Raw genomic sequence first — 57671 nt, 5'->3', positions numbered from 1 at the left:
TCTGAGCGGGAAGATATTGAAGATAAAGGGCTTGCTGTCTTTATGCAAGATGTAGCGCTGCTAACTAATGATGACAACGAGAAAGATAAAAATAAAGACACCATTTCGTTAATGACCATCCACTCTGCCAAAGGTTTGGAGTTTAAAAATGTATTTGTGGTAGGTCTGGAAGAAAATCTGTTTCCCTCGCAACTGTCGCTGAACAATCGCACCGATTTGGAAGAGGAACGTAGGCTGTTTTATGTTGCGATTACGCGTGCAGAAAAAAAACTGACCATTACCTACTCTACTTCCCGCTACCGTTGGGGAACCTTAACCACTTGCGAGCCGAGCAGATTTATAAATGAAATTGATGCGAAGTATCTAGAACTTGATGTTAAACCTGCAAAAAGCAATGCACTGGAAGGTGGTTTTGATGACGAGCGCAAAAGTTGGACTTCGCAACCTAGAGATTTCTTTAGCAAACCAAAACCAACAAGTGGTCCCGCTGCAACTGCCCCCCGGCCGAAAACAACTTCTTTGTTGGCAAAAGCGCATGTGCCGTCGCCAGGTTTTGCGCCCTCTGCCCCTATCGAATTTCAAGGTGGCATGGAAGTAGAACACGAGAAGTTTGGGTTCGGTAAAATAATTAGCTTAGAAGGCAATTTGCCCGACGTTAAGGCAACCGTATTTTTTCAAGGATTGGGCAACAAACAGTTGTTGTTAAAGTATGCAAAGTTGATGATAGTTAAATAGAGTTTTAGGTTGTAGGTGTTACGTTTTAAGTAAAAACTAGCAAATCGAAATGCAATAGCGAATTAACTCTCAATTCATTAGGTGGGTTGCGGGTTGAAGGTCGGGATGCAAACAATACGCCAACCAAGAGTTAACATAGACAGATGCGCAGCTTCGGCCGAAATAATAGCGGTGGATTTCAATCCACCCCATTAAAATATTTTACAATCAAGATAACCACCGATGCCGAGAATAGAAATAAAAACAGAAATCAATGCAGATATTGCAATAGTTTTTGACCTCTCTCGCAGTATCGACCTGCATAAATTGTCTACAGAACATACAAATGAAACAGCAATCGGAGGAAAAACGAGTGGGTTAATTGGATTGAATGAAACCGTGACTTGGCGGGCAAAACATTTTGGCATCTACCAACAACTGACTTCAAAAGTAACCGACTATGAGCGACCGAATTATTTTACCGATGAAATGGTAAAGGGTACTTTTAAAAAATTTAAGCACGAACACCACTTTAAAAGCATCGATGGAAGGACATTGATGATAGACTATTTCGATTATCAATCACCATTCGGAATTCTTGGAAAACTAGCCGACACATTATTTCTAGAAAGATATTTGACTGAACTGCTCAATAAAAGAAACAGCGTGATAAAGGAATTTGCAGAAAACAGAAAAGTGGAAAGAAGTTTTGGTATCTTGAAAACGTTTTCACACAACAATTTAAAGTAATAACATTAGATCGAATCTATAATAAACAGTAAAAACAATCAGCATTTTTTGAACGCCCTGACACGAAACTTTTAACCCATAAATCGTAACCAAACTTCCGACTAACCATATAACCTCCTAACCATCTAACCACTAACCACTAACCACCTAACCTTCTCATGCAGCTTACCAAACTAGAAATAAAAGGTTTTAAAAGCTTTGGCGATAAAGTTATCATCAACTTTAACGTGGGCATTACGGCTATTGTCGGGCCAAATGGTTGTGGAAAATCTAATGTTATCGATGCCATGCGTTGGGTGTTGGGCGAGCAAAGTACCAAAGCGCTCCGCTCTGAAAAGATGGAAAACATCATCTTTAACGGCACAAAAACCAGAAAAGCAGCCCAATTGGCAGAAGTCTCACTAAGCTTCGACAACACTAAAAACATACTACCGACCGAATACTCACAAGTAACGGTAACTAGGAAATTGTATAGAACTGGCGAAAGCGAATACCGATTAAACGACGTGCAATGCAGGTTGAAAGACATTACAGATTTGTTTTTAGATACAGGTATAGGCTCCGACAGTTATTCTATCATCGAATTAAAAATGGTAGATGAGATTATCAACAACAAAGAACACAGCAGGAGATCATTGTTCGAAGAAGCGTCTGGCATTTCTAAATATAAGCTCAGAAAAAAACAGACTTTTGGCAAGCTAAAAGATACCGAGGCAGATTTGGAACGGGTAGATGACCTGCTGTTCGAAATTGAAAAAAATCTAAAAACATTAGAAAATCAGGCCAAAAAAACTGAACGCTATTTCAAACTGAAGGAACAATATAAAGCCCACAGCATTAAATTGGCTACCCATAGAATCTCCTTTTTTAGAAATGATTTGCAGCAATTAGAAAGTCAAGAAGCTAAACAATTAGCCGCTCGCACTGCACTAAGCACCAGTATCGACACCAACGAAGCCGCTTTGCAAGCGTTGAAACTAGAAAGCATCAACCAAGAAAAAAATCTTTCTGTCCAGCAAAAAGCAACCAATGAATTTGTAGCTAAAATTAGAACTTACGAGAGTGAAAAGAAAGTAAAAAACGAGCAAATGCGTTTTCTACAGGAAAAAGAGCAACGGTTAAGCACAGAGGTTGAGACGGACAAGAATCAGCTTAACCACGTAAAATACAATGTTAAAAGGCTGAACGAAGAGTTGCTTGTAGAACACGAAAAACTAACAAAACATGATACTGATTTAGCCGACCTTAAACAACAGTTGGACAAATTAAGAGCACAACAACAAATTGAAAAAAACCAAATAGACGAATTTTTAAGGACAACGGCTTCATTAGAAAAGCAGGTTTACGAAGCGCAAAAAGAAATAGACATTCTTAATATCCAAAAAGATGCTTTAAAACAAGAAAGCAGCAGAACAACGGTAGATACCGAGGGCAAAACGAAAGAAATCGCGGCTTTTGCCGACGCTTTAAAAAATATCGATGCTCAAATCTTAACAAAAACAGAAAATGTTAATGCTTTAATTGAACGGGAAGAAATCCTTAAAAGAAATCGCGATGAAGCAGAAACTACACTAGAAATTATTAGGGATAAACTTCAAAAAGAAAACCGAAATAAAGATGCCAAACAGAACGAATACAACCTGACTAAGAGCTTGGTTGATAGTTTGGAAGGTTTTCCAGAATCTATTAAGTATTTAAAAAAGCATGCTATATTGGCAAAAAAGGCTTTTTTATTGTCGGATGTATTGTTTTGCAAAGAAGATTACCGCGTTGCGCTAGAAAATTATTTAGAGCCTGTAATGAACCATTACGTGGTGGATGAATATAATGATGCAGTATTGGCCATAAACGCCCTTAACGACGCAAGCAAGGGGCGAGCAAATTTCTTCGTGCTAGAAAAACTGACGGAATCGAAAACCAATTATCCTGCAAAAGATGGGCTGGTCGCCGCCCTTTCTGTGGTTGAGGTAGATGAAAAATACCGGCCACTTGCAGAGTTGCTGCTCCAAAACGTTTTTGTTGTTGATGGATCACAGGAAGACCTGTTTAAAAACCCTGAAAACGAAGGAGTAACAATCCTTTCCAAAAATGGAAAATACAGCAAGACCAAGTTTACCCTTTCTGGCGGATCTGTTGGGTTGTTTGAAGGCAAACGGATTGGTCGCGCAAAGAATCTAGAAAATTTAAACAAAGAAATAAAGGCGCAAGAAAAAACAGTTGATGCTCATGACCAAGAAATTACCCTTTTACAAACCCGCATCAATCAGGTTAAAAACGACACCAAAGAACGGGAAATTATTGGCTTAAAAGAAACTTTAAACAAGCTTAATTCAGAGCAAATTTCTTTAAAAACCAGAAGTGACCAATATCAAGAGTTTATCCTCACTACCCAAAACCGAGAGAAAGACATTGTAAACCGGATTACACTTATAGAAAAAACGCTGACAGCTAAATTGCCGGCTCTAATTGTAGTCCAGCAGAAGCAGCAAGAAACGCATGGATTATTGCAACATAAACAGTTGGCTTACCAAGAAATTGCCGAACAGGTTATAACACTTGCGAGCAAATTTAATGAGGACAATTTAAAATTCCATCAGCAAAAAAATAAACATGCAGGTGTACAAAAAGACCTCGAATATCGCTTTGCGCAAGAAGAAAATTTAAACAAACGTTTAACCCAAAATCAAACAGCTTTAAACGAAGCTAAATTGTCGATCAAAAATACCGTTCAACATACCGATTTGGGCGATGAAGAGTTAGCAGCCATGTATCAACAGCGCGAAGAAACGGAAGCAGGGTTGGCCGAAGCCGAGAAAACTTATTTTAATAGCAAAGGGAATATTAACGAAGCTGAAACCGACATTACGGCGTTAAGAAAAAACAGAGAACAGAACGAGTTCTTACTAACAGAAATTAAAGACAAGAAAAACACCCTGAAACTGGAGTTAAATTCGCTTAAAGAGCGCCTTTCGGTAGAATTTAATTTAGATATTAAAGATTTGCTTGAGGGTGGGAATGAGACCAAAGACCAAAGAGCAAAGACTAAAGACCAAAGCAAAAAAGAGGTTGAGACTGAGGTTGAGAGCGAGTTTGAACTTAGACAAAAAGTAGAAAAATTAAAGCGCCAACTAGACGATTTCGGCGCAATTAACCCAATGGCTTTAGAAGGCTATAAAGAAATGGACGAGCGGTATACGTTTATCAAGTCGCAAAAAACGGATTTAATTGCTGCCAAAACAAACCTTTTGCAAACCATACAAGAGATAGACAATACCGCAAAAGAGAAATTTATGGAGGCTTTTTTACGTGCAAGAGAACATTTCATTACAGTATTTAGGTCGCTATTTAACGAAGAAGACAGTTGCGATCTGATTTTATCAGACGTTGATAGACCGCTAGAGGCCGACATAGAAATCATCGCCAAACCAAAGGGCAAGCGACCACTATCCATCAATCAGCTTTCTGGTGGCGAGAAAACACTTACGGCAACGGCACTTTTATTTTCGCTTTACCTCTTAAAACCTGCACCTTTTTGTATTTTCGACGAGGTAGATGCGCCTTTAGACGATACGAATATTGATAAATTCAACAACATCATCCGCAAATTCTCCAATCAGAGTCAATTTATTGTGGTATCTCATAACAAAAAAACCATTGCCAGCACCGATATTATTTATGGCGTAACCATGGTAGAACAAGGCGTTTCTAGAGTGGTGGCGGTAGATATGCGGGAAGTGGCTTGAGGGGATAGGCGGTTAGTTGGTTAGTTGGTTAGTTGGTTAGTTGGTTAGGGGTTAGTTGGTTAGGGGTTAGTAGGTTATTCAGACCTTAATTCGGTTATCTTGCTACTAACTACTTGATACTATGGAGGCCTAGGGTTGTTTAGTCGTGAGGTCGGTTATTTTGCTACTTGATACTAACTACTTGATACTATAAAGGCGTTGAGTCGTTTTTCGTTAAATCATTCTATCTTGATACTAACTACTTGATACTATTCTATCCAATAAGCTGCACTTCACGATAAAATAAAATTACCCGAAAAATCCAAATTCTCGCCTTCTCAAAATAAAAAACCCAAATCCTCCTGCTCCAATAAGCAAAAGCGGAACGTAATCGTCTATTGGACATTGTTGATAATAGGTTCCTTTTGTGCCACCTCTTGCATGACCGACACATCCAATAAAAGGTAAAGAGGTGTCCAAGACCCACTGGCAACCAGGATTTGGCGGACTGTTTGGCGTGTTCGAAAAAGTACCGCCCGGTGGATTAGTCTGATAGGTTAAGAGTTCGGGATAGCCTGGAATAAGACATCCAGAGTCTGCAAAAAGAAGATTTGAGATTAAAAGAAACGGGATGATTACACATAAGTTTTTCATAGAAGAGCATCAAAAACGTAAATTAAATTTGGATAAAACCCTAATATACAAATACTTTATTTAATTCAAACAACTATATTACATAAAATTACCCTTACCCTGAGCGAGCTAACCTTATCGCGAGTGAGGTGTATCCTGCCGCCGACAGAATGGAAAGCGCGGTTGTGGCGACATACAATATGTGGAATTGTCACATCGAGGTCTGATATATCTCGAAGAACTGACGTTTTGCTTTAAAATGGCTATAGCCAACCCGGGGGAATGTCCTCGCAGCTGGTTAGAGAGAAAAATACCTTAACTTAGAAACGGCATCTGCATTTTGGTTTTTTAACCAGAGAGATACAATCCTTGAGCTTCTTGATTAAAACGCCCAGTTTCGGATGAATGAAGTTTCAACTCCTAAAACAAACTCTTGCCTTTTTTACCCGAAAGTTTTTTTTATGTTTGTAACCTTACCATTACACAGAAATCGTATATGTCCCAAAAATATTCGTCTGCGCTACTCGCCCTTTTATTGTTTGCCATTTTATTAAGCAGCAGCTGCGCCGTGCGAAGCAAACAAAGCCTTTTTAACGCGCCCAGTGACATCGTTACCGATACTATTAGCCAAGTGTACGTTGTTAATGATCAGGGCTTAGGAGATTTATACTACAGAATTAAACCAAATGACTTGTTAGCAGTTCGAAACGTTCAAAATCCGGAATTTGGAGCTGTTGGTGGCACGTCAACATCTGGCGCTAACACTGGTGGATCTGGCACCACAAGTTCTTCAGCCCAATCTTTTGTGGTAGATTTAGATGGAAAAGTTAATTTGCCAGCAATAGGAAAAGTTGACGTAATGGGCTTAACAAGAAGAGAAGCCGCCGCAAAATTACAAGAACTTTATAAAGAAAAACTGTTGAAAGATCCAATTATAGAGGTAAATGTGGTTAATTTAAAGGTTACACTGTTGGGCGAATTTGCTAAACAAGGAAACTTTTTATTAGAAAAAGACAATACCACTTTGATAGATATTTTGGGAGAAGCGGGTGGAATAAATAAAACAGCAGATCCAAAAAGCTTAAAAATTATACGTGGCAATAGGGCCAACCCAGAGATAATTTATGTAAATTTAAACAACATTAACAGCTTAGCTAGTAAAAAATTAATCCTCCAAAATAACGATATTATTTACCTGCAAACCAGAAAATCTGCGGCGTTTAATGAAAAAATGCAATCCATTGGCAATTTTGTACAGCCTATATTGGTTATTGTAAATGTCGCCTTACTTATATTTTCCATTACAAAATAGTTATGGATACTCCACCCATTAAAAGTATTCTCGTAAATCAGCAGTTAAACTATTGGAAGGTTTTAAGAATTTTTCTTAGTAGATGGTACTGGATTTTAGGTTGCGTAATTATTAGTTTAACTGCCGCATGGCTCTATATCCGCACCATACCTCCAATGTACACAACGGGCGCTTCATTAAAATTAGACGAGTCACAATCTGACGCTTCTACTGACCCTAGTATGCGCAGTTATAGCCGATTTTATCAAAGCAATATACAAACTGAGGCCACCGTAATGCGTTCTCAAAATGTAATTTATAAAGCTATTGAACATTTAAACTATAAAATATCGTATTTTCTTAAAGGAAGAGTGCTCACCTCAGAACTTTACCCATCTATCCCTTTCAAAATCGCAATCATTTCTCAAGATAGTCTTAATTTTAGCCGAGCAACTTACTCCGTAGAGCCAATTGATAACACTAGTTTTATGCTAATTTCTAGTGATCATCCAGAAACTAAACTAAAGTTTAAATATAATCAGAATATTGCATTGGGCAATATGATATTCAGCATTAAAAGCAATATTCCAGATAAGGGAAATTATAGCTTCAAATTTAATGCAAAGGAAGATTTTTATGGTCGTGCAGCCGGCGGACTAAATATTTCTGAAGCAGAAAAATATAGTAATATCATGAATGTTACCCACACTGATATTAATCCTGTCTTTTCTTCAGATATCCTAAATGCTATCATTCAAGAATATATTATTAATGATGCAGAGCAGAAGAAAAGATCTGCCAAGCAGACGATTGCATACTTAGATAGCCAAATAGATTTTTTAAACAAGCAGGTTGATCAATCAGGAAAAAAGCTTTCCAATTTCTCTTCCGAGAGCACCATTGGTGATCCAGTTACAGACAAGCAGTTTAATATTGGCAAACTTACGGCCTTACAAACGCAGCGCACAGAATTGGAGTTCCAAAAGTTTTCTATAGAACAGTTAGAAGAACAGGTTAAGAATAATAAGGAAAAAATAAGGCTAAATTTAAATATTGACGGCATTACAAGTTTAGGTTTACCCATATTAATTTCGCAGCTGAACGGAGTTATTGCCAATAGAGAAGTTAAATTAAGCCAATTTAATGCAGACGCTGCCCCAATTAAGCAGCTAGACAATCAAATAGCAAACATCAAACAGCTTATTAATGGCAATATCAGTGCGCTTAAGCAACGTAACAAAAAAACCATTAACCTAGTTAATGGCGAATTGAATAAAGTGAGTGGGTCTTTGAGCCAACTTCCGGCTAAAGAGAACGATTTTGCTAAACTGCAGAACAATTACAATATAAACCAAAAAATGTTTTCTTTGTTATTTGAGAAAAAACTAGCTGCCCAAATTACATCCGCAGCAGTTACTCCTGGTGCAAATGTGATCAATGACTCCCAACCTTCATTTAGCCCCATTTCTCCTGTAGCTGGTCAAATTTATTCTTCCTATTTTATTGGCGGCATTTTGGCAGGTTTAGGCCTTATTGTTTTAGTTAGATTGATGAACCCCTACATTTACGATGTGGAAACTGTAGAAGGGCTAACAAGCATCTCTATTCTCGGGGTAATTTTAAAGTACGATCGCAAAAAAAATGGTGAGCGTAAACAGATTTTAGCCCTCGACCAACCAAAATCTATTTTTGCAGAATCCGTTCGATCCGTTAGAACAAACTTGAGTTTTTTAGCCTCCGACAAGGAAAACAAAATAATTTGTGTTACTTCAGAAATTTCAGGCGAGGGGAAATCTTTTGTAAGTTTAAATTTAGCCGGAACCTTAAGTATAATAGATAAAAAAGTAATTCTGATTGCTGCTGATTTAAGGCGGTCAAAATTACATAAAGCTTTTGGTGCTGATAACATCAGAGGTCTAAGCACCTATTTATCTGCACAGTCTGATCTCGATGAAATAATTAATCGCGACAAGGACTACACTTTCGATTATATAACCTCTGGGCCTGTGCCTCCAAATCCATCAGAATTGCTACACAGCAATAAGATGAGGGTACTTATCGAAGAGTTAAGAAAACGCTATGAATATGTAATTTTAGATACTGCTCCAGTTGGTTTAGTCTCAGATTCCATTCCGATTATTAACCAAGCAGACATCAATCTCTTTATTATCCGGTCTGGCATTTCGAAATTCAGCGCCGCATCTGTACCCGAACGGTTATCTAAAGAATTTGCTTTAAATAATATCTCTATCATACTAAATTCTTTCACTAATGAGCTATTACACTCAAACATACATACCAGCAACTATACTCAGAGTGGATCTGGCACATACTATTACTCTAATTATAATGGGTATAACAATAGCGGGTATTACGAAAATGAAGACAGAAAATGGTGGAAATTTTGGAAGCGTCGAGTTTAACCTAGTTACTTTTAGAAAGGGATAAGCTTAAAACTCTAAAATTTTATTCGTAATGGTAGATGTAAATTACAAGTGGTATCCAGTTTATACGCGTTCTAGAGCGGAGAAAAAAGCGAACCAAGAGTTGCTAGACAAAGGCATTACAACCTATCTGCCTTTAAAAAAGACGATTAAGCAATGGAGTGATCGCAAGAAAATTGTTGAAGAACCTTTAATAAAATCTTATCTGTTTGTGTATATTTCGACAAAAGAGTTTGCCGAGGTTTTAATGATAAATGGCATTGTTAGATTTCTGTATTTTTCTGGCAAAGTTGCTTCAATGCCCGAAAGACAGATAGAGGATTTGAAATTATTATTGGCAACTGATTCTGAGTTGGAAGTATTGGAGTTTGACATACAGCCCGGGGAAAAAGTAATTGTTAAGGCTGGGCCGTTTAAGGGTATGATGGCAGAAACTGTTTCAATACGCAGTAAACAACGTTTAATTTTACGTTTAGAAAATATGGGTGTAGCGATTAACATTAATACTTCTACGGCATTTGTAGCGCGTTTTTAGGTATAGTTATATCGTTATTACTAACAAGGGAAATTTTATTATACTTAAATATTTTTTCCCTTATTGTTACTTTTATTAGATTCATTCTCTTTGATTTTAAAGAGCGTGAATTTGGTTCTTATCAAAAGAATTGATCGGTTATTTTTTTAATTAAAATGTGACTGAGTGGGCGAAGCTGCGGGAAGTTGAGGCTTAACTCGACCTCGACGAAAATGTATTACAATTTTACAGAAACGCCCGTTTTGAAGTTAGAAATGGATTATGCTGTTAAAATATTCTCCCTAACTTTAAACTTACCAAAACAGGAAGATTACGCGCTGACATCACAAATACGAAGACCTCCAGTTTCTGTGTCTGATAATCTTGCAGAAGGATTCGGACGAGAAACAAAAATGGATAAAAAACGATTTTATGTGATGGGTTAGAGGCTCGTTATTAGAGTCAAAGAACCAATTAATTTATGGTCAAAACGTAAAATACTTTTCTGAAGATGAAGTAGAGCAACTGATAATTATGAACGAGAAAATTCATTTTGAACTCAACAAATTAATAAAGAGTCTAACCTAGGCCTTCGCCTCGGGCTCGGTCTCAACCTCAATCTCAATCTCAACCTTAACCTTAACCTTAAACCCAACCTTCCTTTGTGCCGAATAGCAGGTGTACTAGATAAAACAAACAATCAAATTCAACTTGATGTAAAATCTATGTGCGATAGTATGGCGCATGGCGGTCCGGACGACGATGGTATTTATTATAATGAGCAAGAAAAATTTGCTTTCGGCAATAGGAGACTGGCAATCCTAGATTTATCAAAAAGTGGTCATCAACCCATGTTTTACAATAACAATGAGCTTGTAATTACCTTTAATGGCGAAATCTATAATTACCTAGAACTCAAAGATCAATTAAAGGAAGAAGGATTTTTATTTTCCACAAAAACCGATACAGAAGTTATTTTAGCAAGTTACAAAGCTTGGGGAATTGAATGCTTTAATAAATTTAACGGCATGTTTGCTTTTGCGCTTTACGATGGCATCAACAAAAAAACTTATTTGGTAAGAGATAAATCGGGCATAAAACCACTTTATTACTACAGTAAAAACAAAAAACTGCTATTTGCCTCAGAGGTTAAAGCCTTTAAAACGGCTAACTATCAGTTTAAAGAAAATCCTGATTGGCAAATCTACTTTTTGGCTTTTGGCCATATTCCAGAGCCATTTACCACCTTTGCTGATCTGCTTATGCTGCCCAAAGCGCACTATTTAGTTTGGGATCATAAAGAAAGTTTATTTGATATTAAAAACTACAACCTGCCTCCTACAAAAAAAATAGATGCGAACAGAAATCAAGCAATTGATGCGGTATTTGCTACTTTAAGACATTCTGTAGAAAAGCAACTAATCTCTGACGCGCCAATAGGTGTTTTTTTGAGTGGAGGTATAGATAGCAGTATCATCACTTTGTTGGCAAATGATATTAAATCTGCACAGGGTAAACAACAAGATCTAAATACGATCTCCATCAACTTTAAAGAAGCTCAGTTTTCTGAAAAAATATATCAAGACATTATTTTGGAGCGCATTGGTGGAAATCACTCACAATTTGAAATAACAGCTGATATTTTTAATTCTAATTTCGAACGGGCATTAAATGCAATGGACCAACCTAGTACAGATGGTATAAACTCTTGGTTTGTAAATTACTTTGCAAAAGAGAAAGGATTAAAGGCAGTATTATCTGGCATAGGTGCAGACGAGTTATTTGGTGGCTATCCATCATTTAAAAGAATGAAATTTGTTAATCTACTCTCCCAACTTCCAAGTTTTATTTTAAGACAAGGCAACAGGTTTAAAGGAGAAATTTTTAAAAGAGCTTATTATCTCAGCTATAAAAATACCATCGGGCAATACCTTTTTTTACGAGGCATATTTAGCCCTATAGAAATTGCCAGCTTGTTAGGCTGTTCTTTAACACATGTTGATAAAATTCTACAATCAATTGATGTACACGCACCCATCGATCTTAATCCTAAAGAGAAAGCAAGTTGGATGGAAATGAATTTATTTATGCAAAACCAGCTGCTAAAAGACACCGATGCAATGAGTATGCAGCATGGTATTGAAGTACGTGTTCCTTTTTTAGATCAAGACTTGATACAACTTTTGCAAACCTTTGCTAGTAATGTTAAATTTTACGGCTCGAGGCAGAAACCCCTACTCATAGATAGTTTTAAAAATTTATTACCCAAAGCCATTTGGAACAGACCGAAAATGGGCTTTAGTTTCCCATTTGAATTATGGCTAAAAAACAATAATTTCTTCGATAAAGTTGAAACAAGCAACCAAGCCGCAAACGTAGTTTTTGATAATTTTAAAATTGGGAAAGTACATTGGTCTAAAGCTTTAGCACTTTATTTAATAAATAAATAAAAATACGTGCAATTTATTTTCAATTAAAATGCTCTTATTAACCCTCAAAACATTTAGTCTAACTGGTGGCATCGAAAAAGTGAGCAAAATACTCACTAAAGTGCTAAATGATAATAACCTAGGCGACAAAGTAGAAAGTAATCGTTCTTTTAAAATGCTGTCGCTTTGCGATAAAACTAGCGACTTAGATTTGAGATATTGTGCTGCAGAAAATTTTTTAGGTTTCGAATCTAACAAATTACGCTTTACTATAATGGCATTTAGAGAAGCTTTAACTTGTGAAACCATTATACTAAGCCATATAAATTTGCTGATTATTGCCGTTTTAATCAAGCAATTTTCGCCGAAGAAAAGAATAATATTAATAGCACATGGCATAGAAGTATGGCGAGATCTTAGTAAATGGAAAACTAATTTTTTACGGAAGCAAGTAGAGATTTGGGCGGTTAGCAATTTTACAGCAAAGGCTTTAATAGAAAACCATCATATCGATAAGAAATCAATTGTGGTACTCAACAATTGTTTAGACCCCTTTTTCAAATTACCCACAACCTTTGAAAAACCAACTTATCTCTTAAAAAGACATCTCTTAGAAAAGCAACAACCAGTACTTTTAACGGTAAGCCGATTATCGTCTGATGAGTTGTATAAAGGCTACGATTTAATAATCGAATCGTTAAAAAATATCTTGCCAACTTTTCCAGATTTAAAATATGTATTGGCTGGCAAATGCGATGTAAAAGAAAAGAAACGAATTTTAACACTTATTAAAAAGAATGAGTTGCAAGAGCAGGTATTGTTGTTAGATTTTATTTCGGATGATGAACTTGCAGATTACTTTTTACTTGCCGACCTTTTTATTATGCCAAGTAAAAAAGAAGGTTTTGGAATTGTTTTTATCGAAGCCGCAGCCTGCGGCTGTACGGTTATGGCTGGCAATCAAGATGGTAGTACAGATGCTCTATTAAATGGAGATCTTGGTATCCTTATCAATCCAGCTGATTTAAGCGAAATGGAAGCTTCCATACTCAAATTCTTAAAAAACAAGAAGAAAGAAGCAAATGCTAAAATGATCCAAGATAAGTGTATCGACCATTTCAGTTATACGATCTATAAAAACAACGTGTTGGAATTACTATCCAAAAAACACGCTTCGCTTCATTTATGAAAAAACTACAAATTTTTAAATTTTGACAGAAGAGAACGAACACGATTGGACAATCGAATCCAAGTCCTCCTTATTCGACCTAAGACTAAACGAAATATGGGCTTATAGAGATCTTCTATTGTTGTTTGTGAGGAGAGATTTTGTATCTTTTTATAAACAGACGATATTGGGGCCGTTGTGGTTCTTCATTCAGCCGCTGTTTACCACAGCAATCTTTACCTTCGTATTCGGGAATTTAGCTGGTATTTCTACAGATGGTTTGCCCAAGCCATTGTTTTACATGGCGGGAATTACGGCTTGGAATTACTTTTCTGATTGCCTAACTAAAACTTCTACCGTTTTTAGGGATAATTCAGGAATATTTGGCAAAGTATATTTCCCTAGACTCATCGTTCCCTTAAGTATTGTGGCGAGTAATCTCATTCGATTTGGAGTTCAAATGGTGCTCTTCATCATACTTCTTTTGTATTATTATTTCTCGGGTGCAAATTTTCATCCATCTGTTGCTATATTTTTATTCCCGTTCATAGTTATTCTTATGGCACTATTAGGATTGGGCACGGGAATGATCATTTCCTCCATGACAACAAAATATAGAGATTTGGCTTTTTTAGTCGGTTTTGGAGTACAATTATTGATGTATGGAACAACCGTAATTTATCCTTTATCAACCGCCATAGAGAAATACCCTAAATACAGCTGGGTAGTGCAATACAATCCCATCACGCCAATATTAGAAACCTTTAGATATGGTTTTTTGGGCGAAGGTAGTTTCAGCTGGGTCAGTTTAGGTTACTCTACATTGGTAACGGCAGTTTTGTTATTATTGGGAATTGTGATCTTCAATAAAACGGAGAGAACTTTTGTGGATAACGTTTAGAGGGGGTAGAGGGTTAGAGTTTAGGGGGTTAGTTGGTTAGGGGTTAGACTTATATCAAATAATTATGCATGTATATTCTTTTGAAAAACTTGATGTTTGGAAATTGTCGATGACCTTTAGAAAAGACATCTATCTTCTAACTGCGAAGTTCCCGAAAGAAGAAATGTTTGGCTTGACCAGTCAAATCAAGAGGTCATCAAGCAGCATTGGTGCTTGCCTTGCTGAAGGTTCTGGAAAAATCACCCCAAAAGATAAAGCTCATTATACTAACATGGCTTATACAACAACCCTCGAAACATTAAGCCATTTAATCGCAGCACTCGACTTAAATTATATAACAGAGGAAGATTACATTTTGCAAAGAGAAAAGATTGAGATTATTACCGTTAAATTAAGCGGTTTGAGAAATTCACAGTTAAAAAGCGGATAGAGGTTAGGAGGTTAGAGGTTACCAGGTTAGAGGTTAGAGGTTAGCCGTTTAGAGTTTAGATGGTTAGAGATAAGAAAATAATAGTTATATCAAAGTATTTTAAAACCTAACCCCTTCCTAACCGCTAACCTCTAACCTGGTAACCCCTAACCGCAAACTAACCCCTTCCTAACCGCTAACCTCTAACCACTTCCTAACCCCTAACCGCAAACTAACCCCTTCCTAACCGCTAACCTACTTCTAACCCCTAAACTCCTTTCTAACCCCTAAACTCCTTTCTAACCCCTAAACTCCTTTCTAACCCCTAACCACTCCCTAACCCCTAACCCTCTTGAAAACAGCCATTAAAGTACAAAACCTTTCCAAAGCTTATCAACTCGGACAAATTGGTACCGGAACAATTAGCAATGATTTAGCAAGATGGTACGCAAGTGTACGGGGAAAGGAAGATCCTTTTTTAAAAATTGGCGAAACCAATGATCAAAATACTAAAAGTAAAACAGACATTGTTTGGAGTTTAAAAGACATTAATTTCGAAATTGAACAAGGCGATGCGGTAGGAATTATTGGGCGAAATGGTGCAGGAAAAAGTACCCTACTTAAAATTTTAAGCAAAATTACTGCCCCTACTACAGGGAAAATTTCTGGAAGAGGCAGGATTGCAAGTTTATTAGAAGTTGGTACAGGTTTCCACCCAGAACTTAGTGGTAGAGAAAATATTTTTTTGAATGGTGCAATCTTAGGTATGCGCAAAAAAGAAATTCAACGCAAACTAGACGAAATAGTAGATTTTGCAGGAATTGAACGGTATATCGATACGCCCGTAAAAAGATACTCTTCTGGCATGTATGTTAGGTTGGCTTTTGCGGTTGCTGCACATCTCGAATCAGAAATTTTAATTGTAGATGAAGTATTAGCTGTTGGTGATGCAGAATTTCAGAAGAAGTGTTTAGGGAAAATGAATGATGTGAGTAAAGGTGAAGGTAGAACGGTGTTATTTGTAAGCCACAATATGAATTCTATCCAAAAGCTGTGTACCTCAGCTATACTGTTAAATAGTGGAAAGATGACGTACAATGGCTCGGTTAATAAAGCTATTGACAACTACTTAGCAGTGAGCAAAGCTTCAGAATCTATTTACAACATACAATTGCCCAACAACGCCAGTGAGCTACAAGGTTATGCAACACAATTACGAATAGAGGATGTCAATGGAAATTTAGTAATGGAAATACCCGTTGGGATGCCTTGGCAAATTGCTGTAGAATTTACCATAACAAAACCCGTTAAACACTTTATTATAGCAATAGGAATAACCAATAGTAAAGAAGTTAACATATGCACTTCTTGGAGTAAAGAGCAAGATTTTGAAATTGGAAAATATACGGCCGTATTTAAAGAGACTACTTTAATCTTAGCAAGTGATACCTATTTGCTCACTGTTGGTTTATCATCCTATGAAAGAAGTATACATTATTTAGAGAATGTCGCTTCATTTACAGTTTCCGATACGCTATACCCACAGATTGATAAAAGTATAATAAGAACAACGGGAACGGGATTGCTTTTAAACCCAATGAATATTAATATTTTAAAAAGAGATTTTGATAACTAAAATAAAGAATCGTTTTCATCGACTGGTAATAAAAAATAAAAAAGATATCCCCGGGAAGCTTTCCTATTCTCAATGCGGTGAAGATGTAATAGTAGAATTTATTTTTAACCAGCTTGGAATCTTTAAACCGAGTTATTTGGATATTGGAGCACACGACCCATTCTATTTAAGCAATACTGCGCTGTTTTATCAAAAAGGGTGTAGAGGAATAAATATTGAACCTGACCCCTATTTGTTTCAACAATTTCCTTTACATAGAAAAGAGGATATTAACTTGAACATTGGGATTGGAGATACCTATGAAACTATAGATTTCTATATCATGAATGTTCCAACCTTAAACACCTTCTCTTTAGAGCAAGTAAATTCATATAAAAACGAGGGAGAGTATTTTGTTAGAGAGATAAAAAAAGTTAAGATTAGTACGATACAGAAAATAATTATTGACAATAATGGCCTATTCCCAGATTTTCTTTCATTAGATGCAGAGGGAATTGATGAATTGGTAATTAAGAGTATTGACTATTCAAATAAGCCAAAGGTCATTTGCGTAGAAACATTATCCTTTTCGAGCTCAGGAAAAGGAATTAAAAATGAAGAGCTCATTAAATTCGTCGAGGAGAACGATTACCTACTTTACGCTGATACCTATATAAACTCAATTTTTGTATCGAAAGACATTTGGGAGACACAGGGAATATAAATGTTAAAGAAAATATACAGAGTTTTAAGGACTACGATCAAAGGATTTACACAAAAAAATAACATTGATATAAGTTTCAAAACAGACTTTGATCATTTCAACTCAATTGACAATCAAAAAAAACTTTCTTGTAATTGGGAAGATATATACCCTTGCCTATCGGACAATACAAAAACTACAAACTTCGATGCGCATTACATTTATCATCCCGCTTGGGCGGCTAGGATTGTTAAACAAATAAACCCCGAAAAGCATATTGACATCTCGTCAACACTACACTTTTGCAGTATTTTATCTGCGTTTGTTCCTGTGGAATTTTATGACTTTAGACCAGCACATTTGAATCTCAGTGAATTGACGTCCGGACAAGCAGATTTAACTAAACTTCCTTTTGAAACAAACAGCATTGAAAGTATTTCTTGTATGCATACCGTAGAGCATATTGGATTGGGAAGATATGGCGACCCTATTGACCCTGATGGAGATGTTAAAGCAATTAACGAATTAAAAAGAGTTGTTAAACCTACAGGGAATTTATTATTTGTTGTTCCTGTTGGCCGACCGAGAATTGCTTTTAATGCCCATCGAATTTACGCCCCAAATATGATAATTGATCTATTTGAAGGTTTCAAACTTGAAAACTTTTCTTTAGTAACAGATTCAAACGATTTTATAGACAACGCAACTTTAGAAGAAGGGGAAAAACAAAATTACGGGTGCGGTTGCTTTTGGTTCATCAAAATTTAAATGATCATCGTTAAACTTCAAGGCGGATTAGGTAACCAAATGTTTCAATATGCAACGGCTAAAAGTGTTGCTTCGCACTCAAAAGTTTATCTCGACACTTCCTTTCTTGAACAAAAAACTCAATCAAATGAATCTTTTACAAATAGAAAATTAGCACTTTCGATTTTTGAAAATATAAACCTAAATAAAGCAAGTAAACTTTTAACTTGGTTATTAAAAAACAAGTATCCATTAAAAAATATAATTTCCCAAAGAATTGTTTCGGTCTATCAATCAGAATTAAATGAATGGATAGACTTTAAAAGTTTAAAATTCTCACATCTATATATGGATGGATATTTTCAAAACGAAAACTATTTTTCAGAAATAAGAGACCAACTTTTAACAGATTTTAGTTTTCAGCAAGTTTCAGAAGCAAATACAGCTGTCGAGAAAAAAATTAGTTCAGATACGAATGCGGTGAGTATCCATATTAGGCGAGGCGATTATTTGAAACCGGCTATAAATGCCTTTCATGGCTTACTACCCATCTCCTATTATCAGTCGGCAATAAAAATGATAGAGGAAACTAATAACAATGTACATTACTATATATTCTCAGACGAGCCCGATTGGTGCAGACAAAATTTTAAGTTCCTTAAAAACTTTACCATTGTATCTAATGAACATATTAAAGATTGGGAAGATATGTACTTAATGAGTATTTGCAAACACAACATCATCGCAAATAGCAGTTATAGTTGGTGGGCGGCTTGGCTAAATAATAACCCTGATAAAAAAATAATTGCCCCAAAAAACTGGTTTGCCAAAACGCCTATAGATATTGTGCCAAAAGAATGGACAAAGATTTAATATCTATCATTATGCCTGCGTATAATGCAGCGCAGTTCATCACTCAAAGTATTAAAAGCGTAATAAACCAAACTTACAAAAATTGGGAATTAATTATTGTTGATGATGGTTCGGCAGATAAGACAGCAGAAATCATTAAAGCATTCAGCAATTCTGATATTAGGATAAAATACTTTTATCAAAAAAACGGCAAGCAGGGCAAAGCGAGAAACTTAGGAATAAAAAATAGTATTGGCAATTATATTGCTTTTTTAGATGCTGATGATACTTGGACAAGCGATAAACTTGCCGTTCAGCATGAAATATTATCAAAAAATGAAAACATAGATTTAATATTTTCTCAAGGATATAATTTAAAAAACGATGAAATCTCGAATTTGAATGTAACTATTAAAGCTCTTTGGAACATTAATAACATAGACGAATTTATCAAGCACAATCAAATACCAATTCTTTCTGTTTTGGTAAAGAAAAAGGCAATCGAAAGTGTAAATTATTTTAATGAAACTAAGAATATTCAAAATGCCGAAGATTACCATCTTTGGTTAAAATTGATAATTGCAAATTACACCTTTAAATCTATTGAAGACAGACTATTTTATTATAGAATACATACCAATCAGTCAACGTTTGAAAGCAAAAATTTAGAAGAACCGATTTTTTACGTCTATAAAGATATTTTCGAGAGTTACAATACCCAGCAAGTGCGTCAACCATTATTTAACAAAATAAAATGGTTAATTTTTAATAATAAATTTCACTCTAGATGCTTAGAATTTTTCATCAAGTATTTTAAATCAAAAAATATATTAATTTCTTTGTTTATCAAAACAGCATTCGCAAAACCAACATCTTTTAATAAGAAGGCGATTTTTCAACTGGTATCACTTTTCGGATAATTTCTTTTTCCCACAATACCGAAAAAAACAAATATTGTTAACATGCTCAGATTTATAATTTATTAAAATGAATTTAATTTCCATAATTGTTCCTTGCTATAATCAGGCTATATTTTTAGAAGAGACGCTGAAAATGGTGTTATGCCAAAGCTATTCAAATTGGGAATGTATTATGGTAAATGACGGTTCAACAGATGACACAGAGCGCATTGCAAAGCAGTTCACCGAAAAAGACAATAGATTTATCTATTTGTTTCAATCGAACAAAGGCTTGTCAAATGCGAGAAATACCGGTATTTTAAATGCAAAAGGAGAATTCATACAGCTGTTAGATTCTGATGATTTATTGGAAAAAAATAAATTAGAAGCAACATTAAATCTCTATCATCAAAAGAAAGATCCAAATATCGTCTATTACTCAAGCATGAGGTACTTTGAAGATGGCTTTCCAAATGACCTCAAAATTCTCGGAAGAGATAATTTCATTGCACATGTCGAACTTAAGGAGGAAGATGGCTTGGTTAGTCAAAAAGAAGTTATAAGACTCAGAAACCCTTTTGTTATTTCAGCTCCACTATATCCTATAGCCCTATTTAAGGAAGTAGGCAATTTTGATGAATCTCTAACTGCCCTTGAAGATTGGGATTTTCATATTAGATGTTCACTTGCAGGTTTTACATTCCATCATTTTTACGAAAAAAAGGCGCTTACACTTATTCGGCTACATAATAGTAGTATGATGAGAAATCAAAAGCTTTTAGATGAAAGTTTTTTTCAATTGATAGCAAAACATAATCTTAGGAAAATAGAAATTCCGAATAAAAAAGAATTGAAAGATTACCTAAAGGATTTTATTCCACCAATATTTTTGAAACTAAAACAATATTTATTAAAAAATTAGCCCAAGAGTGTCTAAAGAAAATAATCTAAGAGCAATTGCATTCTATCTTCCTCAATATCATCCAATCCCTGAGAATGATAAATGGTGGGGAAAAGGTTTTACCGAATGGACTAATGTTGCAAAGGCAAAACCACTTTTTAAGGGACATGAACAGCCTCGACTGCCTGCCGACCTTGGTTTTTACGACTTGCGTGTACCTGAAGTTAGGCAAGCTCAAGCAGATTTAGCCAGAACAAGTGGAATTGAAGGGTTTTGCTATTGGCATTACTGGTTCGGCAATGGTAAAAAAATTTTAGAACGCCCATTTAATGAGGTACTTGAGTCTGGCGAACCTGATTTTCCATTCTGCTTAGGTTGGGCCAATGAAACATGGACAGGAATCTGGCATGGCAGTCCAAAAGAAATTTTAATAGAACAAAAATATCCTGGAATAGAAGATTACACCAATCATTTTTATTATTTACTTAAAGCATTTAAGGATCCAAGATATATTAGGATTGACGATAAACCATTATTTGTAATCAATGCGCCTGAACAAATTCCAGATATTATTGAATTTACAAATTTGTTTAGAAGGTTATCTTTAGAAAATGGGTTAAAAGGGATATATATTATAGCCAACGTTGGAACAGAAGATTGGAATCCAAGAGAACATGGTTGCGATGCTGTTAATTTAATACTACACGGGAATTTATATAGAGGTCTACACGAACATAAAAATATACTCTTTGCGAAATATAAAAATCAGGTTATCAAACGTGCTTGGTTATCAAAATTGCATAAACTAGTTACGAAAAAACCTATCCAAACATATAATTATGGCAATATCGTTAATTTGCTTATCCCAAAAAAAAAACAAAAATACGATTTTTACCCTTGCGTCATACCCAATTGGGATAATTCTCCCAGATCGGGAAGTAATGCAATGATTTTTACAAATTCTACGCCATCTGCTTTCGAGAAACACTTATTAAGTGCAATAGAGATAATTAAGGATAGACCAAAAGAAAAAAGAATAATCTTCATAAAATCATGGAACGAATGGGCGGAAGGCAATTATATTGAGCCAGATCAAAAATTTGGAGATGCCTATTTAGAAGTAATAAAAAAACATATAAGAAAGCATGAACATGTGTAGATTATTTAATTATTAGAAAAAATAGTCCATTAACTAAAAACTATGGCTGTAGTTAAAAATCAGTTTAAAAATTTATGAGTTTACTCAAATCAATAATTAAAAATCAGTTAAAAAAAATATATCGGCGACCGCTGATTGTAAAGGATATTTCTTACAAAGATCAAGACAAGTTAACGGCTTTAAAGCGATTTGAGGGAACCGAGATTACATTTATGGATATCAATTTAAATGTTGTTGACAATACCACTTTTATTGCATCCTATTTAGAGATATTTAGAGATGAAGTTTACAAATTCGAAACCAAAAATCCAAATCCTATAATGATAGATTGTGGGGCAAATATTGGTTTGGCAACCATCTATTTGAAAAAGAAATATCCAAATGCTACAGTAATTGCATTCGAACCGGATCCCAGAATTTTTAACGCCATGCAGAAAAACATTCAATCCTTCCAATTGGAAAATGTAACCTGCTTAAACAAAGCAGTATCAACCACTGATGGCTTTTTAAACTTTAATGTAGAAGGCGGACATTCTGGCAAATTAAGTAATGACGAAAGTAATCAACATATAAAAGTTGAAGCGATACGGTTAAAATCATTCTTACAAAAATACCAAGCTATAACTTTTTTAAAAATAGACATAGAAGGACATGAAAAAGAGCTTATTCCTGATATAGCTGAAGAGTTAAAAAAAGTAGAATTTCTATTTTTAGAATATCATTCATTTTTAAATGAATCGCAATGTTTAGATGAGATATTAATGCACATTAAAAATGCAGGATTTAGGTATTACATACAAGAATCTTGTCCCAAACCCAATCCGTTTTTTGGACAAGAAATGTTCTCAAACATGGATTGTTTAGTCAATATTTTCTGCTATAGAAATTAGAATTTCTAAGAAAAAAGTCAATCGTTAAAGTGTACGACACTCCCATCCTCTTCATAATATTTAATCGGCCAAATCAAACACAACAGGTTTTTGATGAGATTAAAAAACAAAAACCAAAACAGTTTTTTATCGCTGCCGATGGGCCAAGAAATAACCATGAGCAAGACATTAAGCTTTGCAAAGCAACAAGAGCAATTATTGATCAAATAGATTGGGAATGTGAAATTAAAACTTTATTTAGCGAAGTAAATCTAGGTTGTGGATTAGCACCCGCCACTGCAATCACTTGGTTTTTTGAGCATGTAGAAGAAGGAATAATTTTAGAAGACGATTGTGTTCCAAACATCAGTTTTTTTACCTTCTGTGCAGATTTACTTGCTAGGTATAAAAAAAACGAAAATATAAAAATGATTTCTGGAACAAGTTTTCAACCGACATCATTAGAAAAAGACACATACTACTTCTCAAAATATCCACATGTTTGGGGTTGGGCAACTTGGCGAAGAGCCTGGACGGAATATAATTTTGACCTCAAGCAAGAGTGCGAGCAAGAAAGAGAAACCGTCATCGGCAAAACATTTAAGAATAAGCGTGAGCAAAAAATGTGGCGCAACAATATGAACATGATTATAAGCGGCTTGGATGCTTGGGATTATCAATTTATGTACTGGATGTGGAAAAATGAGGGCATTTGTATCACACCTTGGAGAAATTTAATTTCTAATATTGGATTTGGCTCGCAGGCCACGCATACGCACAATACCAATTCGAGTCAATCTGCTATGGAACAATTCGAAATTGGAGAAATTAAACATCCTAAGGTTATTGGCATAAATAAAAAGGCAGACCAGTATGAGCGTTATACGATTTTGTTGGAACCTCAATACCAACACTTTTACAATAGAACGAAATCTATTTTTAAAAGGATAAAAGGAATTCTATTTCTAAAGAATGAGTAATATGGTTGTAGTTGTCATTCCCATATACAAAGTTACGCCAAGTGATATTGAAGTACTTTCGCTAAAACAATGTTTAACCGTTTTAGATAAGCATAAAATCATCTTTATTGGCCCTAAAGAATTGAACTTTAGCAAATACCAAGAAATTTGCGAACAACATCACATCGATTTTGACATAAAATTATTTGATGATATTTATTTCTCAGGGATAAGTGGTTACAATAGTTTGATGTTATCTACTGACTTTTATAAAGGCTTTTTGAGTTATAAATTCCTTTTAATTTATCAATTAGATGCTTACGTTTTTAAAGATGAGCTTTTATATTGGTGCAATCAGAATTTTGATTTCATCGGCGCACCACATCAACCACATAAAAACAATGCAGGCGAGATACAATTCTTAAAAAGTTATTCTTCACTAATTTGCTTAACAAATCGATTTCTTAAAACCCAAAGAAAAATTAGTAATGTAGGTAATGGTGGATTTTCTTTAAGAAAAACTAAAAGTTGTTATCGGTTACTTAAAACGTTAAAAAAATCTGTTGTTAAATGGGGTGCAAATAATGAAGATGGTTTTTTTAAATATTGGGGAAATCTACTACATCCACTTTTCAGGCTTCCTTCTGATCAAATTGCACTAAGATTCTCTATAGAAGAATCACCATCAGCTTTACTATTAGAAATGAAGGGAAAATTACCTTTTGGTTGCCATGCCTTTGAAAAGCACGAGCCAGAGACTTGGCAAAAACACATAAATTTTAAAATAAAAAATTGAACATTACCTTACCAGATTTAAAACATTATAAAGCATCGTTCCAAAAAAAAGGATTGTTATTGCCGTTACCAATTGTCGAATTTAAACAAGATGGACTGATAAAATATCTGCCTGAGGTTGATAAAAATGGTTGGCCTTGGAATGAAGAAACCAATCCTGCTATTTATAATGAGAAAATAAATTGGCCAAAAATAACCATCATAACACCATCCTACAATCAGAGTAATTTTATTGAACAAACCATAAGATCTGTTTTATTACAGAATTATCCAAATTTAGAATACATTATAATCGATGGCGGAAGTACGGATCATACTAAAGAAATTTTAGAGAGATACAGTCCGTGGATTAGTTATTGGCAAAGTGAAAAAGACGGCGGACAAGGAAATGCAATCAATCAGGGTTTTAGCATAGCTTCTGGAGATTATTATGCTTGGATTAATAGCGATGATTATTATTTACCAAAAACCTTAAAAAAAGTAGTAGAAAAGTTCGAGCATACCCAAGCTCGTTTTGTTTATGGCTACGCACGCGAATTTCTAGTTAAACAAAATTGTTTTAAAAAGCTGAACAAAACCATTCGTTTGTTGGATTACACGTTAAGATTGCCAACACTTCCCCAGCCATCATGCTTTTGGGCAAATGACATACATCAACCTATTTGGGAAGATTTAAGCTGTTCACTCGATTATGAACTATGGTTGCGGATTGTTAAAGGAAATAAAAAAACCCAGATAAAGGAAGTTCTTTCTGTTGCAAACATTCATGATGATGCGAAGACTTCCGATCCAAAAATGAAAGAAGCATGGCATAACGACCACTTGTTAATTTGTAACAAAAATGCGCATGGACCAGTTCACAATTGGAAAACGATAAATCTCGTACATCGCGTTCGCCTTAAAATAAATCAGCTCTTTGAAAAAAATCATTAGACATCTACTTTTTATATATAATAAAATCTACTTTAAAACGCAGTTGGTTTTATTTAATAAAATAATTAAAAGTAAAAATGCTTGGTTAATTTTTGATAAGAGTAATGTTTCAGGTTTTGGAACGAACTTATTAAGAACATATTTTCCAATCTATAATTCAAAAACCGGTATCAGTTCTTTTTCTACAGCGGTTACAAAAAAAATGGAAACATTTATCAAATGTAATGATGGCCATATTTTCGAAACTGACATCCTTAAAGAAATACCTCAATTATTAGATTTATCAAAAGACGAAACAAACGCAACCCTCCCCTATTTAGATAATTATTTTTTCGGAGTTTTTGATGCATCCATTTTAAGTGCAATGATGCAAAACTTTAAACCCAAGCAACTGATAGAAATAGGTTCGGGCATTTCAACAAGATATATTAACTTTTTTAAGCAAAAATATAATCTAAAAACCAATGTAATTTGTATTGATCCTTTTCCTCGGGTTGATATTAAAGAAGTAGCCAATTCGATTTTTAATATGCCATTAGAAGAAGCTTTAGAAGAAAACATGTTTCAATTAAGCAAAGGCGATTTTTTATTTATGGATGGATCTCACTATGTTTTTCAAGGTAATGACACAATGGCTTTTTTCTTTAAATTGCTGCCTTCCCTTCCATCTGGAGTCGTTATTCACATTCACGATATTTACTTGCCTTACGATTATGAGGAAAATGTATCACCTCAGCTTTGGACAGAACAGTATATACTTGCCGCAATGATTTTAAATGACTTAAAGGATTTTAAAATACTTTATCCCGCATATTATGAAGCTTGCAACAATCAAAAAATTAAGAATGAGTTAAAAAATGTTGATGAAATTTTAGGAAATAGAAATTTCCAGAAAAGAACATCACATGACAAAGGTTTTAGCTTTTGGATGAAGAAAAAGTAAATTCAGGTATTCGATATGCGCTCCTTGTTCCATGCTATAACGCAGAACAATATATAAATCAATTTATTGAAAACATTTCGGCTTTGGATAAACTTTTTGATGAAGTTATCTTTTATGATGATGCGAGTACCGATGATACTTTTGAAAAAATAAGGTTAAAAGGATTTAAAATCCTTAAAGGCAAGTTAAACAAAGGTCCAGGATATGCAAGAAATGCACTTGCAAATGAATCAACCTGCGAATGGTTTCATTTTCATGATGTAGATGATGGACTTGACCCATTTTATTTGAATAAAGTTGCCAACATTGTCGAAAGCAAAAGTAATCTTGACGTTGTGCTTTGCAACGTAAATTGGTATGAAGCAAAAACGAAATCCCTTTTATTTAGTTGGAAATATTCACACAATCTTATCAATAAAAATGCTATAGCATATACCATATCAAATCCTATCGGTGGCATTAATGGATTATATAGAAAGGCCAAATTTATTGAAACGAATGGTTTCAACACCAACATTAGAATTTGGGAAGATGCCGATTTTCACGTTAAATTAGCTTCAAAAAACGCCTCATTTTATGTGGTTGAAGAAGTGTTGTCTTATTCGTTAAGGTATCCAAATACAGCCAGTCAAAATCAAAATTTAGGTTGGATAACTAGGTTAAACCTGTTAGATGAGTATTATAATTTGTTCAGTACTGAACCAGAAAGGAAAGCAATTGGCATTCAAGCTCAAAAGGTAGCGAGCACTTTTGTAATTTCAAGCAATATACCAAAAGCTAAACAGGCATTAAAATTAAGTGAACTGTGTGGCGTAAAAGTGCCTTACAATAATTCTAAACTTTGGAAATTAGTCAAAATAATATTACCTGCATCCGGAAGAGTCCATATGCGGTTATTACAATTAAAATTTGCATTCAGAAAAAGTAGTTAAAATAAAAGTTTTCGATAACAAACTCGAAGGTCTAAGAGGATTATGTGCAATTGTTGTGGCCATTTTTCATGTTTTTAGTTTCAACTTTTTTGGCGCATCAAAAGCATCTTTTTTTTGGCCAGTTATGCACATTCAATTTGCGCATATTGCAGTACTTATCTTTTTCATTATTTCGGGTTATGTTATTGGGGCAAGTCATTTTAATGAATCTTTCAACTTAAACAACGTAAAAAATTATTTGAAGAAAAGATTTGTAAGGTTATATCCAATGTATTTAATTTCATTGGCCATTTCAATAATCTTTGGATATTCTTTATTCTCAACACCGCAAATATTAGGTCACTTTTTATTCTTACAAGAGTTTTTTGTAAAAACCATTTCTAGTAACCCTGTACTATGGTCTTTAAGTTACGAAGTTTTTTATTATTTAATATTTCTTTGTCTTTGGGCAATTCATAAAAAAACAAATAATTTTTATTTAAACGCTGCCTTTATCGGTGTAGTTTTATGCTTAATTTTTTATTCAAATACAGCAATTAATCCACTACTAATTGGATGGGGATTTTGGCTGGTAGGTTTATATATTTCTAGTCTAAAAGATATTTCTATTGATGAAAAATTTGATAAAAAAGCCATTTTAGGTTATTTCTTAGTGCTTTTAGCAACTTATCAGCTTCAATCTGGAGGCTTCTTTTTGAGATTAATTAAATTATCTTCTGATGAAGAAAGACAAATTAATTTACCTGATTTGATTTTTATTCCGATATGTGCATTAATTGTTATCGAAATAACCTGTAAAAAATTTAAGAATGTTAACTTACTTAAGTTAGTCGTTTTCGCTATCCCGGCAATTAATATTATTGCACTTTTATACTTCAAACACGATATTTTAGGGAATGAAAATTGGGTTTATGTTGTAGCATTTTTTTTATTGAGCATTTTAATGTTGTTCTTTAAATCAAGTCCGTACAGTTTCGAAAAAATAAGTTTTTCGGGCCGAATGTCGTATGCAATCTATATATACCATTTCCCGATAGGTTTTTTTCTTTCTATATATTTAAGTAATCACTTAACAGGAATTCCCTTGTTTGTTATAGGCTTATTTTGTTGGGTGATTTTAACCATCGGCTTATCATATTTTACAGAAATTAAATTTCAACCTTTTATAAAAAAATTATTGTTGAAAAGCCATTCATAATCGTGTTTTTAAAATACCTTAAAAAAATAACAATCATTTGTTTTACCAAAAACCCCTATAAAATTAAGCGTTTTAAGGATTTGTACACAACAAAAATTGGAGTTGAAATTGATTTACCAGAATCTAATTCGTTTCAATTAACAGTATCAAATGGATCAATCGTTCATTATCCTAAACCTTGTATAATAAATCCTCATAAAAAGATGGATCGGTACATAGATGAGCAATTAAGATTCAACTACAAAGGTATATTTACAACCTCTAAACAGTGCCTGTATAGTTTATCAAACGGTTGTATTATTGGGCAATTGGGTTTGGCTTATGATATTAAAAAAAGAAGTTTTATTGATGAATCATCAAAAGAATGGATTACAAACCTTAAAGATTCTCCTTATGTACGTGCATTTAATTTATCTCCAAAAACATTTTTAAAAGGCATTACATTTTCCTTTCTTTCTTTGGGGGCTGATGGAGGTTTTTACCATTTCCTTTTTGAATCCTTAACTAAGGTAGCTCTATTCAAACCGCTATTAAAAAGTGCAGACCATTATTTATTTAATGGCCCTGCTACCGATTGGAAACTTAAATGGATTAATAAAGCCAATATTGATGTCTCAAAAATTATTTGGGCTAATGACGATGGACATTATCAATGCGAACAATTACTATTTACAAATAAGCTTATTTATGATCAACAGTTGAATAATTGGTGTGTCGTAACCTTAAAAAACACCTTTAGTTTAAATGATAATGAAGAACCTTTAACTAGCTCTGAAAAAATTATTTGGATTACAAGAAGAGGTTCTGGCTCAAGAAATATAATTTGGGAAGAACACATATTTAAACAATTCAAAAATATTGAAAGTGTTGATTTAACAACACTCAATGCGGATGAAACGATAGCCAAACTAAAAAATGCCACACATATTATCGCGCCACATGGCGCAGGCCTAAGTAACATTTATTTAGCAAAACCCAGAACAAAAGTTTTAGAATTATTTGAAAAAGATACCTTCTTTCAGCCCTGCTATTACAGATTATCGCATATTTGTGGACTAGATCACAAAGTGTTATTTGTCAATTTTAAGGACAAGAATGATGTTGATTTTGGCATAAATTTTTTTGGCAAAATATTTAAAGCGTTTACATGTTAGAGGAAGAATATTAATCAATTATGAGTAATTCTAAATTTTCTTTTTAAAAATATGGTTGAAGATCCAATTATAATTTATCAAACATCTAATGGTACCACAGCTATTGACGTAAAACTCAAAAATGACACGGTGTGGCTTACACAAGCACAAATGGCAGTGCTGTTTGAAAGAGACCAGTCAGTAATTTCTAGACACATTAAAAATGTTTTCAAAGAGGGAGAATTAGATGAAAAAAGCAATATGCATATTTTGCATATTGCTAATTCAGATAAACCGGTTAATACGTTTAATCTTGAAGTCATTATCTCCGTAGGTTATCGGATAAAATCATTAAGAGGAACTCAGTTCAGAATTTGGGCTAATAATATTTTAAAACAATATCTAATAAAAGGATACGCTATAAATGAAAACCGGCTTAAGGAACAAGAAAAACAATTGAAGGAACTTAAAAGTACTGTAAACTTATTAAGTAATGTTTTAGAAAACAAAAAATTAAATTCTGACGAAGCCACTGGTCTGTTAAAAGTTATTACAGATTATGCTTATGCCTTGGATATTCTCGATAAATTTGATCATCAAGAATTAAAAATTGAAGGAACTACAACAAATGAGTTATTTATTATAGATTATGTAGAAGCAAAAAAAGCTATATATGATCTTAAGGATAAATTTGGTGGCAGTTCATTATTTGGAAATGAAAAAGATCAGTCTTTTAAAGGATCAATTGCAACGATATACCAAACCTTCGACAACATTGATTTATACCCTAGTGTTGAAGAGAAGGCAGCAAATCTACTATACTTTGTAGTTAAAAACCATTCTTTTTCCGACGGCAATAAACGAATTGGTGCTTATCTATTTGTTTGGTTTCTCGACAAGAATAGTATTCTCTATAAACCAGATGGATTGAAACGTATTGCAGGTAATGCTTTAGTGGCATTAACCCTAATGATAGCCGAAAGCAAATCTCATGAGAAAGAAATGATGATAAAGGTGATAGTTAATCTTATAAATATTAAGAATTAAAAAAGAATATTAAATTCTTAACATTTTACAATGCGAACAAAAATAAGATGTTATTTGTCAATTTTAAGGACAAGAATGATGCTGATTTTGGGATGACTTTCTTTAGCAAAATATTTAAAGAGTTTATATGTTAAAATTTATCAGTTTCTTTTACATTCAAATATTAAGGCTATGTGACATTTCAATTAAAGAAAATGTAAAAATAGGACCAATGGTATTTATTTCGAAAGGGTTTAACAATGGTAAAAAAGGAAGTATTTACATTGAAAAAAACTGCGAATTATTGCAAGGCGTGGTAATAAAAGGTTATGGTGGCGAGGTCAAGGTAAATGAAAATACTTTTTTGGGAGAATATGTAATTATTTACGGTCATGGTGGGGTGGAAATTGGTGCGAATACACTTATTGCCATGCACACCTGTATTGTAAGTTCAAACCACACCATACCAAATTCAAATACCTTGATCAGATCTCAAGGTGATTTACTGCTTCCGGTAAAGATTGGAAACGATGTTTGGATTGGTGCAGGCGCAAAAATTTTAGGTGGTGTTACCATCGGCGATGGCTGTGTAATTGGTGCTGGATCGGTTGTCTCTAAAAGCTTACCGCCCTATTCTATTGCTGTCGGTGTTCCGGCAAAAGTTACAGGTTATAGAGTTTCTTAATATGATTTCAGTCGTCATCTCAACCTTTAATCCAAAGATCAAAACTTTACAAAAAACGATCAGTGGATTAAAAAATCAGACTTTAAAACTCGAAAATTGGGAGCTTATTATCATCGATAATAATTCAACACATCCTGTTGAAGTGGATTTATCTTGGCATCCAAATAGTAAAATTGTAAAAGAACCTAAACCGGGATTAACCTACGGCAGACTAAAAGGTTTTTCTTTAGCAAAGGGAGAAATAATCGTGATGGTTGACGATGATAACATTCTTAATCAGGATTATTTAAATAATTGCTTAATCATTTTTAATAATAACCAAAAGCTTGGCGCTATTGGTGGCAAATCAATTCCGCTTTTTGAAAGTAAACCGCCACCTTGGTTAAAAGATTTTTATACGAATTTAGCCTTAAGAGATTTGGGCGAAAATGAAATCATAGAAACCTGGAAAATGGAATATCCTGAAATTTCACCTATTGGTGCAGGTATGGGCATAAGAAGAATAGCACTTGATAAATACCTACAAAAAATAGCTACCGAAGTTAATATTACTACCGACAGAATAGGAAGTTCCTTAACTTCTGGTGGCGATAATGATATAATTCTTGAAGTTTTAAAAGATGGATGGCAAGTTGGCTATTTTCCGCAATTGAGTCTAAAACACATCATACCACAACAACGTATGACAAGTAGCTATATATCCAAACTTGTAAATAACACAAATAAATCGTGGGTATTACTTTTAGAAAGCCATGGAATTAATCCGTGGAATAAGATTCCTAAATGGACGCTGTCTTTGCGAAAACTGAAATCTTTCGTGGCCTATCAAGCATGGAAAAACAAAACCAATTATATAAACTGGCAAGGCGCATGTGGCTTGTTTGGTGGATTGGCCTCAATTAAAAATGCAGAGAAAGCATAATTTTACGCTTGATATATTAAGGTTTTTTGCTGCGTTTATTGTGGTGCTCTTTCACTTAAATCAAGTTATACCACATGTTGACAATTGGTACCGCAACTCCATTAAATATGGATGGCTGGGTGTACCGATTTTCTTTGTAATTAGTGGTTACTTCATTATACAATCTGCCGATTACACAAGAAGTATTAAAGACTTTTTAACCCGAAGATTTTTCAGAATTTTCCCAGCTTATTGGTTTAGTTTGTTAATTGTGTTACTTGCAGCTGTATTCCAAAAAATCTACATTGGCAGTAATGCAGTTCATAACATACCAAAAGATGCTATAAGCATTTTAGCTACATTGACGTTAACCACTTCGCCTCTAACTAAAATTGTCGGCATGAATTGGGTGTATTGGACTTTAACTTTCGAATTGTTTTTTTATTTAGTCATTGCTCTATCCATAATCGTCAATAAAAAGTGGAGACTTGGGTTTTTAATACTCGTATCAATAATCGCTCTCGTTTTACCAACACAAAAAATCGGATTTCTTTTCTTTTTAGAACAATGGTCGGCGTTTGGAATGGGCGTATCTATTTACTATTATTTTAAAAGTTCTACTGTTCAGTCCGTTATTTTATTCTTAATTCTATTTGCTATTAATAGCATCAACTTGATTTTAAAATTCCATTTTAGCCCCTACACAATGGTTACTTTGGCGAGCGCCGCAATTGTATTTTTAAGTCACTTTATTTCTATTAGAAGTAATATTTTTAGCAACTTGGGCAAGTTTTCATATTCTACCTACCTTATTCACGTTCCCATCGGCGTTTTCATTATAGGCCTGTTTGAAAGCGCCGTTGTAAAAGGCAATCCATATCTAAATCTTATTTACGATTTATCGGTTTATTGTTTTATCTGTATAATTTCATGGCTAATGTTTAGGTACATAGAAAAACCATCCATGGCTTTAGGTAAAAGAATTTCAGTGAAGCATTTAAAAAAAATGGGACCTATTTCGATTAAACAAAATGATGAAACGCCTAATTAGTTTAAATAGTAAAAGTATAGATTTTCAAAAAATCTATAAATTATTTCTTATAGGGAATCACAAAAAGCAAAACAAATTATCGCTAGGCATTATGTCAGCAACATTAGGCATTTATTTTGGCGCGATGCCTTTTTTCATTTGTAAACTAAATAAATTAACTACTTGACAAAAAATTTATTACAAAAAATTATAGATATCATTTATAGATATCCCACTTCATATTTACGTAAGTTTAACAGATTTGGCGGTCTTTTAAATTATCAAAGAATTAAGTTTTCGGAGAAAGCTATGATTAAGGCGGCCAAAATACTCCCTCCTGTCAAGTCATTTCCAACTGGTTACCCAATACATTTTCTTACAGGAAAAAAATTCATACATCAAACACTATTTTGCATTCATTCCTTGGCGAAGCATAATACAAATGAATATAAATTTATCTTGGTGGATGATGGAACTTTTGATCGTAAATTATTGTGTAGAATTAAGCTTCAATTGCCAGGTGTAGAAATTATTGAGACTAAAACAATAGAAGCCAATTTAGCAAAAAAATTACCACAAGATAAATATCCAAATATTAACCTCAAGCGGCAAGTCTATCCACACTTAAAGAAATTAACAGACATCCATACTCTTAACAGTAATGAATATAAGCTGGTTTTAGATTCTGATATGCTCTTTTGGGATAAATCTCCTGAAATTGAAAATTGGCTTAGAAAACCTACTGATGCAATTTGTATACAAGATTGCCAACAGTCGTATGGTTATAGGGAAACTACTATGGAGAAACTTACAGGAGCAGATATTCCAGATATGATTAATGTAGGCCTTATCGGTTTAAAAAGTGATTCAATAAATTGGGATGACATAGAGCTTTGGATTGGTGAGTTGGAGAATAGTGAAGGGACATCTTACTTTTTGGAACAGGCATTAACAGCAATGATTCTCTCAAAAAAAAAAGTTATTATTTTAAACAAAACAGCCTACATTGTTAATCCAGACAATAAAGCTATCGCATGTAAACAGGGTATTCTCCATCATTACGTCGATTTATCGAAAGAATTCTATTTAAAAAAAGCATGGAGGATCGTTTAATAAAAACACCTGTTCAATCGCTATGGATTGGCGGTGAACTTTCTAATGTCGAAAAATTATGCATTCAATCATTTCTAGATTGTGGTCATGATTTCCATTTATACACCTATCAGCAGATAAATAATGTTCCTGAAGGAACAACTGTATTCGATGCGAGAATGATTCTTCCCGAGGAAAAAATATTCCGATATAAAATAGGCTGGGCTAAAGATTCTGTATCTGGCTTTGCAGATGTTTTTCGTTTAGTTATGATTAAAAAGAATGGCGGTTGGTGGGTTGACATGGATATTATTTGTTTAAAGAAATTAAGTTTTGAGGAAGATCATGTTTTTTGTTCTAGCTTCGAAACCGAATATGGATCGTTGGTGAATAATTGTATTTTTAAAGCACCAAAGGATAGTTTATTTCTTGACTATTGTCTTCAAGAGATTGATAAGTTAGACTTTGAAACGATGAGCTTTGGGCTAGCTGGTCCCTTTTTATTTCAAAAAGCAATAAAGGAACTTTCACTCGACAAACTGGTTAGACCGTATTATGAGTTTAATCCTATAAGTTGGCGGTTTATAGCCGATTTAGTTCTGGGGAAAATGGCCACAACTGCGAAGTTAAAAGAAATCATCAGACCACTAATAAAGCCAAAAACAATGCAAGGACGTACAATTAATCAAAAATCTTTCACTTTACATTTGTGGAATGAAATTTGGAAAGTCGGCAATTTTGATAAAAATGGAACTTATGATTATCGATCAAAATTTGAGCAATTAAAAAGACTTCATAACATTACTTAGCATGAATGAAAAACTGCCCTTAATTTCAGTGTGCATTCCTGCGTATAATTCAGCTCAATATATAGTGCAAACAATAACATGCATTTGCGTACAAAGTTATTCAAATATTGAAATCATTGTCGTAAATGATGGCTCACAAGACCAAACAGAAGAATTTTTAGAATCAATTAAAGATGAACGATTAAAAATTTTTAATATCCCAAACAGCGGTGCATGTAAAGCAAGAAATTTTGCTTATGAAAAAGCGAATGGCGATTTCATTGTATTTTTTGATGCAGACGATTATGTAATGCCTAATTTTATTGCAACACAGTATGATGCAATCAGGAAGGATTTAAATTCGGTAGTATTTTCTGGATGGGGGCGTTTCCATAACAATGATCTGACCACTTTGAAAATTGAAGAAACACCTCGTGAAACCTTCACGTTCCTTAAGTGGATAAATACTTATTGGTACAATACAAAATCAATGACTAATCCTGGTAGAGCCTTAATTCCGAGAAACTTACTTGAAATTGCAGGCTTATGGAATGAAGAACTGAGTTTAAACGATGATTTTGAGTTTTTTACAAGAATTTTTAAAACTTCTGAGAAAATTATATTCAATAATGAGAGCTATTTATTTTACAGATCAGGTTTGGATAGCTTATCGAATAAGAAAGATTTAATAGGCTATAAATCCTACTATTCATCCACGTTAAAGGGGATTGAGTATGCATTAGAAAGTTTTAAAGGAGACTCGGATGTTGAGAAATCCTGCGCAAATCTATTACAATTATTCGTTTATAGTTCCTATCCCACTTATCCAGAACTTGTAATGAAAAGTGAAAAGCTTATTCAACAATTGGGAGGTAGCGATTTACCTTTTCCTTCAGGTAAAATTACAAATTTAATTACAAAGATAATAGGATGGAAATATGCAAAGAGAATTAGATCAGCCATTTAAAAAACTCAAAATTGCAATTACTGCTGATCCGCAAATACCAGTTCCTCCAACATACTATGGTGGTATTGAGAGAATTATTGAAATGCTTGTTGAAGGACTAGTTAAACAAGGGCATCAAGTTTCTTTGTTTGCACATAAGGAATCTGTAACTAAAGCATTGTTTTACCCTTATCCTAGCAAAACAAATGATACAGTTGGTACATTGAAAAATATGATTTTTGTGAATAAAGTTTTACTCACAAATCAATTTGATATTATTCATAGTTTTAGCAGACTTGCCTATTTATTGCCAGCATTATTTTCTAAAACACCTAAAATAATGAGCTACCAAAGAGAGCCCACTATTGGTCAGATTAAAAAGGCACATAAACTCGCCCGAAAAAATACACTGTTTTTTACAGGTTGCAGTAAGTACATTAGTGATAAAATTTCACCATTTGCAAAAAGTTACACAGTTTATAACGGTACCGACCCAGCAAAATATAGCTTCACACAACAGTTTGATAATGCTAAGCCACTTATTTTTTTAGGCAGAATAGAACCAATTAAAGGGGTTCATCTTGCTATAGAGATAGCTAATCGAACTAATAAGGATTTAATCATTTGTGGTAATATTAGTCAAGAACATCAATCCTACTTTGACGAAAAAATCTACCCATATTTATCGGAAAAGATTAGATATGTTGGCCCAGTAGATGATGAACAGAAGAAGAGGTTATTATCTAATTCCTGTGCGCTATTAATGCCAATAATTTGGGATGAGCCTTTTGGTATTGTCATGGTTGAGGCAATGGCTTGTGGCACTCCTGTAATCGGATTTAAAAGAGGTGCTGTACCTGAGGTAGTTGTTCAGGGCGTAAATGGCTATTACGGCAATACTGTCAATGAGTTGGTTGAGTATGTAAATCAGATTAAAAACATTTCTCGTACCACGGTTTTTGAACATTACATGAAGAATTTTTCCTCATCGGTAATTGTTGATGATTATCTGAAACTATATTATAAACTAATATCAAAAAGAAATGAGCCTTAAACTTATAATAGGCAGATTAATAAATAATTTCATCATCAAATTATATGATTTTGATTATAGATTATTGAATTTTATCCCAAATGGCAGATATCTTAATCTGGATTTAAAACGAGCATCTATATCAATAGATAATATTTTTGATGTTGGTGCAAATACTGGGCAAACTTCGTTGGGGTTTGTAAATTCCTTTCCCAAATCAAGAATATTTACTTTTGAGCCAGTAGCATCAACATTCAGTATTTTAGCAAAAAATACGACCAAATTTCCTCAAATTAAAAATTTCAATATCGCATTAGGACACGTACAGGAAAGATTATCAATAATCAACCAAAATGATTCAGAAACAAATTCACTTAAAAGCTTAGTTTCTCCTGATGATGTTAGTGCTATAATGATAAATGTATCTACCGGTACTTTGTTTTGTGAAGAAAATAACATTACGACCATTGACATTTTAAAAATCGATACTGAAGGGTTTGAAATGAATGTTTTGATGGGTTTTGATAAATTATTTCTAGAAGGCAAGGTTAAGTGTATTTATGCGGAAGTTGGATTTGACCGAAACGACAATTTTAAAACAATGTTTACAGATATAGAAGCTTACCTTAATAAATTAGGTTTCTTAACCTCTGGATTTTATGAACCATATCGATGGGGAAACACTAAACTTAGACTTGGTTTTTGCAATGTGCTTTTCATTAATACAAATTTAATTCAAAATTAATGGAAGCTAAACTTAATGATAATATTACTTTACAAATAAATCTATCTCCTGGGGATGTGGATTATGCAGAAATGACTGTTCCAGCATTACTGATGAAACACGCAAACATTAAAAATATATTGATTATAGCAGACTGTTGTCGACCTCAAAAAACAAAGCTTCTTGATCCCGATGTTAAATTTCCAATGCTAGAGTTTAACTTGAAAATTGATCGCCTAATTGGAATATGTAATGAATTTCTGGCAAATGGATTAGTAACAAAAGTATATTTTTTGAAACCTAACGATAGCATTATACCTCTTCTATCAAAAAAATATCTAAATAATATTTATCAGTCAACACATTCATCAGGCGGTACGGCAAATATGAGTTATTGGGCTGGGATAGAATTACCCGAAACACAGTATGTTTTACACTATGATGGGGATATGCTTTTATATCAAAACCCAACTTACAGCTGGTATGATGACGCCATTAATCATTTAAAAAATAATAAAGACTGTCTTATCGCCGTACCAAGGCTTTGCCCTAGTCTTGAAAATAACCCTAATTACCCTCCTTCGAAACACGAAGGACGACCTTTCACTTCAGAAAATGATTTTTGGAAAAATGATTGGTTTTCAACTAGAGTGTTTCTAATTGACAAAGTAAGATTATCAAACTTTCTCCCATTAGTAAGGGGAAAACTTATGCTGGAACTTTTAGTTAGGAAATATTTTAACAGAGCTTTTCCATTAGATCCAGAAATAATCATGTTTAAGTCAATTGGGGGGAGAAATGGAAAACGATTAATTATGAAAAATTTAAATGCTTGGGTACTGCATCCCAATAGTAAAGACAAGAACTTTATTAAACATTTACCTAAAATTTTAGAACTTGTTAAAGTGGGTAAATTCCCACGGGAACAAGAAGGGTATGAAGACATAAAACTTGACGATTGGATTAAATACATAAAAGTTAATGGTTAAAATTTTACACCGAATACCTATCCTGAGAACTTTTGCAAAAGTTATTGCAAAAAATATCATTCTTTCTCAAAAGTTCTATTCAGGCCGTTTATTTTTTAATGCTGTTGATCATTCTTGGGCTTGGACAGGCAATTTGAGTTTTCAGAAATTTGACAGTTATTTACAGGAGAGTATTATTGGTATGTCTTATCAAAATGATCGATACATTGATGTAGGATGCAATGTTGGAGGCATAGGACTTGCTGTATTACTAAACAATAAAACAATTAATTCAGTATTTATCGACCCAAATAAAAATGCTAACGCATGTCTTATTAAATCCCTCAAATATAATAAGCTGGAAAATAGGTGCACTTTAATAAATGCGGTAGCGGCCTGCACCAATGACATCATGAATTTTAATTCTAAGGGTTCAGTGCTAGGGCATGTTAGCGATAATGGTAAGGAAAGAATTAAATCAGTTGATTTTTGGGCGTTATTAGCGGGATTTAACAAAAAGGAAAAAATTTTAGTGAAAATTGATATCGAGGGTTTCGAAAGCAAAATTTTTAAGAAAAATTTTGATGAGTGTTATCTAGATAATGTGACATTTATAATTGAGCTACATCCTCAAGACTTTAATGGTTTAGGAAATCCGTTATTGTGTTTTGATAGCTTAATTAACATTGGATTTGAAGCGTATGATTTGAATGAAAAGAAAATAGTTAGCATAGATCCTGAGATTATCAATCAGGTCGTATTCAGAAAAAGTCAACTTGGTTAATAAAATTACGTTAATTTCTTCAGGCCAACCTTCTCTAAATCCTAGATTGGTAAAAGAAGCAGATACACTGATTTTGAAAGGATATGAAGTGACGGTTATTTACCAGTACTGGAACGAATGGGCAACTGAATTAGACAAAAAACTATTAGCTGAAAAGAAGTGGAAAGCAATATGTGTTGGAGGTAGCCCTAAAAAAGAAAAGTTAAAATATTTCGTAAGTCGTGTTTTTCAAAAAGTAGCCATTTTTCTATCTCCATTGACATTTGGATATTTTTCTGATTTTGCAATCACAAGATCTTCCTATTTTTTGTTGCGAGAAGCAAAGAGAACGTATGCTGATTTATATATAGCCCATAATTTAGGCGCACTACCTGCCGCAGTTAAAGCAGCAAAGAAAAACAAAGCCAAATGCGGTTTTGATGCAGAAGATTTTCATAGATTAGAAACCGCTAACTATGAACGTGGTTACCGTTTAAAAAAAGTGATTGAAGATAAATACATTACCAAAACCGACTACTTAAGCACAAGTAGTCCTCAAATCTCTAAATTATATAAAGATATATATCCCTCCTTAGATCCAAAAACTATCCTCAATGTATTTAATAAGCAAGATATTAAAATAACAGAACGAACTTTTGCAGGCAAACCAGTCAAATTATTTTGGTTTTCGCAAACTATAGGAGAAAATAGAGGACTGAATATATTATTCGATGCCCTAGCTAAAATTAAATCATCAGACTATGAACTTCATCTATTGGGAGACCCTGCAACAAATTTTTTATCACAATTAAATAAAAAAGTAAAGCCGATCTTACATACTCCAATTGATTCAAATGCGATTTTAAAACTAGCAGGTCAAATGGATATTGGCATTGCAAGTGAGCCAAGCTTTTCAATAAATAATGACAATGCCTTGAGTAACAAAATCTTTAATTATATTCTAGCTGGTTTAGCTGTCGTTGCAAGTGACACTGCCGCACAATCTTCATTGCTTGTTGAATATCCGACAATCGGAAAAATTTATAGCAAAAATTCGTCAACAGCTCTATATGAAGTTCTAAATTTTTATATTAAAAATCCTGATTTATTAGCTAAGACTAAGGAAAACAGTTTTCAATTAGGTCAAACTGTTTTAAACTGGGAAAATGAAAGTAAGAAGTTCATATCGATAATAGAAAAAACACTTTCCATTTGAAACGCGTCTTAATAATTTCGCCCTACTTCCCTCCTTCTAATGCTGCAGATATGCATCGAATTAGAATGAGTTTACCCTATTTTGCAACATTTGGTTGGGAAGCTGAAGTGGTAACCGTTGATGACAAATACAGCGAATTGGTTAAAGATGCCTTGCTATTGCGTGGCATTCCAAAAGAAACTATAATTCATTTAGTAAAAGCATTTTCTAAAAAATGGACTAGCAAAATTGGCTTAGGTAGTATTGCACTACGTTCGTTGTTTTTTTATAAGCGAAAGATTAACCAGATTTTGAAAAAAGAAAAATTTGATTTAATTTATTTCTCTACTACCCAATTTCCGGTTTTAATTTTGGGTACTTACTGGAAGAAAAAGTTTAATATTCCGTACGTAATAGACATGCAAGACCCTTGGCATTCGACCTATTATGACGATAAACCAAAAGCAGAACGACCGAAAAAATATTGGTTCTCTTATCGATTGAATAAATATTTAGAGCCCATTGCCATGAAAAATGTACATGGGTTAATCAGCGTATCAAACGCCTATCTCGACACGTTAGAAAAACGTTATTCAAATGTAAAAACCATCCCTAAGCAGGTTATTCCTTTCGGTGCATTTCAACCCGATTTTGATTTTGTTAAAGCGAACGCTAATTTATTTACGTCCTCCATCATTAAAGAAAAAGGCAGCATCAATTTCGTATATATTGGCCGTGGTGGTTACGATATGCAAGTTGCTCTAAAATTGTTATTTTCTGCTTTTAAAATTGGTTTGAAAGAATCTCCTGAAATATATAACAAAATTAGATTTCATTTTATTGGCACTAGTTACGCTCCAAAAGGCGAAGGTAAATTAACCATTAAACCGATTGCTGATGATATGGGATTAGCCAGCTATGTATACGAGCGAACAGACCGAATCTCATTTTATGAAAGTATTTACACCATGTTAACTGCAGATGTTTTATTAATTTTGGGTTCGGACGATCCGCAATATACGGCATCGAAAATCTACCCGTACATCTTGGCCGAAAAACCTTTATTGGCATTTTTTCATCCAAGAAGTAGTGCAGGGAAAATAATTCAAAACTGCAACGCAGGTAAACTAATCTCTTTAATTGATGAGAAAGACGAAAGTATAGCTTCGATAAAAAATTATTTAATAAATACCGCTCAAAATTTAGAAGCCCCAAAAACCGAATGGGGAGAATTTAATAGCTACACTGCAGAAAATATGACTAAAAATCAGGTTGAACTCTTTAATAAAGTAGTTAGTTAAAATGGAAGCATTTAAAAGAACTTTTGGATTTATAAATCAACATCCATTAGCTAGCAAACATTTGCTTAAATCATATTTTAAGTTTTTTACATGGCAAGTAAAATGTAGAATAAATAAAGAATTACAACCTATAAAATTTGTAGATCAAACCTATTTCTTGGCAAAGAAAAGCCTAACTGGTGTTACCGGAAATATATACACGGGCTTGCATGAATTTCATGACATGGGATTTCTACTGCATTTCTTACGTCCTAAAGATGTTTTCTTTGATGTTGGAGCAAATGTTGGCGCTTATACATTATTAGCTTCTGGAATTTGTAAATCGAAGTCCATATCGTTTGAGCCTGTGCCATCTACTTTTGATATTTTACTAAAAAACATCGAACTAAATAACCTCCAAAATTTAGTAAAACTCGAAAACAAAGGTGTTGGTAAAGAACATGGTCTTCTTAAATTTAGCTCTGATGAAGATACCACAAATCATATTATTGCTGAAAATGAAGATCATCATCATTTCATTCAAGTACCCATAGTGTCTCTAAATGATTACTTCCCAAATGTAAAACCCGCTTTAATTAAAATAGATGTGGAAGGTTTTGAGACAGAAGTGTTAAACGGCGCTCACGAAATTTTAAAAGATTTAAATTTAAAAGCCATCATAATCGAATTGAACGGGAGTAGTGGCCGTTATGGATATGATGAAACCCTTATTCATGATAAATTAATTGAGCTATCATTTATACCTTATCATTACGATCCATTTAAAAGATCACTTACAGCGCTTGACACTTTTGGGATTTTTAATACAATTTACATTCGAGATCTGGAGTATGTAGAGAATAGAGTCAAAAATGCTGAACCGTTCGAGGTCTTTAATCAAAAAATCTAAAGATTTCATTAAATATTTTCCTTAAAATCAACCCTCTAATTTCAAATTTCCATTTTTGGAATGATAAACAACACTAGTTTAATTACATCCCAAGATAGAGTAAATCCAAAAAGAATTGCTTCGGTTGATATGTTGAGAGCAATTGCTGCATTATCGGTTTGCCTATTTCACTTTAGCAATGGCAACCCAAACTATTTTCCAAATGGATTTTGGTTAAAAGAAGTTGGAAGCATCGGTTGGGCAGGCGTGCAGATTTTTTTTGTAATATCTGGCTTTATTATCCCGTATTCGCTTTTTGCAAATAACTATAAGTATGCTGATTACAAATTTTTCTTGTTAAGAAGATTTGCCAGAATAGAGCCTCCGTACTTTTGTGCAATAATAATCTGTTTGGCATTAAATTACCTCAGCACGTTATCCCCATATTTTAAGGGCGAACCCTTTAAGTTCGATTTCATAAACATTGCTTTACATTTCGGTTATCTAAATGCTTTCTTTAATCAAAACTGGATAAATCCTGCTTTTTGGACATTGGCAATAGAATTTCAATTCTACTTACTCATTGCTGCGCTTTTTCCATTACTTGTTCATTCTAAAGTTTGGATACGATACCTTGTTCTATCCGCATTTCTAATTAGCTCACTACTAATTAAAAATGGAGGTTTAATTTTTGGTTTTACCCCTTATTTTGTGCTAGGAATTTTAATCTTTTATAATAAAACCCATCTTCTATCTACCAAATATTGTATTTTTTTAAACCTCTTAATTCTTGCACTAATTTATTATAACAATGGGATAGTTCCGTGTGCATTTGCAGCTTTTGCATGTTTAAGTTTATTGTTTATCCATCATTATTCCAACAAATATCTGCTTTTCATTGGTTCAATTTCTTATTCGATATACCTTATTCACGTACCCATTGGAGGTAGAATTATAAATTTTTCGATGAATTTTGTAAAAGGTAATGAAGGTAGAAGTATGATCTTATTACTTGCTATATGTGTTGTAACAGTAATGAGTTACATATTCTACAAACTGATAGAAAAGCCTTCAATAAAACTTTCAAAATCAATCAGAAATGGGTAAAATTTATCATCTTGTCCTAAACGGTTTGTCATCTAGAACGTAGTGAGAGAACTAAAAAAGAAATTAATAATAATTCTAAATACTTTAATCTTCAATTGAAAAAACTCGCCGTCGTCATCACACATCCCATCCAATATTACGTTCCGGTCTTTCAACTACTGGCAAAAGCCTGCGATTTAAAAGTTTTTTATACTTGGGGAGATAAAGGAACGAAAGAAAAATATGATCCTGCTTTTAAAAAACTAATTCATTGGGATTTGCCACTGTTGGATGGATACAATTATCAGCTCCTACAAAATACTGCTAAAAATCCCGGTTCTCACCGTTACAAGGGAATTGATAATCCAGATTTAATACAACAAATTAACACCTTCAAACCCGATGTTATTTTAGTTTACGGTTGGGCTTATCAAAGTCATCTAAAAGTGCTGCGCTATTTTAAAGGGAAAATCCCTATTTGGTTTAGGGGAGATTCCAATTTAATAGATGAAAAAACAGGTATCAAACAGTTAATAAGAAGCTTGTTTTTAAAGTGGGTGTATAGCCACGTGGATAAGGCATTTTATGTGGGTAAAGCCAATAAAGCATATTACCAAAAATTTGGAATGCCAACGAATCAACTAATATTCGCTCCGCACGCAATAGACAATGACCGATTTGCTGAAGATAAGGCTAGGGAAGCAGAGGAGCTTAGAACAACACTTAACATTAAAAAAGAAGACATATTAATTCTCTTCGCAGGTAAATTCGAAAAGAAAAAGAACCCCGAACTTTTACTTAATGCTTTTATTAGGATAATGAAGGAGTCGGAAGTCGGAAGTCCGAAATCGGAGGTTAAAAGTGTAAAGTCTACAATTCAAAGTTTGTCGTACGAAGGCATGAAAAACAATGCCGTCGGCGACAAAACCTCTTACCCTTTAGGGGTTGTCCGAAGGATAGGGGTTCATTTACTTTTTGTGGGCAATGGGGAATTGGAAAAGAGTTTAAAGAAGAAAGCAGGGTTAGAGGTTAGGGGTTATGGGTTAAAGGATAATGAAGTCCTTCGACAACTTGTCCCGATTTCTCGGGAGGCTCAGGATGACAAAGGTATTGAAAGTCGAAGTTTGAGAGTTGAAGGTCTATCGTCTATCACTTCTCTAGCTGTAGTTCAAGCTGACCGAATAGAGAACAAAAATCCACATCTCACATCTCACATCTCTCGTCTCACATCTCAAAACATTCATTTTATGGATTTTCAAAATCAAATGCAAATGCCGATAATATACCAAGCTTGCGATTTGTTTTGCTTACCATCTAAAGGCCCTGCAGAGACATGGGGCTTGACGATAAATGAAGCAATGGCTGCGGGAAAAGCAATCTTGATTTCGGATAAAGTAGGCTGTGGATTTGATCTTGTTAACAATGATGAAAACGGATATAGCTTTGAATCAGGAAATGAAGCCGATTTAATCGACAAACTAAAGAAATTGTGCGCAGATAAAGATTTATTACGTAATATGGGTAAAATATCCTTAGCCAAAATAGCATCTTGGAACTTCAAGGCGCAAGTGCAGTGCTTTAGAACCGAATTAGATAAGATATGATTGGAGCAAACGAGCGATCGAAAACCATTGTACCGCTTTTCATTCCAGTAATTTTAGCCTACTTATTTAGCGGGATACCAGTTGCGTCTTACATAATCGCGTGGTTAGGGTCTCTATTTATATTTTATTGGACATGGTTTTCACCATCAGTATATGTTAACGAAGATTTGCCCATTTACCGGCAAATCATGCGCCCAATTTACCTAACTCAATTCATTTTCGCCGGCTTCATGTGTGTCACATCCATATTCTATTTTATGGACCACCTGGGCTATAGGTATTTTACCGAGGTTCAAAATGGACTCCAATTTCAAGGTTCTGAAAAAACATATTTAATCGCACAATGTCAAAGAATGAGTTTACTTGGCCATGCAGCAATTGTTACCGGTATTATTTTAAAGATTAAGAAAGAACCTATTCAACCTAAAAATTACACTTTTTATATTGGCCACAATTATTTAATTGGCTTGTCTTTAATTAGTTATGCAATCGGTTTTATTTGCCAGTATCTACCCGGACTTAACCAAGTTGCGCTGCCAGTTATCGCAGTTGCGATTAGCTGTGGAGCGGTTCTTTTTGTAAGAGGAGTGGTAGAAAAGAACTTGAATTATCTATTGGTTGGCTCTTTCATATTTATTGGCAATTTTTTAAATGCAAGCTTAAGCGGTTACAAAGAGCCGATAATTATCAATGTAATCATACTAGCTTGTTTGTTTTTACCTTATTATAAAAAAGCAATTATTTGGCTCGCTATACCGACTGCCTATCTTTTATTATACTTTCTCCCTACATACAATACGGTTGTAAGATCATCATGGAATGGGGAAGTATCGGCAGAAGAGGCCAGAACAGAAGCTTTTGAAACACTCTTAGGAAATGAAAATCAAGATGAAATTGAAGAAACAAATTGGAGCTTCTTAACCAATCGATTAAGTGAAATTGACATGTTTACAACCTTTGTAGCCTACGTTCCTGCACATCATGATTATTATGGCTTTAAAATTCTAGAAGATTCTTTTATGGCGTTAATTCCCAGAATATTTTGGAAAGAAAAGCCTAATATGGAAGAGGTTTCCATGGAAAGGGTTTATGAAGCTGGCGTTGCAAGTAGGTTTTCTTCTGTTTCTGCGAAAACTAGGCCAGTGGTTGATGCTTATCTAAGTTGGGGAGTTCCTGGCGTTTTTTTTACCATGTTAATTTATGGTTTGATTATGCAGAGCATGTGTAATTTGGCAGAAGAATTATTCGGCAGTTATGAGCTAGGTTGTGTAATTGTATTTAATAGCCTATTCCAACAACTATGGCGAGGAAATAATTTCGAATTTATGATTTCCAACTTTTTTTATAGTTACTTAATTATGCTCGCTTTATGCAAACTTCTTATCGTAGTTAAAATAATAATACCAAAATTTACAGTTAGTAAAGGTGGTTAGAGGTTTAGGGTTTAGGAAAATGAACACTATTATTTTATTTTGAAAATCATTCATATTACAGCTTCTTATAAACCAGCATACATTTACGGCGGCCCGATTATGTCGGTTGCAAAATTGTGCGAGGCCATTGCGGAGCAAGTAGCGAACAAGGAACAAGGAATAAAGAATAAGGAAGGTAAAGAAACAAAGACCAACGAGATACAAGTTTTTACCACAACCGCAAATGGAAAAAAGGAATTAAACGTACCAAGACGCGAGCCCCAGATGGTAGATGGCGTTCGGGTAACCTATTTTAAGAGAATTACAAAAGACCATACGCATTTTTCGGCGTCGTTACTATTGCATTTAAGGAAGGTGCTTCGACAGGCTCAGCATGACAACACAAAGATAATAGTGCACATCCATGCTTGGTGGAATTTAGTTTCTATTTTTAGCTGTTTTATTGCCAAATGGTTTAAAGCACCAGTTGTTTTATCGCCCAGAGGAATGTTAACGCATTACACCCAACAGAATAGGCATAGTCTAGCTAAGAAAATAATCCATCAAACAATAGGCAAAAACCTGCTCTCCTACTGCCACATACATGTAACTAGCGAATTAGAGAGAGTCGATATTCAGTCTATAATAATACCAAAAAGCATTACAGTGATTCCAAATTTAGTGGAACTTTCTCAGGGCGGTCATCCACCGTCTTCCGACGTTCGTGCATCATTTTATCGGAATGCGGAAACCACGGACGAAAAACGAAAAACGAACGAAGAAAAACAAGTCTTCAAACTAATTTTTCTATCCAGAATTGAGCAGAAAAAAGGTTTAGACTTTTTATTTGAGGGCTTAAATGCGTTAGAATTCAACTGGCAATTAACCATTGCAGGATCTGGAGAAGAGGATTATGTGGAAAGCTTAAAGGCTAAAGTCAAAAATTTAAAGCTTAACTCTAAAATCATTTGGGTCGGACAAATAAAAAATGAAGATAAATTTAGTCTTCTGGCTCATCACGATCTTATGATTTTAACTTCTTATAATGAGAACTTTGCAAATGTTGTAATCGAGAGTTTATCTGTAGGAACACCTGTTTTAATCTCAAATAAAGTTGGCCTAGCAGATTATGTCGAGCAAAAGGATTTCGGTTGGATAGCGCCCTTAAACATTGACGAGATAAAAAATGAAATCTTAAAAGCACATCAAGATGTTAAAAAAAGAAACTTTATTCGAGAAAATGCACCTAAAACCATAGTGATAGATTTTTCTGATGACCTTGTAAATCGCTACATTAAACTCTATCAGACCCTAATTTAGATGAACAAAAATTTCAGCTTTGTGATTTTAACTTTCAATGAAGAGATTCATTTGCCTAGATTATTAAGTTCGTTAAAGGAACTAAATGCTGCTACATATATTTTAGATAGTGGAAGTACTGATAAAACCCTAACAATTGCCTCCAATTTTAAGGCTGAAGTTAAGGTAAATAAATTCGAGAATCATCCTAAACAATGGGATTTTGCTTTAAAAGTTTTCGACATTCAAACGCCTTGGATTATTGGTCTTGATGCAGACCAAATGATAAGTAGTGAACTTTTTATGCTTTTACAAGGATTTAAGGATGATGCATACCTCAATATAAATGGAATTTATTTCAACAGGAAAAATTATTTTCAAGGCAGTTGGATACGATTTGGTGGCTATTTTCCCTTTTTTCAACTAAAAATGTTTAGAAATGGCATTGGCTATTCTGATTTGAATGAAAACATGGACCATAGATTTGTGGTTAAGGGCGAAACCACTATTTGGGAAAAAGGATATTTGATTGAAGAAAATTTAAAAGAGAACGATTTAAATTTCTGGTTGGAAAAACATGAGAAGTATAGCAATCTCATTGCGGAAGAAGAAATTGAACGAGGAAAAAAGTTGAGAATTCAGACTTTAAAGCCTCATTTATCTGGCAGCCCAGATGAACGGAGAGCTTGGTTTAAAAAAATATGGTGGAGATTGCCACTTGGTATTCGCCCCTATTTTTATTTTATTTATCGCATGATTTTTAAACTGGGTATTTTAGATGGCAAAATCGGCATCAAATTTCATTACCTTCAAGGCTTGTGGTTTCGACAACAGGTTGATAAAAAAATAAAATTGTTAAGAAAAATTGAGAAATCAGCTGTCGACATTAAAATTTAGAAACATTAACAATGAGTAAATTAAATTTTGGCAACGCGCAAACAGATTCTAACAAACAAGCAATTAAATTTATTCTAACTTTAATATGTTTGTATATTGTTTTCAGTCAAGGGAATCTATTTATGAATAGCGTAATGAATCCAGAAGCTAGGTTTTACAACTCGTATATTTCAGATCATTTTAACTATATACAAGGCTTAAAAAGCGCCTTGATAAAACCAGCTGCATCGATTATTCGATTATTTGGCTTTTATGTTATTTATAATTACCAAGATGTAATGGTGGTAAACGGCCCTCAACTACGCATTAATTACTCTTGTTTGGGCTTGGGCGTTATGAGCTTTTTAACAGCTTTTGTTCTTTCTTTCCCATCTACATGGAAATCAACTTTTAAGATGTTGGTGATTGGTTTGGTAGTTATCTACATACTTAATATTTTTAGAATTGCAGGACTGGGAATATTATTGGGTTTTTTTAAATCACAACGCCATAACTTTACCTACCATCATGAAATATTTAATGTTTTAGTTTATCTATGTGTTTTTGGGATGCTTTATATTTGGATTGGTAGAAAGCCAAAAGCTCAAAGCCTAAAGGTTAAAGCGGAAAGCGGAAAGCTCAAAGCAGAATCTAAAAAACGAAAAGAAAATTAGAAGATGCGTAGCTTCGTCCGAAATCATAACTGTGGGTTTCAACCCACAGACTATAAGTGAAAAATAAAAAGGTAAAAGCCCCTTTGGGGTTTGTGGAGGAATAAAACACTACATTTTGCAAGAAACCCATTTACATAAGAATTTTAATACCGGCGATTTTAAAATCGGAGCTTCTGTTATTAAACAGATTTTATGGTATTTCATCAACATTCTTTTTTTTAAGAGTCGACTAATTCCTTTTAGTGTAATTTTAGTTTTTATACTGCGCCTTTTTGGCGCCAAAATTGGAAAAGAGGTCCGAATAAAACCCGGAATTTATGTTAAATACCCTTGGAAACTAACCATAGGCGACTACAGTTGGCTTGCCGATTGTTATATAGAAAATTTAGACTGGGTGCATATTGGCAAAAATTGTTGTATATCGCAAAAGGCCATGTTGATAACAGGCAACCACAATTATACAAAAACCTCTTTCGATTTAATTACAAAGGAAATTATATTAGAAAACGGAGTTTGGGCTGGCGCCAACACTACAATAGCACCAGGCGTTACTGCCCACAGCCACGCGGTACTTTCTTTAGGTAGCGTGGCCACTAAAAATCTGGAAGCTTATTCCATCTATCAGGGCAACCCCGCCCAGTTGGTTAAACAAAGGACAATTATCTAGTCCCTATTAACCTTTATAATGATAGCCTGTTTTTGTTTAGCCACAAAATACAAAGCGATTCCCCCAATCAAAAGAAAAACTATATCACTGTCTATCGGACAAGCGAGTGGATCCACACCCACCACTGCATCTGGGTCACAGGGTTGGCCTGGATCGTTTTGCCTAGCAGAAAGATCTTGAAACGTAGAGATAATAATGATCATCATTAAAAGGGCTGAAAAAATACCCATATAAAGCTTCTTCATTCTTTGTATTTATTGTTTTATAAATTTGGATCGACCTATAGTTTTATTCGAGTTTGTTATTTCTATAATGTATACGCCTGGACTAAACTTGGCAAAATCTATACTTGTGCTGTCTCCAGTAAAGGCTGCATTGGTAACAACCTGCCCAGAAATATTATAGATACGTACGGTAGTCTCATTATCATAGATTTTGTTTAGCGTAATGTTCAATTTATTTATTACCGGAATAGGATAAACTGTAAAGCCCGTATTTGACAAAGGTAAACCATCATATTTAATGTTAATAACTGATGAATAGCTCGTTTGATCGTTAACATCTGTTTGAATCAACCTGTAATAATTATCTCCAATGTTCGGCTGCTTATCAATATAGCTATACACCTCTCTAGCATCTGATGAGAAACTCGTTAATGAATGGAAATTGATAGTATCTATCGATTTCTCTAAGGTAAAAACCACGGGTTTGTTCTCCACTCCAATTTTCCAGCCAACATTAATATGATCGGCTATGCCACTGCCATAAAAATTAGACAATGTGTTTACCATTAATGGTGTTTCGGCGAAAGCAACTTCAAAACGCCCATCGCGATATGTTTCTGGCACGGATCGATCTATCGAGAACCCATAAGTACTCTGCGTTGCAAGTTTTATGGTATCAACTTTAAAATTGTCAATAAGCAAAGCTTCATATTTTTTATCTAAGCTTGCTACTTCGGTTGCAATAAGATTAAAAGAGCCAGATAAATAACTTAATACCGATAATTTAATTTTTGTGTCTTTTGTAATGGCTGGATAATCATTTATAGCAAGTTTAATGTTATCTGAAGAGTAACTTGATAGGAAAGTTGTTCCATTACCACCCATATCACTTGCATCTTCAGCTCCGTCGAACTTTTCCTTCCCGCTTTCATTAAATTCAATCACTATATCATCTTGCGCAGTACTGTCTGCTTGGTTGATAAACAGCATTTTTAAATATTGAGGTTTTGAGTCAATCTGTTTAAAGTGCGAAGTGGACATTAAAAGAGTAGGCGCAGTTGGATTAGTAAGGAGTTGCTGATCAACTTTTGCACCCTCACCAAATGTAATAGCAGGGGCGCCTGAGAGTCTTTGTACAAAAAAACCTTGACCAGAAGCAATAAATTTCGATGCATTACCTGTAGATACACCGGTAGTTCTGTTATATGTATTGAAAACTTTAGTTTGAGGATTCAATACATTTATAAATGGTGTTAGATTTGTATAGGTAATTCCCGTAGAAGTAACATCTATTGTTGAAGGATATGGATTGCCCACCAAGTTATACCCGTCTGCCGTACTGCCGGTATTGGTATAGGTTAGCGCGGGCGAATATGAGCCCTGGTTTACAACGCCATTGTAAACCAACGTATTATCCTCCACTGGCAAAGAAGTACTGAAACGATTACCAGTAGCAGATCTCAATCCTCTAAAAAAAACATAAGCACCTTCTCCTACCTTAAAAATGTTTCCTGTTAAGGGTAAAGAAATGGGTGCATAATCGTATTGAGATACGGCGCCAGGAACAGGCTCATTATACCGATAAATGGTGGGATTATGATTTGGTGACCAATCAAATACCGTAGCACTGTTAGGATCTGACGCACCAATATTTGCGGCATCAGGACTGCCAGAAATATACATGTTCTGTTTGAGATTGAATATGTTGTAATTAAGAGGAACACCCGGTGCATGTACGGGAGAAGACATCAGCCTAAAGCCACGTCTTGCATTCGTGTTGCCACCTTTCATAAACCGCTCGACATAAAAATTACCACTAATGGCGCTACCCGCAGGTATTGAAGCAACAGATGCCGTTTGATTCTCGAATGACTTCAAGGTAAATTTACCTGTACCAATAACAGATGTGCTCAAGTTGCCCTTTATCAACGTTAATGTATTGTAAACATTTAAATTACTGCTTGCATTTATATTTATTGTACCGCTTGCAGAATTGTTTATAATTAAATTGCCCAAATTGCTGGTTGATGCATTTCCAAAATAGTCTTGTGTAGCTAATGAACCGTTAAAATTTAATGACGAGACTAGACTGGCGTTATAAAAGATCTGGCCGCTATTGTAAACATTACAACCCACATTTAATGTATTGCCATTAAGTGCCAGAATTGCTCCATTTGCTATAGATACACCATAAAAAGATTTTGAGGCAAAAAGCATCGGACTTTTACCTGTTGGAATTACTACAGAAACCTTTGCGGTACTAGCTGGCAACTCAGTTAAATTGATGGTGTTATTTGTAAAATTACCTAAGGCAGAAAAGTCTGTTGCCGAAGTTGCACCAGTAAAAGTATAGACTAAACCAGGGTAAGTGGAAGCCGCTACAGCGTCTGCCTGTAAGCCACCTAAAGGTAAAACAACAGATGGCAAAGTACCAGTAGTACCCGGGTTGTTTTGATTGCGATATTCAGACAATCCCCAATTTGCGTCTTTTGCTGTTTGAGAAACCCTGGGTTCATCAATAATACCATTGAACCAAAATGCATTACCTCCTTCACCCACACCAATGTTAAGCACTCCCCCTGCACTGGGCGCACCTATCCCTGTTCTAGTTTGCTGTGCAACACCATTCACATACATAGCCAGTGTGGTGCCGTTGTATACCCCCTGTACATAATACCATGTGTTTAATGCTGTAGTGAAAAATGGGCCTGTGGTATTCGGCTGTCCAAATCGATCTGGGTTGCCGTCACTCTGCATTTCTGGGTTAGTGCCGTAAGTTGTGTTGGTGTTAAGCCCCATTTTATAACCAAAACCAGCACTAGTTTGGTTACCAATTATTTTTTGATCGTCGAATGGTGGCGTAGTTGATTTTATATTAATCCAAGCAGATAAGGTATATGGAGATGAGGTAATGGCGTAGGCTGGACTACTTTGCACCTCAATTTTCTGAGTTGTGCCGTTAAAATTATAGGCAGTACCGATTTTACCGGCAACCAAGTTAGTAGCGGTCATGCCAGTATTTGTACCTACCAATCCAGCCGTTGCATCTTTTGTAGTTCCGGTATACATGTTTTCCTTAAAATGAAAAACAGTTTTATAATCAGACCATACGGTGGCTTCGTTGTTTGTACCAGGCGCTAATTTGCCAAATAGCATGTTAATTGCCAAGTTAGTTGCATTAGAAACAGAGGGCAGTTTTACCCAGACCAATAAACTTCCTGTTGCCGGATCATATTTATCAATGTCGTAAGGTAATGCGACACCGTCTGTGGTAGTAAAAGCAATGTCTGCACCGGTAATAGAAGTAACTTTACCAAAGGAAGTATTTCCTCCTGTCAAATCGCAACCATTGGTGGTTTGTTTTAAATCAGGATCTGTAATGCTTATTAAATACGGGAAATTGGTTTGCGTACCTGCAATTATATTTGTCGTATTTAAAGTGATGGTCTTTTTGTAAGCATATCCATTAAATAAAGCGTTATTAAATCCGTTAATCTCGGGAACAGAAATTTCTCTATTAAATATCTGTATATCATCTAACGAACCTGCAAAGAAAGGGCTAGTTGGTGCATTTTGCCATCCCCCTCCGAGAGCATCATAACCAATTCTCCAATATCCATCATGATTCTCAGCAGCTGTATTCGCATTTGTCCCTATCGAAACCCCATCCACATAAAATTTCATGCCAGTTCCTGAGAGAATCCCAATGGCGTTGTGCCAAACATTGTCGTTATAGGCGGTCGTACTGGCAATTATAGAAAAACCACCGTTGTAAATTCCAAAATAGAGCTTCCCATTATTGTCCATATAAACATGTCGATCATACTGCCCACTTCCGCCACTTTGCTGATTCCCAAAGCCAATTAATTTTCCGCCTTGAGTTGTAGTTGTTTTAAACCAAATACTTATCGAAAAGACTTGAGGACCCGGAGTTAGTATTTTAGTTGTTGTCGTAATGTTGCCCGTAGAACCATTAAAAGTGTAAGCACTATTCGCATTTCCAAAGCGATCTGTAGCAGGTGTAACACCACCGACAAGCGTACCGTTATTGTTATTTCCCGAAACGTCATTGGTAGGGGTGCCCGCAGCATCGTTAGCATTCCCGTTAAACGGATAAGCATAAGTGGCCGCTAATGCCATGTTTTGGCTTCCTGCTAACGGACTGCTTAGGGTTTCCCTTAATGCAAACACTTTCCAAAAGTAATTGGTATAGGCATTTAACCCTGTAGCTGCATATGAGGTAGCATTTGCAGCAGTTAGGGCTGCATAAGTATAGGTTGACCCACCATCTGTAGATTGGTAGATTACATAGCCATTCTCATCTGTTGCATTATCCACCCAGTTTAAAGTCATCCCAGTACTAGATACTCCAGTAAAAGTTAAAGATGTTGGTGCGTTTACAGTAGAACGAAATGAATAGGTTTGGCCTGCTACCGGTTTTGTGCTTATATTTGTAGTTGAAACTGTAGAGCTTGCAACGGCACCTGCAGTAGAATTGTTTAGAGAAAGATAGTTTGAATTGCCGATGGCAGTTGCAGTGATGCCAATAGAAGCACCCCCAGCATTTATAGCTCCGGTTTCTGGTCGATAAACAAAAGAAACTTTACCTGTAGCCTCATCCAATATAACTTGAAACGAAATTGCAGAACTAGCAGCCAAGTAGTTCCACCTTATAGTTAAATATTGACAGGTAAATAGTCTAGAGCCAACTGCGCCGGTAGTTAAATAAGTAAAATTTGCACCTGCAACAATATTTAGGTTATCCCATAATGGAGCCAATATGGGCCTATTAGTGCCGCCTGTAGCAGATAAATCATCAGTATTCAAATAACCCGCCGCCGTAATTGGACCACCTAAACTTAAAAGGCCATTTGTTCCTGCTGATATTGTAGTGTATTTAACACCCATGTACCAAAAATCGAAGCCGATAGGTATGTTATTAAAAGCACCGTCATCGGTTGTACCTAGTCCACCTGGTGTAGTACCCCCAACTAAAGCCGTAAATGTTCCAGCACTTGCCGTAAAACCATAATTTGTTATATTTTGTGCAGAAGCTACATTATAAACAAAACAAAACAACAAGACAGAAACAGCCCTACTTACATATTTAAAAAACAAAGAATTAAGCATACTTGGGACGTATTTAAGGTTTCAATGTAATTATTTCAAATTTACAACTTTTGTAAGCTAAAAAGAAACATATATACAAGAAGTATCGTCTTAATCAAACAGGCTAAAAAAACCATCCATTTTTTAATGAAAATTTGATAGAGGAAAATATCTAAAATTATTTAACCTTTTCCCATTAAAACATACTAGCAAAAATTTTGCTATTTATAATTAAGCCATAAATGCAAACAGCTATCCCAACTTTAACAAAGCTGTAAGCCGATAAAACATTATTTTTTTTTCTTATTTTTGAAAAAACAACATACATGCGCATCTTTACCGTCCCAATTATTTTAGTGCTTTTATTGCTTGTTATAACTGCTAAGGCACAGGTTCAAACTGATGGAAGCCAAGGCAACAGCATCTATACAGCTGTTCCTTTCTTGCTGATTACGCCCGATGCTAGGGCTGGAAGTATGGGCAATGCTGGTGTTGCAGTTGCTGGTGATGTAAACAGTTCTAGCATTAATGTAGCAAAACTTGCCAACTTAAAAGAACAATATGGTTTTGGACTATCTTATACACCTTGGTTAAAAAGTTTAGCACCTGATATTAATTTGGGTTATTTAAGTGGCTATTATAAACTAGACGATCGAAATACCATCGCCGCCTCTCTCCGCTATTTCTCCTTAGGAAATGTTCAGCTCTTAGACGAAAACCGACAAGATTTAGGCAGTTTTAAGCCAAACGAAATTGCTGTTGATGCTTCTTTTGTGCGTTCTTTTGGCGATGAATTTGCACTTGGCTCAACTTTACGCTTCATCTATTCTAATTTAGGATCAAGTCAGGTATCTGGAGGTAAGGAATATGCTGCCGCTAAAGCTGTAGCTGTTGATGTAGCGGGAATCTATAGAAGTCCGATGAACTTATTCAACACAGATGCAACACTTTCTATAGGTGCCAATATATCAAATATTGGAACAAAGGTAAGTTACTCGACCGGAGCAAGTCATTTTTTACCAGGTAATTTAAAACTTGGTGCGGCAACTACCTTTAATTTTGATGACAATAGCGATTTTACTTTTGCACTAGACTTTAACAAACTTCTTGTTCCCACACAACCTAATTATGATACCGATGGAAACATTACAAGTGGCAAAGATCCAGATCGTTCCGTTCCTTCTGGCATTTTCGGTTCATTTAGTGATGCGCCGGGAGGCTTTACGGAGGAATTGAAAGAAGTTGGCCTATCTACCGGAATTGAATACACTTACAACAAACAGTTTGCATTAAGGGCAGGTTACCAATATCAAAGTCCGACTAAAGGAAACGCCCGTTATTTTACTGTAGGTGCGGGTTTTAAGTACGATGTGTTAAATTTAGATCTTTCATATTTGATAGCCGATGCGCAAACAAGCCCTTTAGCAAATACATTGAGGTTTAGTTTGCTATTTAATTTTGGGAGTGCAAGCAAAATTTCGGAAAGTAAGTGATTGGGTTAGGCGGGTATTTGGTTAGAGGTTAGGTGGTTAGAGAATTAGGTGGTTAGCCGGTTAGAGGGTTAGCTAATTTGAATTTAAGTCAATTATCTTGATACTTACTACTTTATACTATAGAGGTGGTTAGCCTTTAAGTCGGTCATCTTGATACTTGATACTAACTACTTTATACTATAGAGGTGGTTAGCCTTTAAGTCGGTCATCTTGATACTTGATACTAACTACTTTATACTATAGAGTTGGTTAGGTGGTTAGAGGGCAGTTGGTTAGCCGTTAAGTCGGTCATCT

General features: G+C 34.6%; 51 protein-coding genes (1 of these 51 running past the window's edge). 48 read left to right on the top strand and 3 right to left on the bottom strand.

Annotated features, from left to right (window positions below):
• From ABIB40_RS17595 to smc, 3 genes are all read left to right on the top strand, one after another.
• Nucleotides 1-735 carry the 3' portion of an ATP-dependent helicase gene (locus ABIB40_RS17595; RefSeq protein ID WP_354360711.1) on the top strand. The gene continues 1563 nt to the left of window position 1, outside the view, so the window shows 735 of its 2298 coding nt (coding positions 1564-2298); the start codon falls outside the window, past its left edge; its stop codon occupies nt 733-735.
• Between the two features lie 222 nt (nt 736-957).
• Nucleotides 958-1464, top strand: coding sequence for an SRPBCC family protein (locus tag ABIB40_RS17590; protein ID WP_354360710.1), 507 nt, complete (start codon nt 958-960; stop codon nt 1462-1464).
• Between the two features lie 158 nt (nt 1465-1622).
• On the top strand, nt 1623-5207 hold the full coding sequence (smc, locus tag ABIB40_RS17585) for a chromosome segregation protein SMC (RefSeq protein WP_354360709.1): 3585 nt from the start codon (nt 1623-1625) through the stop codon (nt 5205-5207).
• A gap of 288 nt (nt 5208-5495) precedes the next feature.
• Here the strand turns inward: smc and ABIB40_RS17580 are convergent, their stop codons facing one another.
• On the bottom strand, nt 5496-5840 hold the full coding sequence (locus tag ABIB40_RS17580) for a hypothetical protein (RefSeq protein WP_354360708.1): 345 nt from the start codon (nt 5838-5840) through the stop codon (nt 5496-5498).
• Nucleotides 5841-6315: 475 nt separating this feature from the next.
• Here ABIB40_RS17580 and ABIB40_RS17575 point away from each other — a divergent pair, with 475 nt between their 5' ends.
• The 44 genes from ABIB40_RS17575 (at nt 6316) to ABIB40_RS17360 (ending at nt 50551) form a co-directional block, all read left to right on the top strand.
• Nucleotides 6316-7131, top strand: a complete 816-nt coding sequence (locus tag ABIB40_RS17575) for a polysaccharide biosynthesis/export family protein (RefSeq protein WP_354360707.1) — start codon at nt 6316-6318, stop codon at nt 7129-7131.
• Nucleotides 7132-7133: 2 nt separating this feature from the next.
• Nucleotides 7134-9533 (top strand): GumC family protein, encoded by a 2400-nt coding sequence (locus ABIB40_RS17570; protein WP_354360706.1) that lies wholly within the window; start codon nt 7134-7136, stop codon nt 9531-9533.
• Nucleotides 9534-9585: 52 nt separating this feature from the next.
• On the top strand, nt 9586-10089 hold the full coding sequence (locus tag ABIB40_RS17565; protein WP_354360705.1) for a UpxY family transcription antiterminator: 504 nt from the start codon (nt 9586-9588) through the stop codon (nt 10087-10089).
• A 212-nt stretch (nt 10090-10301) separates the two neighbouring features.
• On the top strand, nt 10302-10514 hold the full coding sequence (locus ABIB40_RS17560; protein WP_354360704.1) for a four helix bundle protein: 213 nt from the start codon (nt 10302-10304) through the stop codon (nt 10512-10514).
• A gap of 216 nt (nt 10515-10730) precedes the next feature.
• Nucleotides 10731-12518, top strand: a complete 1788-nt coding sequence (gene asnB, locus ABIB40_RS17555) for an asparagine synthase (glutamine-hydrolyzing) (protein ID WP_354360703.1) — start codon at nt 10731-10733, stop codon at nt 12516-12518.
• A gap of 28 nt (nt 12519-12546) precedes the next feature.
• The gene (locus tag ABIB40_RS17550; RefSeq protein ID WP_354360702.1) at nt 12547-13686 is read left to right on the top strand and encodes a glycosyltransferase family 4 protein; all 1140 of its coding nucleotides are present in this window, start codon (nt 12547-12549) and stop codon (nt 13684-13686) included.
• 22 nt (nt 13687-13708) lie between these two features.
• Nucleotides 13709-14566, top strand: coding sequence for an ABC transporter permease (locus ABIB40_RS17545; protein ID WP_354360701.1), 858 nt, complete (start codon nt 13709-13711; stop codon nt 14564-14566).
• A 64-nt stretch (nt 14567-14630) separates the two neighbouring features.
• On the top strand, nt 14631-14996 hold the full coding sequence (locus ABIB40_RS17540; RefSeq protein ID WP_354360700.1) for a four helix bundle protein: 366 nt from the start codon (nt 14631-14633) through the stop codon (nt 14994-14996).
• A 331-nt stretch (nt 14997-15327) separates the two neighbouring features.
• Nucleotides 15328-16611 (top strand): ABC transporter ATP-binding protein, encoded by a 1284-nt coding sequence (locus ABIB40_RS17535; RefSeq protein ID WP_354360699.1) that lies wholly within the window; start codon nt 15328-15330, stop codon nt 16609-16611.
• On the top strand, nt 16601-17314 hold the full coding sequence (locus ABIB40_RS17530; protein ID WP_354360698.1) for an FkbM family methyltransferase: 714 nt from the start codon (nt 16601-16603) through the stop codon (nt 17312-17314). The genes ABIB40_RS17535 and ABIB40_RS17530 overlap by 11 nt, the downstream gene beginning before the upstream one ends.
• On the top strand, nt 17315-18061 hold the full coding sequence (locus tag ABIB40_RS17525) for a DUF268 domain-containing protein (protein WP_354360697.1): 747 nt from the start codon (nt 17315-17317) through the stop codon (nt 18059-18061).
• Nucleotides 18062-18913, top strand: a complete 852-nt coding sequence (locus ABIB40_RS17520) for an alpha-1,2-fucosyltransferase (protein WP_354360696.1) — start codon at nt 18062-18064, stop codon at nt 18911-18913.
• Nucleotides 18898-19812, top strand: coding sequence for a glycosyltransferase family 2 protein (locus tag ABIB40_RS17515; RefSeq protein WP_354360695.1), 915 nt, complete (start codon nt 18898-18900; stop codon nt 19810-19812). The genes ABIB40_RS17520 and ABIB40_RS17515 overlap by 16 nt, the downstream gene beginning before the upstream one ends.
• A gap of 67 nt (nt 19813-19879) precedes the next feature.
• Nucleotides 19880-20713: a glycosyltransferase family 2 protein gene (locus ABIB40_RS17510; protein ID WP_354360694.1), complete on the top strand. Its 834-nt coding sequence runs from the start codon at nt 19880-19882 to the stop codon at nt 20711-20713.
• A gap of 7 nt (nt 20714-20720) precedes the next feature.
• Nucleotides 20721-21851 carry a glycosyltransferase WbsX family protein gene (locus ABIB40_RS17505; RefSeq protein WP_354360693.1) on the top strand — a complete coding sequence of 377 codons (1131 nt, stop codon included), beginning with the start codon at nt 20721-20723 and terminating at the stop codon, nt 21849-21851.
• Between the two features lie 74 nt (nt 21852-21925).
• Nucleotides 21926-22741 carry an FkbM family methyltransferase gene (locus ABIB40_RS17500; RefSeq protein WP_354360692.1) on the top strand — a complete coding sequence of 272 codons (816 nt, stop codon included), beginning with the start codon at nt 21926-21928 and terminating at the stop codon, nt 22739-22741.
• 29 nt (nt 22742-22770) lie between these two features.
• The gene (locus ABIB40_RS17495) at nt 22771-23700 is read left to right on the top strand and encodes a nucleotide-diphospho-sugar transferase (RefSeq protein ID WP_354360691.1); all 930 of its coding nucleotides are present in this window, start codon (nt 22771-22773) and stop codon (nt 23698-23700) included.
• Complete coding sequence (locus ABIB40_RS17490) at nt 23693-24475, top strand: DUF5672 family protein (RefSeq protein ID WP_354360690.1); 783 nt, start codon at nt 23693-23695, stop codon at nt 24473-24475. Before ABIB40_RS17495 ends, ABIB40_RS17490 begins: the two co-directional genes overlap by 8 nt.
• Nucleotides 24472-25407, top strand: a complete 936-nt coding sequence (locus tag ABIB40_RS17485) for a glycosyltransferase family 2 protein (RefSeq protein ID WP_354360689.1) — start codon at nt 24472-24474, stop codon at nt 25405-25407. Before ABIB40_RS17490 ends, ABIB40_RS17485 begins: the two co-directional genes overlap by 4 nt.
• Nucleotides 25391-26350: a class I SAM-dependent methyltransferase gene (locus ABIB40_RS17480; protein WP_354360688.1), complete on the top strand. Its 960-nt coding sequence runs from the start codon at nt 25391-25393 to the stop codon at nt 26348-26350. The genes ABIB40_RS17485 and ABIB40_RS17480 overlap by 17 nt, the downstream gene beginning before the upstream one ends.
• Nucleotides 26332-27282: a glycosyltransferase family 2 protein gene (locus ABIB40_RS17475; RefSeq protein ID WP_354360687.1), complete on the top strand. Its 951-nt coding sequence runs from the start codon at nt 26332-26334 to the stop codon at nt 27280-27282. The genes ABIB40_RS17480 and ABIB40_RS17475 overlap by 19 nt, the downstream gene beginning before the upstream one ends.
• Nucleotides 27260-28480: an acyltransferase family protein gene (locus tag ABIB40_RS17470; protein WP_354360686.1), complete on the top strand. Its 1221-nt coding sequence runs from the start codon at nt 27260-27262 to the stop codon at nt 28478-28480. Before ABIB40_RS17475 ends, ABIB40_RS17470 begins: the two co-directional genes overlap by 23 nt.
• Before the next feature lie 2 nt (nt 28481-28482).
• A complete protein-coding gene (locus ABIB40_RS17465; RefSeq protein ID WP_354360685.1) occupies nt 28483-29634 on the top strand; it encodes a glycosyltransferase family 61 protein in 1152 nt (383 codons plus the stop codon).
• Nucleotides 29635-29685: 51 nt separating this feature from the next.
• Nucleotides 29686-30660 (top strand): virulence RhuM family protein/type II toxin-antitoxin system death-on-curing family toxin, encoded by a 975-nt coding sequence (locus ABIB40_RS17460; RefSeq protein ID WP_354360684.1) that lies wholly within the window; start codon nt 29686-29688, stop codon nt 30658-30660.
• 127 nt (nt 30661-30787) lie between these two features.
• A complete protein-coding gene (locus tag ABIB40_RS17455; RefSeq protein WP_354360683.1) occupies nt 30788-31324 on the top strand; it encodes an acyltransferase in 537 nt (178 codons plus the stop codon).
• A gap of 1 nt (nt 31325) precedes the next feature.
• Nucleotides 31326-32246: a glycosyltransferase gene (locus ABIB40_RS17450; protein ID WP_354360682.1), complete on the top strand. Its 921-nt coding sequence runs from the start codon at nt 31326-31328 to the stop codon at nt 32244-32246.
• Entirely contained in the window at nt 32230-33276 is a 1047-nt protein-coding gene (locus ABIB40_RS17445; RefSeq protein ID WP_354360681.1) for an acyltransferase family protein, read from the top strand. Before ABIB40_RS17450 ends, ABIB40_RS17445 begins: the two co-directional genes overlap by 17 nt.
• 162 nt (nt 33277-33438) lie before the next feature.
• Nucleotides 33439-34368 carry a hypothetical protein gene (locus ABIB40_RS17440; protein ID WP_354360680.1) on the top strand — a complete coding sequence of 310 codons (930 nt, stop codon included), beginning with the start codon at nt 33439-33441 and terminating at the stop codon, nt 34366-34368.
• On the top strand, nt 34353-35156 hold the full coding sequence (locus ABIB40_RS17435; RefSeq protein ID WP_354360679.1) for a glycosyltransferase: 804 nt from the start codon (nt 34353-34355) through the stop codon (nt 35154-35156). Before ABIB40_RS17440 ends, ABIB40_RS17435 begins: the two co-directional genes overlap by 16 nt.
• Nucleotide 35157: 1 nt before the next feature.
• Nucleotides 35158-36102 (top strand): glycosyltransferase family 2 protein, encoded by a 945-nt coding sequence (locus ABIB40_RS17430; protein WP_354360678.1) that lies wholly within the window; start codon nt 35158-35160, stop codon nt 36100-36102.
• On the top strand, nt 36074-37135 hold the full coding sequence (locus tag ABIB40_RS17425) for a glycosyltransferase family 4 protein (RefSeq protein WP_354360677.1): 1062 nt from the start codon (nt 36074-36076) through the stop codon (nt 37133-37135). The genes ABIB40_RS17430 and ABIB40_RS17425 overlap by 29 nt, the downstream gene beginning before the upstream one ends.
• A complete protein-coding gene (locus ABIB40_RS17420; RefSeq protein WP_354360676.1) occupies nt 37125-37859 on the top strand; it encodes an FkbM family methyltransferase in 735 nt (244 codons plus the stop codon). The genes ABIB40_RS17425 and ABIB40_RS17420 overlap by 11 nt, the downstream gene beginning before the upstream one ends.
• Entirely contained in the window at nt 37859-38827 is a 969-nt protein-coding gene (locus tag ABIB40_RS17415) for a hypothetical protein (protein WP_354360675.1), read from the top strand. The genes ABIB40_RS17420 and ABIB40_RS17415 overlap by 1 nt, the downstream gene beginning before the upstream one ends.
• Nucleotides 38820-39590, top strand: coding sequence for an FkbM family methyltransferase (locus tag ABIB40_RS17410; protein WP_354360674.1), 771 nt, complete (start codon nt 38820-38822; stop codon nt 39588-39590). Before ABIB40_RS17415 ends, ABIB40_RS17410 begins: the two co-directional genes overlap by 8 nt.
• The gene (locus ABIB40_RS17405) at nt 39583-40785 is read left to right on the top strand and encodes a glycosyltransferase family protein (protein ID WP_354360673.1); all 1203 of its coding nucleotides are present in this window, start codon (nt 39583-39585) and stop codon (nt 40783-40785) included. Before ABIB40_RS17410 ends, ABIB40_RS17405 begins: the two co-directional genes overlap by 8 nt.
• Before the next feature lie 50 nt (nt 40786-40835).
• On the top strand, nt 40836-42065 hold the full coding sequence (locus ABIB40_RS17400; RefSeq protein ID WP_354360672.1) for a glycosyltransferase: 1230 nt from the start codon (nt 40836-40838) through the stop codon (nt 42063-42065).
• A 1-nt stretch (nt 42066) separates the two neighbouring features.
• The gene (locus ABIB40_RS17395) at nt 42067-42954 is read left to right on the top strand and encodes an FkbM family methyltransferase (protein WP_354360671.1); all 888 of its coding nucleotides are present in this window, start codon (nt 42067-42069) and stop codon (nt 42952-42954) included.
• A 60-nt stretch (nt 42955-43014) separates the two neighbouring features.
• Nucleotides 43015-44040 (top strand): acyltransferase family protein, encoded by a 1026-nt coding sequence (locus tag ABIB40_RS17390; protein WP_354360670.1) that lies wholly within the window; start codon nt 43015-43017, stop codon nt 44038-44040.
• 95 nt (nt 44041-44135) lie between these two features.
• Nucleotides 44136-45623 carry a glycosyltransferase family 4 protein gene (locus tag ABIB40_RS17385; RefSeq protein ID WP_354360669.1) on the top strand — a complete coding sequence of 496 codons (1488 nt, stop codon included), beginning with the start codon at nt 44136-44138 and terminating at the stop codon, nt 45621-45623.
• Entirely contained in the window at nt 45620-47056 is a 1437-nt protein-coding gene (locus tag ABIB40_RS17380) for an exosortase Y-associated Wzy-like protein (protein ID WP_354360668.1), read from the top strand. Before ABIB40_RS17385 ends, ABIB40_RS17380 begins: the two co-directional genes overlap by 4 nt.
• A gap of 39 nt (nt 47057-47095) precedes the next feature.
• Nucleotides 47096-48355, top strand: a complete 1260-nt coding sequence (locus ABIB40_RS17375; protein ID WP_354360667.1) for an XrtY-associated glycosyltransferase XYAG1 — start codon at nt 47096-47098, stop codon at nt 48353-48355.
• Nucleotides 48356-49231 carry a glycosyltransferase family 2 protein gene (locus ABIB40_RS17370; protein ID WP_354360666.1) on the top strand — a complete coding sequence of 292 codons (876 nt, stop codon included), beginning with the start codon at nt 48356-48358 and terminating at the stop codon, nt 49229-49231.
• Between the two features lie 11 nt (nt 49232-49242).
• Nucleotides 49243-49884 (top strand): exosortase Y, encoded by a 642-nt coding sequence (xrtY, locus tag ABIB40_RS17365; protein WP_354360665.1) that lies wholly within the window; start codon nt 49243-49245, stop codon nt 49882-49884.
• Nucleotides 49885-49999: 115 nt separating this feature from the next.
• Nucleotides 50000-50551 (top strand): WcaF family extracellular polysaccharide biosynthesis acetyltransferase, encoded by a 552-nt coding sequence (locus tag ABIB40_RS17360; RefSeq protein WP_354360664.1) that lies wholly within the window; start codon nt 50000-50002, stop codon nt 50549-50551.
• Here ABIB40_RS17360 and ABIB40_RS17355 read toward each other — a convergent pair.
• Nucleotides 50548-50796 (bottom strand): hypothetical protein, encoded by a 249-nt coding sequence (locus ABIB40_RS17355; RefSeq protein ID WP_354360663.1) that lies wholly within the window; start codon nt 50794-50796, stop codon nt 50548-50550. The genes ABIB40_RS17360 and ABIB40_RS17355 overlap by 4 nt on opposite strands.
• Before the next feature lie 9 nt (nt 50797-50805).
• Complete coding sequence (locus ABIB40_RS17350; RefSeq protein ID WP_354360662.1) at nt 50806-55905, bottom strand: DUF2341 domain-containing protein; 5100 nt, start codon at nt 55903-55905, stop codon at nt 50806-50808.
• Nucleotides 55906-56210: 305 nt separating this feature from the next.
• On the opposite strand from ABIB40_RS17350, the gene porV reads away from it, so the two are divergent.
• The gene (porV, locus tag ABIB40_RS17345; RefSeq protein WP_354360661.1) at nt 56211-57377 is read left to right on the top strand and encodes a type IX secretion system outer membrane channel protein PorV; all 1167 of its coding nucleotides are present in this window, start codon (nt 56211-56213) and stop codon (nt 57375-57377) included.
• Nucleotides 57378-57671: the final 294 nt, after the last annotated feature.

Source organism: Pedobacter sp. UYP30 (assembly GCF_040547165.1).
GTDB lineage: Bacteria > Bacteroidota > Bacteroidia > Sphingobacteriales > Sphingobacteriaceae > Pedobacter.
This window is presented reverse-complemented; position numbering and strand designations above follow the sequence as displayed.

Excerpts from the sequence above, each read along its gene's own strand:
- ABIB40_RS17590 (WP_354360710.1), top strand. The coding sequence starts at position 958 with ATGCCGAGAATAGAAATAAAAACAGAAATCAATGCAGATATTGCAATA.
- smc (WP_354360709.1), top strand. The coding sequence starts at position 1,623 with ATGCAGCTTACCAAACTAGAAATAAAAGGTTTTAAAAGCTTTGGCGAT.
- ABIB40_RS17580 (WP_354360708.1), bottom strand. The coding sequence starts at position 5,840 with ATGAAAAACTTATGTGTAATCATCCCGTTTCTTTTAATCTCAAATCTT.
- ABIB40_RS17575 (WP_354360707.1), top strand. The coding sequence starts at position 6,316 with ATGTCCCAAAAATATTCGTCTGCGCTACTCGCCCTTTTATTGTTTGCC.
- ABIB40_RS17570 (WP_354360706.1), top strand. The coding sequence starts at position 7,134 with ATGGATACTCCACCCATTAAAAGTATTCTCGTAAATCAGCAGTTAAAC.
- ABIB40_RS17565 (WP_354360705.1), top strand. The coding sequence starts at position 9,586 with ATGGTAGATGTAAATTACAAGTGGTATCCAGTTTATACGCGTTCTAGA.
- ABIB40_RS17560 (WP_354360704.1), top strand. The coding sequence starts at position 10,302 with ATGTATTACAATTTTACAGAAACGCCCGTTTTGAAGTTAGAAATGGAT.
- ABIB40_RS17550 (WP_354360702.1), top strand. The coding sequence starts at position 12,547 with ATGCTCTTATTAACCCTCAAAACATTTAGTCTAACTGGTGGCATCGAA.
- ABIB40_RS17540 (WP_354360700.1), top strand. The coding sequence starts at position 14,631 with ATGCATGTATATTCTTTTGAAAAACTTGATGTTTGGAAATTGTCGATG.
- ABIB40_RS17525 (WP_354360697.1), top strand. The coding sequence starts at position 17,315 with ATGTTAAAGAAAATATACAGAGTTTTAAGGACTACGATCAAAGGATTT.
- ABIB40_RS17520 (WP_354360696.1), top strand. The coding sequence starts at position 18,062 with ATGATCATCGTTAAACTTCAAGGCGGATTAGGTAACCAAATGTTTCAA.
- ABIB40_RS17515 (WP_354360695.1), top strand. The coding sequence starts at position 18,898 with ATGGACAAAGATTTAATATCTATCATTATGCCTGCGTATAATGCAGCG.
- ABIB40_RS17510 (WP_354360694.1), top strand. The coding sequence starts at position 19,880 with ATGAATTTAATTTCCATAATTGTTCCTTGCTATAATCAGGCTATATTT.
- ABIB40_RS17500 (WP_354360692.1), top strand. The coding sequence starts at position 21,926 with ATGAGTTTACTCAAATCAATAATTAAAAATCAGTTAAAAAAAATATAT.
- ABIB40_RS17490 (WP_354360690.1), top strand. The coding sequence starts at position 23,693 with ATGAGTAATATGGTTGTAGTTGTCATTCCCATATACAAAGTTACGCCA.
- ABIB40_RS17460 (WP_354360684.1), top strand. The coding sequence starts at position 29,686 with ATGGTTGAAGATCCAATTATAATTTATCAAACATCTAATGGTACCACA.
- ABIB40_RS17455 (WP_354360683.1), top strand. The coding sequence starts at position 30,788 with ATGTTAAAATTTATCAGTTTCTTTTACATTCAAATATTAAGGCTATGT.
- ABIB40_RS17450 (WP_354360682.1), top strand. The coding sequence starts at position 31,326 with ATGATTTCAGTCGTCATCTCAACCTTTAATCCAAAGATCAAAACTTTA.
- ABIB40_RS17445 (WP_354360681.1), top strand. The coding sequence starts at position 32,230 with ATGCAGAGAAAGCATAATTTTACGCTTGATATATTAAGGTTTTTTGCT.
- ABIB40_RS17435 (WP_354360679.1), top strand. The coding sequence starts at position 34,353 with ATGGAGGATCGTTTAATAAAAACACCTGTTCAATCGCTATGGATTGGC.
- ABIB40_RS17430 (WP_354360678.1), top strand. The coding sequence starts at position 35,158 with ATGAATGAAAAACTGCCCTTAATTTCAGTGTGCATTCCTGCGTATAAT.
- ABIB40_RS17425 (WP_354360677.1), top strand. The coding sequence starts at position 36,074 with ATGCAAAGAGAATTAGATCAGCCATTTAAAAAACTCAAAATTGCAATT.
- ABIB40_RS17420 (WP_354360676.1), top strand. The coding sequence starts at position 37,125 with ATGAGCCTTAAACTTATAATAGGCAGATTAATAAATAATTTCATCATC.
- ABIB40_RS17415 (WP_354360675.1), top strand. The coding sequence starts at position 37,859 with ATGGAAGCTAAACTTAATGATAATATTACTTTACAAATAAATCTATCT.
- ABIB40_RS17410 (WP_354360674.1), top strand. The coding sequence starts at position 38,820 with ATGGTTAAAATTTTACACCGAATACCTATCCTGAGAACTTTTGCAAAA.
- ABIB40_RS17400 (WP_354360672.1), top strand. The coding sequence starts at position 40,836 with ATGCATCGAATTAGAATGAGTTTACCCTATTTTGCAACATTTGGTTGG.
- ABIB40_RS17395 (WP_354360671.1), top strand. The coding sequence starts at position 42,067 with ATGGAAGCATTTAAAAGAACTTTTGGATTTATAAATCAACATCCATTA.
- ABIB40_RS17390 (WP_354360670.1), top strand. The coding sequence starts at position 43,015 with ATGATAAACAACACTAGTTTAATTACATCCCAAGATAGAGTAAATCCA.
- ABIB40_RS17380 (WP_354360668.1), top strand. The coding sequence starts at position 45,620 with ATGATTGGAGCAAACGAGCGATCGAAAACCATTGTACCGCTTTTCATT.
- ABIB40_RS17370 (WP_354360666.1), top strand. The coding sequence starts at position 48,356 with ATGAACAAAAATTTCAGCTTTGTGATTTTAACTTTCAATGAAGAGATT.
- xrtY (WP_354360665.1), top strand. The coding sequence starts at position 49,243 with ATGAGTAAATTAAATTTTGGCAACGCGCAAACAGATTCTAACAAACAA.
- ABIB40_RS17355 (WP_354360663.1), bottom strand. The coding sequence starts at position 50,796 with ATGAAGAAGCTTTATATGGGTATTTTTTCAGCCCTTTTAATGATGATC.
- ABIB40_RS17350 (WP_354360662.1), bottom strand. The coding sequence starts at position 55,905 with ATGCTTAATTCTTTGTTTTTTAAATATGTAAGTAGGGCTGTTTCTGTC.
- porV (WP_354360661.1), top strand. The coding sequence starts at position 56,211 with ATGCGCATCTTTACCGTCCCAATTATTTTAGTGCTTTTATTGCTTGTT.